At 71.9% G+C, this 54,460-nt stretch carries 60 protein-coding genes, 5 tRNA genes, 1 other RNA gene and 1 pseudogene (2 of these 67 cut by a window edge); 24 read left to right on the forward strand and 43 right to left on the reverse strand.

Annotation, left to right across the window (positions count from 1 at the left end):
- The 8 genes from OOK31_RS21190 to OOK31_RS21225 all read right to left on the reverse strand — a co-directional run.
- Positions 1-173, reverse strand: the start of a protein-coding gene (locus OOK31_RS21190; RefSeq protein WP_267088847.1) for an RNA polymerase sigma factor SigF. It extends 796 nt beyond the left edge of the window; only the first 173 of its 969 coding nucleotides appear in the window; its start codon is at positions 171-173; its stop codon lies off the left edge, out of view.
- 232 nt (positions 174-405) lie between these two features.
- Positions 406-567 (reverse strand): hypothetical protein, encoded by a 162-nt coding sequence (locus OOK31_RS21195; protein WP_164720920.1) that lies wholly within the window; start codon positions 565-567, stop codon positions 406-408.
- 396 nt (positions 568-963) lie between these two features.
- Complete coding sequence (locus OOK31_RS21200; protein ID WP_267088848.1) at positions 964-1,254, reverse strand: hypothetical protein; 291 nt, start codon at positions 1,252-1,254, stop codon at positions 964-966.
- An 80-nt stretch (positions 1,255-1,334) separates the two neighbouring features.
- Positions 1,335-1,422 (reverse strand) — tRNA-Ser (locus tag OOK31_RS21205).
- Between the two features lie 59 nt (positions 1,423-1,481).
- Positions 1,482-1,910, reverse strand: a complete 429-nt coding sequence (gene tadA / locus OOK31_RS21210) for a tRNA adenosine(34) deaminase TadA (RefSeq protein ID WP_267088957.1) — start codon at positions 1,908-1,910, stop codon at positions 1,482-1,484.
- A 62-nt stretch (positions 1,911-1,972) separates the two neighbouring features.
- A complete protein-coding gene (locus OOK31_RS21215; protein WP_267088958.1) occupies positions 1,973-2,527 on the reverse strand; it encodes a hypothetical protein in 555 nt (184 codons plus the stop codon).
- A 202-nt stretch (positions 2,528-2,729) separates the two neighbouring features.
- Positions 2,730-2,936, reverse strand: a complete 207-nt coding sequence (locus tag OOK31_RS21220) for a hypothetical protein (RefSeq protein WP_267088849.1) — start codon at positions 2,934-2,936, stop codon at positions 2,730-2,732.
- A gap of 145 nt (positions 2,937-3,081) precedes the next feature.
- Entirely contained in the window at positions 3,082-4,056 is a 975-nt protein-coding gene (locus tag OOK31_RS21225) for a universal stress protein (RefSeq protein WP_267088850.1), read from the reverse strand.
- Positions 4,057-4,258: 202 nt separating this feature from the next.
- Here OOK31_RS21225 and upp point away from each other — a divergent pair, with 202 nt between their 5' ends.
- Complete coding sequence (upp, locus tag OOK31_RS21230; RefSeq protein ID WP_267088851.1) at positions 4,259-4,894, forward strand: uracil phosphoribosyltransferase; 636 nt, start codon at positions 4,259-4,261, stop codon at positions 4,892-4,894.
- A 16-nt stretch (positions 4,895-4,910) separates the two neighbouring features.
- Here the strand turns inward: upp and OOK31_RS21235 are convergent, their stop codons facing one another.
- Together OOK31_RS21235 and OOK31_RS21240 are read right to left on the reverse strand one after the other, a co-directional pair.
- Positions 4,911-5,630 (reverse strand): LytR C-terminal domain-containing protein, encoded by a 720-nt coding sequence (locus OOK31_RS21235; RefSeq protein ID WP_267088852.1) that lies wholly within the window; start codon positions 5,628-5,630, stop codon positions 4,911-4,913.
- 79 nt (positions 5,631-5,709) lie between these two features.
- Complete coding sequence (locus OOK31_RS21240) at positions 5,710-6,006, reverse strand: type II toxin-antitoxin system VapB family antitoxin (RefSeq protein WP_008740979.1); 297 nt, start codon at positions 6,004-6,006, stop codon at positions 5,710-5,712.
- 105 nt (positions 6,007-6,111) lie between these two features.
- Here OOK31_RS21240 and OOK31_RS21245 point away from each other — a divergent pair, with 105 nt between their 5' ends.
- Positions 6,112-7,683, forward strand: a complete 1,572-nt coding sequence (locus OOK31_RS21245; RefSeq protein WP_267088853.1) for a helicase HerA-like domain-containing protein — start codon at positions 6,112-6,114, stop codon at positions 7,681-7,683.
- Between the two features lie 98 nt (positions 7,684-7,781).
- The gene (gene opcA / locus OOK31_RS21250) at positions 7,782-8,714 is read left to right on the forward strand and encodes a glucose-6-phosphate dehydrogenase assembly protein OpcA (protein ID WP_267088854.1); all 933 of its coding nucleotides are present in this window, start codon (positions 7,782-7,784) and stop codon (positions 8,712-8,714) included.
- On the opposite strand, the gene OOK31_RS21255 is transcribed toward opcA, so the two are convergent.
- Both OOK31_RS21255 and OOK31_RS21260 read right to left on the reverse strand, forming a co-directional pair.
- Positions 8,663-9,136, reverse strand: coding sequence for a cupin domain-containing protein (locus OOK31_RS21255; protein ID WP_267088855.1), 474 nt, complete (start codon positions 9,134-9,136; stop codon positions 8,663-8,665). The two genes, opcA and OOK31_RS21255, sit on opposite strands and share 52 nt — an antisense overlap.
- Positions 9,137-9,242: 106 nt before the next feature.
- The gene (locus tag OOK31_RS21260) at positions 9,243-9,437 is read right to left on the reverse strand and encodes an antitoxin (protein ID WP_267088856.1); all 195 of its coding nucleotides are present in this window, start codon (positions 9,435-9,437) and stop codon (positions 9,243-9,245) included.
- Between the two features lie 169 nt (positions 9,438-9,606).
- Here OOK31_RS21260 and OOK31_RS21265 point away from each other — a divergent pair, with 169 nt between their 5' ends.
- Positions 9,607-10,140: an NUDIX hydrolase gene (locus OOK31_RS21265; protein ID WP_267088857.1), complete on the forward strand. Its 534-nt coding sequence runs from the start codon at positions 9,607-9,609 to the stop codon at positions 10,138-10,140.
- Here OOK31_RS21265 and OOK31_RS21270 read toward each other — a convergent pair.
- The gene (locus OOK31_RS21270; protein WP_267088858.1) at positions 10,110-11,468 is read right to left on the reverse strand and encodes a hypothetical protein; all 1,359 of its coding nucleotides are present in this window, start codon (positions 11,466-11,468) and stop codon (positions 10,110-10,112) included. The genes OOK31_RS21265 and OOK31_RS21270 overlap by 31 nt on opposite strands.
- A gap of 578 nt (positions 11,469-12,046) precedes the next feature.
- On the opposite strand from OOK31_RS21270, the gene OOK31_RS21275 reads away from it, so the two are divergent.
- The 3 genes from OOK31_RS21275 to OOK31_RS21285 all read left to right on the forward strand — a co-directional run bounded on the left by OOK31_RS21275 (position 12,047) and on the right by OOK31_RS21285 (position 14,282).
- Positions 12,047-12,202, forward strand: coding sequence for a hypothetical protein (locus tag OOK31_RS21275; protein WP_267088859.1), 156 nt, complete (start codon positions 12,047-12,049; stop codon positions 12,200-12,202).
- A gap of 89 nt (positions 12,203-12,291) precedes the next feature.
- Positions 12,292-13,503 carry a cupin domain-containing protein gene (locus tag OOK31_RS21280; protein ID WP_267088860.1) on the forward strand — a complete coding sequence of 404 codons (1,212 nt, stop codon included), beginning with the start codon at positions 12,292-12,294 and terminating at the stop codon, positions 13,501-13,503.
- Entirely contained in the window at positions 13,437-14,282 is an 846-nt protein-coding gene (locus OOK31_RS21285; protein ID WP_267088861.1) for an aldo/keto reductase, read from the forward strand. The genes OOK31_RS21280 and OOK31_RS21285 overlap by 67 nt, the downstream gene beginning before the upstream one ends.
- Here the strand turns inward: OOK31_RS21285 and OOK31_RS21290 are convergent.
- Both OOK31_RS21290 and OOK31_RS21295 read right to left on the reverse strand, forming a co-directional pair.
- Positions 14,273-15,130 (reverse strand): hypothetical protein, encoded by an 858-nt coding sequence (locus tag OOK31_RS21290; RefSeq protein WP_267088862.1) that lies wholly within the window; start codon positions 15,128-15,130, stop codon positions 14,273-14,275. The genes OOK31_RS21285 and OOK31_RS21290 overlap by 10 nt on opposite strands.
- A gap of 123 nt (positions 15,131-15,253) precedes the next feature.
- Positions 15,254-15,841, reverse strand: a complete 588-nt coding sequence (locus tag OOK31_RS21295; protein WP_267088863.1) for an HhH-GPD-type base excision DNA repair protein — start codon at positions 15,839-15,841, stop codon at positions 15,254-15,256.
- A gap of 122 nt (positions 15,842-15,963) precedes the next feature.
- Here OOK31_RS21295 and OOK31_RS21300 point away from each other — a divergent pair, with 122 nt between their 5' ends.
- Entirely contained in the window at positions 15,964-16,776 is an 813-nt protein-coding gene (locus tag OOK31_RS21300) for a VOC family protein (protein WP_267088864.1), read from the forward strand.
- A 70-nt stretch (positions 16,777-16,846) separates the two neighbouring features.
- Here the strand turns inward: OOK31_RS21300 and OOK31_RS21305 are convergent, their stop codons facing one another.
- The 5 genes from OOK31_RS21305 to OOK31_RS21325 form a co-directional block, all read right to left on the reverse strand.
- Entirely contained in the window at positions 16,847-17,059 is a 213-nt protein-coding gene (locus tag OOK31_RS21305) for a hypothetical protein (protein ID WP_267088865.1), read from the reverse strand.
- 91 nt (positions 17,060-17,150) lie between these two features.
- A complete protein-coding gene (gene lepB / locus OOK31_RS21310) occupies positions 17,151-17,861 on the reverse strand; it encodes a signal peptidase I (RefSeq protein WP_267088866.1) in 711 nt (236 codons plus the stop codon).
- Positions 17,862-17,895: 34 nt separating this feature from the next.
- Positions 17,896-18,819: a helix-turn-helix domain-containing protein gene (locus tag OOK31_RS21315; protein ID WP_267088867.1), complete on the reverse strand. Its 924-nt coding sequence runs from the start codon at positions 18,817-18,819 to the stop codon at positions 17,896-17,898.
- Between the two features lie 284 nt (positions 18,820-19,103).
- Positions 19,104-19,817: a hypothetical protein gene (locus tag OOK31_RS21320; RefSeq protein WP_267088868.1), complete on the reverse strand. Its 714-nt coding sequence runs from the start codon at positions 19,815-19,817 to the stop codon at positions 19,104-19,106.
- A 100-nt stretch (positions 19,818-19,917) separates the two neighbouring features.
- On the reverse strand, positions 19,918-20,265 hold the full coding sequence (locus OOK31_RS21325; protein ID WP_267088869.1) for an ATP-binding protein: 348 nt from the start codon (positions 20,263-20,265) through the stop codon (positions 19,918-19,920).
- On the opposite strand from OOK31_RS21325, the gene OOK31_RS21330 reads away from it, so the two are divergent.
- The 4 genes from OOK31_RS21330 to OOK31_RS21345 all read left to right on the forward strand — a co-directional run bounded on the left by OOK31_RS21330 (position 20,243) and on the right by OOK31_RS21345 (position 22,044).
- A complete protein-coding gene (locus tag OOK31_RS21330) occupies positions 20,243-20,419 on the forward strand; it encodes a DUF397 domain-containing protein (protein ID WP_267088870.1) in 177 nt (58 codons plus the stop codon). The genes OOK31_RS21325 and OOK31_RS21330 overlap by 23 nt on opposite strands.
- 12 nt (positions 20,420-20,431) lie before the next feature.
- Entirely contained in the window at positions 20,432-20,644 is a 213-nt protein-coding gene (locus OOK31_RS21335; protein WP_267088871.1) for a hypothetical protein, read from the forward strand.
- A 146-nt stretch (positions 20,645-20,790) separates the two neighbouring features.
- Complete coding sequence (locus OOK31_RS21340; RefSeq protein ID WP_267088872.1) at positions 20,791-21,210, forward strand: molybdopterin-binding protein; 420 nt, start codon at positions 20,791-20,793, stop codon at positions 21,208-21,210.
- Positions 21,211-21,348: 138 nt separating this feature from the next.
- The gene (locus tag OOK31_RS21345) at positions 21,349-22,044 is read left to right on the forward strand and encodes a hypothetical protein (RefSeq protein WP_267088873.1); all 696 of its coding nucleotides are present in this window, start codon (positions 21,349-21,351) and stop codon (positions 22,042-22,044) included.
- Positions 22,045-22,048: 4 nt separating this feature from the next.
- Here the strand turns inward: OOK31_RS21345 and OOK31_RS21350 are convergent, their stop codons facing one another.
- The 4 genes from OOK31_RS21350 to OOK31_RS21365 all read right to left on the reverse strand — a co-directional run bounded on the left by OOK31_RS21350 (position 22,049) and on the right by OOK31_RS21365 (position 26,607).
- Positions 22,049-22,330 carry a hypothetical protein gene (locus OOK31_RS21350; RefSeq protein ID WP_267088874.1) on the reverse strand — a complete coding sequence of 94 codons (282 nt, stop codon included), beginning with the start codon at positions 22,328-22,330 and terminating at the stop codon, positions 22,049-22,051.
- 121 nt (positions 22,331-22,451) lie between these two features.
- Entirely contained in the window at positions 22,452-22,904 is a 453-nt protein-coding gene (locus OOK31_RS21355) for a molybdopterin-dependent oxidoreductase (RefSeq protein WP_267088875.1), read from the reverse strand.
- A gap of 80 nt (positions 22,905-22,984) precedes the next feature.
- Positions 22,985-25,768: a molybdopterin-dependent oxidoreductase gene (locus tag OOK31_RS21360; RefSeq protein ID WP_267088876.1), complete on the reverse strand. Its 2,784-nt coding sequence runs from the start codon at positions 25,766-25,768 to the stop codon at positions 22,985-22,987.
- Positions 25,765-26,607 carry a xanthine dehydrogenase family protein subunit M gene (locus tag OOK31_RS21365; protein WP_267088877.1) on the reverse strand — a complete coding sequence of 281 codons (843 nt, stop codon included), beginning with the start codon at positions 26,605-26,607 and terminating at the stop codon, positions 25,765-25,767. The genes OOK31_RS21360 and OOK31_RS21365 overlap by 4 nt, the downstream gene beginning before the upstream one ends.
- A gap of 223 nt (positions 26,608-26,830) precedes the next feature.
- Here OOK31_RS21365 and OOK31_RS21370 point away from each other — a divergent pair, with 223 nt between their 5' ends.
- Complete coding sequence (locus OOK31_RS21370; RefSeq protein ID WP_267088878.1) at positions 26,831-28,276, forward strand: helix-turn-helix domain-containing protein; 1,446 nt, start codon at positions 26,831-26,833, stop codon at positions 28,274-28,276.
- Positions 28,277-28,287: 11 nt separating this feature from the next.
- Here the strand turns inward: OOK31_RS21370 and OOK31_RS21375 are convergent, their stop codons facing one another.
- Positions 28,288-28,686, reverse strand: a complete 399-nt coding sequence (locus tag OOK31_RS21375; RefSeq protein WP_267088879.1) for a molybdopterin-binding protein — start codon at positions 28,684-28,686, stop codon at positions 28,288-28,290.
- A gap of 314 nt (positions 28,687-29,000) precedes the next feature.
- On the opposite strand from OOK31_RS21375, the gene OOK31_RS21380 reads away from it, so the two are divergent.
- On the forward strand, positions 29,001-30,185 hold the full coding sequence (locus tag OOK31_RS21380) for a S8 family peptidase (protein WP_267088880.1): 1,185 nt from the start codon (positions 29,001-29,003) through the stop codon (positions 30,183-30,185).
- Here the strand turns inward: OOK31_RS21380 and OOK31_RS21385 are convergent.
- The 10 genes and pseudogenes from OOK31_RS21385 to OOK31_RS21430 form a co-directional block, all read right to left on the reverse strand.
- Positions 30,169-30,534 carry a protease inhibitor I9 family protein gene (locus OOK31_RS21385; protein WP_267088881.1) on the reverse strand — a complete coding sequence of 122 codons (366 nt, stop codon included), beginning with the start codon at positions 30,532-30,534 and terminating at the stop codon, positions 30,169-30,171. The two genes, OOK31_RS21380 and OOK31_RS21385, sit on opposite strands and share 17 nt — an antisense overlap.
- Before the next feature lie 177 nt (positions 30,535-30,711).
- Complete coding sequence (locus OOK31_RS21390) at positions 30,712-31,203, reverse strand: hypothetical protein (RefSeq protein ID WP_267088882.1); 492 nt, start codon at positions 31,201-31,203, stop codon at positions 30,712-30,714.
- Positions 31,204-31,304: 101 nt separating this feature from the next.
- The gene (locus tag OOK31_RS21395) at positions 31,305-32,081 is read right to left on the reverse strand and encodes an SDR family oxidoreductase (RefSeq protein ID WP_267088883.1); all 777 of its coding nucleotides are present in this window, start codon (positions 32,079-32,081) and stop codon (positions 31,305-31,307) included.
- Between the two features lie 54 nt (positions 32,082-32,135).
- Positions 32,136-33,029 carry an RNA polymerase sigma-70 factor gene (locus tag OOK31_RS21400; RefSeq protein ID WP_267088884.1) on the reverse strand — a complete coding sequence of 298 codons (894 nt, stop codon included), beginning with the start codon at positions 33,027-33,029 and terminating at the stop codon, positions 32,136-32,138.
- 71 nt (positions 33,030-33,100) lie between these two features.
- Positions 33,101-35,212, reverse strand: a complete 2,112-nt coding sequence (locus OOK31_RS21405; protein ID WP_323188239.1) for an MMPL family transporter — start codon at positions 35,210-35,212, stop codon at positions 33,101-33,103.
- Positions 35,213-35,513: 301 nt separating this feature from the next.
- On the reverse strand, positions 35,514-35,936 hold the full coding sequence (locus OOK31_RS21410; protein ID WP_267088886.1) for a PIN domain nuclease: 423 nt from the start codon (positions 35,934-35,936) through the stop codon (positions 35,514-35,516).
- Positions 35,933-36,148, reverse strand: coding sequence for a type II toxin-antitoxin system VapB family antitoxin (locus tag OOK31_RS21415; protein ID WP_079428878.1), 216 nt, complete (start codon positions 36,146-36,148; stop codon positions 35,933-35,935). Before OOK31_RS21415 ends, OOK31_RS21410 begins: the two co-directional genes overlap by 4 nt.
- Positions 36,149-36,181: 33 nt before the next feature.
- On the reverse strand, positions 36,182-36,532 hold the full coding sequence (locus OOK31_RS21420; RefSeq protein ID WP_267088962.1) for a hypothetical protein: 351 nt from the start codon (positions 36,530-36,532) through the stop codon (positions 36,182-36,184).
- Positions 36,533-36,705: 173 nt separating this feature from the next.
- Positions 36,706-36,894, reverse strand: a pseudogene (locus OOK31_RS21425) (hypothetical protein); the annotation flags it as partial.
- 288 nt (positions 36,895-37,182) lie between these two features.
- A tRNA-Ser gene (locus tag OOK31_RS21430) sits at positions 37,183-37,270 on the reverse strand.
- 163 nt (positions 37,271-37,433) lie between these two features.
- Between OOK31_RS21430 and ffs the strand changes: the two genes are divergently transcribed.
- From ffs to OOK31_RS21460, 6 genes are all read left to right on the forward strand, one after another.
- Positions 37,434-37,532, forward strand: an RNA gene (gene ffs / locus OOK31_RS21435) — signal recognition particle sRNA small type.
- A 65-nt stretch (positions 37,533-37,597) separates the two neighbouring features.
- A complete protein-coding gene (locus OOK31_RS21440) occupies positions 37,598-39,823 on the forward strand; it encodes a DNA polymerase III subunit gamma and tau (protein WP_267088887.1) in 2,226 nt (741 codons plus the stop codon).
- Positions 39,824-39,883: 60 nt separating this feature from the next.
- Positions 39,884-41,137 (forward strand): phosphoribosylamine--glycine ligase, encoded by a 1,254-nt coding sequence (gene purD / locus OOK31_RS21445; RefSeq protein ID WP_267088888.1) that lies wholly within the window; start codon positions 39,884-39,886, stop codon positions 41,135-41,137.
- Between the two features lie 287 nt (positions 41,138-41,424).
- Complete coding sequence (locus OOK31_RS21450; RefSeq protein ID WP_267088889.1) at positions 41,425-43,218, forward strand: hypothetical protein; 1,794 nt, start codon at positions 41,425-41,427, stop codon at positions 43,216-43,218.
- A 189-nt stretch (positions 43,219-43,407) separates the two neighbouring features.
- A complete protein-coding gene (locus tag OOK31_RS21455; RefSeq protein ID WP_267088890.1) occupies positions 43,408-44,910 on the forward strand; it encodes a N,N-dimethylformamidase beta subunit family domain-containing protein in 1,503 nt (500 codons plus the stop codon).
- A gap of 106 nt (positions 44,911-45,016) precedes the next feature.
- Positions 45,017-45,919: a phosphoribosylaminoimidazolesuccinocarboxamide synthase gene (locus tag OOK31_RS21460; RefSeq protein ID WP_267088891.1), complete on the forward strand. Its 903-nt coding sequence runs from the start codon at positions 45,017-45,019 to the stop codon at positions 45,917-45,919.
- Between the two features lie 100 nt (positions 45,920-46,019).
- On the opposite strand, the gene OOK31_RS21465 is transcribed toward OOK31_RS21460, so the two are convergent.
- The 8 genes from OOK31_RS21465 to OOK31_RS21500 form a co-directional block, all read right to left on the reverse strand.
- Positions 46,020-46,092: transfer RNA gene (locus OOK31_RS21465), tRNA-Gly, on the reverse strand.
- A 24-nt stretch (positions 46,093-46,116) separates the two neighbouring features.
- Complete coding sequence (locus OOK31_RS21470) at positions 46,117-46,728, reverse strand: response regulator transcription factor (RefSeq protein WP_267088892.1); 612 nt, start codon at positions 46,726-46,728, stop codon at positions 46,117-46,119.
- The gene (locus tag OOK31_RS21475) at positions 46,725-47,957 is read right to left on the reverse strand and encodes a sensor histidine kinase (RefSeq protein ID WP_267088893.1); all 1,233 of its coding nucleotides are present in this window, start codon (positions 47,955-47,957) and stop codon (positions 46,725-46,727) included. The genes OOK31_RS21470 and OOK31_RS21475 overlap by 4 nt, the downstream gene beginning before the upstream one ends.
- Positions 47,958-47,993: 36 nt before the next feature.
- Positions 47,994-48,755 carry an ABC transporter permease gene (locus OOK31_RS21480; RefSeq protein ID WP_267088894.1) on the reverse strand — a complete coding sequence of 254 codons (762 nt, stop codon included), beginning with the start codon at positions 48,753-48,755 and terminating at the stop codon, positions 47,994-47,996.
- On the reverse strand, positions 48,752-49,717 hold the full coding sequence (locus OOK31_RS21485; protein WP_267088895.1) for an ABC transporter ATP-binding protein: 966 nt from the start codon (positions 49,715-49,717) through the stop codon (positions 48,752-48,754). The genes OOK31_RS21480 and OOK31_RS21485 overlap by 4 nt, the downstream gene beginning before the upstream one ends.
- Positions 49,718-49,880: 163 nt before the next feature.
- A tRNA-Gly gene (locus tag OOK31_RS21490) sits at positions 49,881-49,953 on the reverse strand.
- Between the two features lie 78 nt (positions 49,954-50,031).
- A tRNA-Gly gene (locus OOK31_RS21495) sits at positions 50,032-50,103 on the reverse strand.
- A gap of 88 nt (positions 50,104-50,191) precedes the next feature.
- Positions 50,192-50,509, reverse strand: coding sequence for an Lsr2 family protein (locus tag OOK31_RS21500; RefSeq protein WP_267088896.1), 318 nt, complete (start codon positions 50,507-50,509; stop codon positions 50,192-50,194).
- A gap of 319 nt (positions 50,510-50,828) precedes the next feature.
- Here OOK31_RS21500 and purS point away from each other — a divergent pair, with 319 nt between their 5' ends.
- From purS to OOK31_RS21520, 4 genes are all read left to right on the forward strand, one after another.
- Complete coding sequence (gene purS / locus OOK31_RS21505) at positions 50,829-51,080, forward strand: phosphoribosylformylglycinamidine synthase subunit PurS (RefSeq protein ID WP_008740952.1); 252 nt, start codon at positions 50,829-50,831, stop codon at positions 51,078-51,080.
- A 2-nt stretch (positions 51,081-51,082) separates the two neighbouring features.
- Positions 51,083-51,763, forward strand: coding sequence for a phosphoribosylformylglycinamidine synthase subunit PurQ (gene purQ / locus OOK31_RS21510; protein WP_267088897.1), 681 nt, complete (start codon positions 51,083-51,085; stop codon positions 51,761-51,763).
- On the forward strand, positions 51,760-54,009 hold the full coding sequence (purL, locus tag OOK31_RS21515; protein WP_267088898.1) for a phosphoribosylformylglycinamidine synthase subunit PurL: 2,250 nt from the start codon (positions 51,760-51,762) through the stop codon (positions 54,007-54,009). Before purQ ends, purL begins: the two co-directional genes overlap by 4 nt.
- A 146-nt stretch (positions 54,010-54,155) precedes the next feature.
- Positions 54,156-54,460 carry the start of a hypothetical protein gene (locus OOK31_RS21520; protein WP_267088899.1) on the forward strand. It continues 961 nt past the right edge of the window, so only the first 305 of its 1,266 coding nucleotides appear in the window; its start codon is at positions 54,156-54,158; its stop codon lies beyond the right edge, outside the window.

Below are 54,460 nucleotides of genomic sequence, written 5' to 3' on the forward strand. Positions count from 1 at the left end.
TGCGCGGGCGGGGCGGCCTGCGCGGCCGGCCCGGTCGGGGCCGCCCCGGCGGCCGGGGAGGCGCCGGGAGGGTTGCCGGGGGAGGTCCCCGGAGAGGCGCCCGGAGAGGCACCGGCAGGGGCGGCCGGGGGCTCTTCGTGCGGCTCCTGACGGAGGTCCTGCTGGGGAGGCACCTGAGGCGCAGTACTGGCCGGCACGGTCACGCCACCCCTTCAGTCAACTCATCCGTCAAAAGCGGTCATAGCATCACAAGAGATGTGGACTGTGTGCAAGCACCGTATATCGCCGTGTTGAGGGCAAGTTGGGCATAGTGGGGCAATTTCTTCAACAGGTGGGAACGCAAAAGACCCCCCACCCGTCGGAGTGGGGGGCCGGGAAATCCGGAAGCCGCTTCAGCGTACGGGTTCAGTTCACCAGTTCGGTGATGAACTCGCCGATGCCGGAGGCGGCATCCGATATGCCTTGGAAGCCTATTCCCACCATCTCGGCCGCCCGCTTGGGCTGGGTGATGATCACGAAGAGGACGAACACGGTGAGGACGCCCGTGATGAGCTTCTTGGTGTCCATGAACGGTGTCGGCCTCCCCAACCGGTACTGCGAAGTCGGGTGAGTCTAACCGGTCAAGTTCGGACACTCACCTGACCTTTAAGGACCAATGACCCGGCGGTCCGGGCCCTTTGCCGGTGTGCCTCCGGTTGCGGGAGGCGCAGGATTGAACACGAGCCCACCGGTTCTGGCAGGAAATCGGTGGGTGAGGGACAGGGCCTCACTGCGGGGTCCGAGCCGCAAGCTTCCCCCCTGACTGCGGCTCGGACTGGCAGGTTCCGTCCTCAACGGGGGAAGTGGCTTGTCCCCCCGATGCCACTTCCCCCGTCCCACACGTCGAAGGTCCCGACTCCGGTCGGGGCCTTCTTCGCGTTGTCCGCCGAAATCCGTCCCCGGATCGCCGAAATCCGTCCGGATCTACTCCAGGCCGCCGGCCAGGTCGGTGATCGGCTGGACGGGTGCGATGACGGGGCCGAGCTGCTCCGGCAGGGTCATCAGCTGGTTGAGCTGGTTGGCCCCCTCGCTGACCTTCGCGCCGATCTCCTGCACGGAACGCGGCTGCGCGCCCGCCGGCATGCCCGGGGTGGCCGTCGGCAGGTCCGGGAGGGTGAGCGGGGCGATGGGCGCGGCGGTGGCGGCGGGTGCGGCGAGGCCCGCGGCGGCCCCCGCGAGGGCGAAGGCGGCGAGCATGCGCTGGGTCTTGGTCATGCCGTGACAACGGCCGAGCGGGCGGCCGGTCACGGCGGGCACGCACGAGAGCCCCGGTTCGTACGAACCGGGGCTCTCATTGGCGGTGGTGGAGGGATTTGAACCCCCGATGGGTTGCCCCATACTCGCTTTCGAGGCGAGCTCCTTCGGCCACTCGGACACACCACCGAGAGAGATCCTAGCCCAAGGTGGGGAGTACTTTGCAAATCCGCAGTACGTGGCCCTGCTCACCGTTCCCGGAAGAAGTCGGTCAGCTGCCGCGCGCACTCCCGCTCCAGCACCCCGCGGATCACCTCCGGCCGGTGGTTGAGCCTGCGGTCCCGTACGAGGTCCCAGAGCGACCCCGCCGCGCCCGCCTTCTCGTCCCCCGCGCCGTAGACGACCCGGGCCACCCGGGACTGCACGAGCGCGCCCGCGCACATCACGCACGGCTCCAGCGTCACCACCAGGGTGCACCCGGTGAGCCGCCACTCCCCGAGCCGGGCGGCCGCCCGGCGCAGCGCCAGTACCTCGGCGTGCGCCGTGGGGTCGCCGGTGGCCTCCCGCTCGTTGTGCCCGGTGGCGAGGAGGTCCCCGGCCGGGCCGAGCAGGACGGCACCGACCGGCACGTCGCCGGCCGGTACCGCCATGGCGGCCTCCTGGAGCGCCAGGCGCATGGAGTCCCGCCAGGGATCCCGTACGGGATCGGGGTCGTACGTGATGTCGTGCGCGGTGGTCACTAGCGGACGGCCTCCAGTACCTCGGTGGCGCCGAGCGCGTCGGCGATCTCCGAGAGGGCGTCTCCGTCGAGGGTCATCAGTTCCTTGTGGCCGACGCCGAGGTCGTCGAGCAGGCGGGGGTCGCCGAGGGGGCCGGCGGTCACCGGTTCGGCGCCGGACGCCGGCTCGTGGTGGTCGGATTCGTCGTCGTCCTCGTCCGTGAACGCGGTGAGGGGTTCGTCCTCACCGTCCTCGGTGCCGTCGAGGTCCAGTTCGTCGAGTTCGTCGTCCTCCTCGTCGCTGCCCAGCAGCTCTTTGGTCAGCATCGATCCGTAGGAGCTGCGGTCGGCGGCGGAGGCGTTCGACACGAAGTACCGAGGGTCCTCCTCTCCGTCCACGCGGACGACGCCGAACCAGGCGTCCTCCTGCTCGATGAGGGCGACCACCGTGTCGTCGTCGACAGCGGCGGCACGGGCGAGATCGATCAGATCACTGAGGGACTCGACGTCGTCGAGTTCCAGGTCGCTCGCTTCCCACCCGTCTTCGGTGCGCGCGAGCAGTGCGGCGAAATACACCGTGACTCTCCCACTGGTCATAGGCGTGCCGGTTGGAGGTCCCCCCGGCCGGAGGTTGGGGCGGAACGGCCTGACGCTCGCTGTTCCGTACCCCGCCCAATCGGCATCGTGGCAGAAACAGCGGCTTTGCGAGAGGTCTTCCGCGCGGCGGCCGTGTCGCGGCGCCGGTCAGGGCGCCGATCACGCCGTCGACACGTACCCCTCACCAGCGGAACGTACGCATCCGCATCTGCTGGCGCATCCGTGCCGCCCGGGCACGCCGGGGCTGGACCCGGTCACGCAGCTCGCGGGCCTCGTGCAGGTCGCGCAGGAACTGGGCGCGGCGCGCCCTGCGCTGCGCCGCCGTCTCCGGCGCCGCGTCCGGTTCGCTCCCGTCTGTCGTCGTGTCGCTCGGCTGCGTCTTGGGCATCGGCCACCACCCAGGCTGGTCGTCCTCCTCCGCCGGCGCGAAGCAGACCCCCCTCGCCTCCACCTTCCCCCGGTCGGCGGGATTGATGCCACCCCCGTGCAGATCGACCCAGGTCAGAGGCGGGGTGGCGGCGCGGGCGAGGGATTCAGGCCACGTCGTCCCCGTCGGGCAGGGTCGGTACGACGGCCACCGGGCCGTGCGCGTGCTGGAGCAGGGCGTGGGCCACCGAGCCGATGAGCAGGGCGCGGCGGCGCGGGTGGTGGCGTCCTACGACGACCAGCGCGGCGGTGCGGGACGCGGTCACGAGCCGCCCCGCGGCGTCCCCGGGCACCGCGGCCTGTTCGACGGGCACGTCCGGGTAGCGCTCGCGCAGCGGGGCCAGCCGTTCGCTCTGGGACCGCAGCATCTCCCGTTCGGCCGGGACCGCGTCCCCGTCGCCGGCGAGGGCCTCGGGCGGGATCACCGCGAAGGGGCTGTCGATCACCATGGTCGGCCCGGGCGGGATCGCGTACGCGGAGACCACCTGGACGGCGGTGCCCCGTGCGGCGGCTTCCTCGAAGGCGAAGGCGAGCACGTTCTCGGGGGTCTCGGCGGCGTGCAGCCCGAGCACCACCCGCCCGGCGGAGGCCGCGGAGCCGTCCCCGGAGTCCCCGGAGGCGCCGGAGCCCCCCGCGTCCCGCTCGGCGTGCGGGACCACCACCACCGGGCAGGTCGCGGTGGTGGCGACGGCGCGGCTGCTCGACCCGAGCAGCAGGGCGGCGAAACCGCCGCGCCCCCGGGAGCCCATGACCAGCATCAGCGGGCCGATCTCGGCGCCGACCGCCCGCAGGGCCTCGGGCACGGACCCCTCCAGGGCCTCGTAGCGCACCTCGCGGGGCAGCGCGGGGGCGGCGTCCAGGACGGCGCGCACGCGGTCGCTCACCGGGTCGGCGTACTGCTGCGGCTCGTTCGGGTCGTGCAGGGCCGAGCGGCGGCCCGCGTACAGCTGGGAGGCTTCGGGCAGGACGTGGGCGACCATCAGGGCTGCGCCGCGGCGCAGGGCGGCCGTCCGGGCCCATTCCAGGGCGCGCAGGCTGTGCTCGGATCCGTCGACGGCCGCGATCACCACTGCGTTGCTCATCAGTCAAGGGTGCTGGGCACGGCCGCGGCCCGCATCCCGGGGCTCCGGGGCGCACGCCGGGGTCTCGGCGACGCGGGGACGCGCGGGGGTCCTCCCAGCGCGTAGCCTTTTGGTGCAGGTCGCGACGTGCGGCCGTTTGCGCAGGTAGCAGGGTCACAGGTCACAGGTCGAAACCCGGCTGAGTCTTGTCTTGGAGGATGTTGTGCGTTTGCAGGTCGTCGATCACCCCTTGGTGGCGCACAAACTGACCGCCCTGCGCGACAAGCGCACCGACTCCCCCACCTTCCGCCGGCTCGCCGACGAGCTGGTGACCCTCCTCGCCTACGAGGCCACCCGCGACGTGCGCACCGAGCAGCACGACATCGAGACCCCGGTCGGCCCGACCACCGGCGTCAAGCTGTCGTACCCGCGCCCGCTGGTCGTCCCGATCCTGCGCGCCGGTCTCGGCATGCTGGACGGCATGGTGCGGCTGCTGCCGACCGCCGAGGTGGGCTTCCTGGGCATGGTCCGCAACGAGGAGACCCTCGAGGCCTCCACGTACGCGACGCGCATGCCCGAGGACCTCTCGGGCCGCCAGGTGTACGTGGTGGACCCGATGCTGGCCACCGGCGGCACGCTGGTCGCCGCGATCCGCGAGCTCATCAAGCGCGGCGCCGACGACGTGACCGCCGTGGTGCTGCTGGCCGCGCCCGAGGGCGTCGAGATCATGGAGCGCGAGCTGGCGGGCACGCCGGTGACCGTGGTGACGGCCGCCGTGGACGAGCGGCTCAACGAGCACGGCTACATCGTCCCGGGCCTGGGCGACGCGGGCGACCGCATGTACGGCTCGGCCGAGTAGCCCAGACCCTCGGGTTTCAGCAGGTCGCGGCGGGCGCGGGCACGGGGTTGGCCAGGACGGCCAGCGCCGCGTCCGCGTCCGCCTTCGGCTTCAGCTCCTTGAAGGAGTCGCCCAGGATCAGGTCGATCTCCGCGCCTTCGCGGGTGTCGGTCTGCTGGGTGGTCCCGTCGAGCTGGGTGGCGAGTACGGAGTAGGCCGCCTTGTCGGTCTTCGGGGAGCCGAGCAGTATCCCGGGCCCGGGGACCTTCTTGTCGAAGTCGGCGGGGGCGTTGCCGACGTGGCCGATGACGAAGCCGCGGGCGTGCAGTTCGTCGCCGACGGCCTTGGCGAGGCCGGCGCGGGGGGTCGCGTTGTAGACGTTGACGGTGATCTGGCCGGGCTGGGGGAGTGCGGGGGCGCCCGAGGCGGCCGGGCCGGGGTTCGGACCGGCGTTCGGATCAGATTCCGCTTCGGCGGCGGGTGCCGATGCCACATTGGCCACCTTGGCGGGCACGGCGGGTTTCGCCGATGCCGTCGGGCAGTGCTTGCCCGCCACCGCATTCCGCTTGTCGCCGTTGTCGCCTCGGAACACGTCGATGAGCTGCAGCGCCCCGTAGCCGAGCAGGGCCAGCGCGAGGACCGACCCGAGCACGGCGAAGACGATCTTCCTACGCCGCCGGGGCCGGCTCATGCGGGGGTAGGCAGCTCCTGTGACGCGGTACTTTCCGCCCATGCCGGGGGGAGTGAGCATGCTCATGGGCGCAGCGTAGTGCCGTACCGGAACGATGCCTACTAAATGATCTGTTGATCGGGTAAGGCAGACCCGAAAGGCGCAATCAGTCCATTTCCAGGACGCGCGCGTGCAGCACCTGCCGCTGCTGGAGGGCGGCGCGGACCGCGCGGTGCAGTCCGTCCTCCAGGTAGAGGTCGCCCTGCCACTTCACGACGTGCGCGAAGAGGTCGCCGTAGAAGGTGGAGTCCTCGGCGAGGAGGGTTTCCAGGTCCAGCTGCCCCTTGGTCGTGACGAGCTGGTCGAGCCGGACCGGGCGCGGGGCGACGTCCGCCCACTGCCGGGTGGTTTCCCTGCCGTGGTCGGGGTACGGCCGCCCGCTTCCGATGCGCTTGAAGATCACACGGAAAGCCTACCGGGCCCGCGCCTCCGGGCGCAGCCTCGCGCCGTTGGTGCAAAAGTGGCAGACGGCATGAATTCGGTGAGTTCGGCAGCGCGGGAGTGATGCATGAGTCAGAGCGCCGACCCTTCCGTCCCGGCCGACAAGATCGCCGCCGGGTACGCCTTCACCGGCCCCGCCCTCGACCTGGGCGCCCTCCTCTGGGACGGACAGGTCCTGCCCCGACGGCAGATCCGCATCCCGCTGTCGATGCTCAACCGGCACGGCCTCGTCGCCGGGGCCACCGGCACCGGCAAGACCAAGACCCTCCAGCTGATCGCCGAGCAGCTCTCGGCGAACGGCGTGCCCGTCTTCCTCGCCGACATCAAGGGCGACGTCTCGGGGATCTCCGCGCCGGGCGTGGCGAACGAGAAGGTCCAGGAGCGGGCGAAGGACGTCGCCCAGGACTGGCAGGCCACCGGCTGCCCCGCCGAGTTCTACGCCCTCGGCGGCATCGGCACCGGGATCCCCGTCCGCGCGACCGTGACCGCCTTCGGCCCGGTGCTGCTGTCGAAGGTGCTCCAGCTGAACCAGACGCAGGAGCAGTCCCTCGGCCTGATCTTCCACTACGCCGACACCAAGGGCTTGGAGCTCATCGACCTCAAGGACCTGCGGGCGGTCGTCGCCTTCCTCGTCTCCGACAAGGGAAAACCCGAGCTCAAGGGCATCGGCGGACTGTCCACGGTGACCGCCGGGGTGATCCTGCGGGCGCTGACCGCCTTCGAGCAGCAGGGCGCCTCCGAGTTCTTCGGCGAGCCCGAGTTCGACACCAGCGAGTTCCTGCGTACGGCCGCCGACGGGCGCGGGACCGTCTCCGTACTGGAGCTCCCGGCGGTGCAGGACAAGCCGCAGCTGTTCTCCACCTTCCTGATGTGGCTGCTGGCCGACCTGTACACCGACCTGCCGGAGGTCGGGGACCTGGAGCGGCCGAAGCTGGTCTTCTTCTTCGACGAGGCGCACCTCCTCTTCAACGGCGCCTCCAAGGCCTTCCTGGAGTCGATCACCCAGACCGTGCGGCTGATCCGCTCCAAGGGCATCGGCGTGTTCTTCGTGACGCAGACCCCCAAGGACGTACCGGCGGACGTCCTGGCCCAGCTCGGCAACCGGGTCCAGCACGCCCTGCGCGCCTTCACCCCCGACGACGCGAAGGCACTGAAGGCGACGGTGAAGACCTTCCCCCACTCCCCCTACGACCTGGAGGAGCTGCTCACCCAGCTCGGCACCGGCGAGGCGGTCGTCACCGTCCTCAGCGAGAACGGCGCCCCGACCCCCGTCGCCGCCACCCGGCTGCGGGCCCCGCAGTCGCTGATGGGACCGGTCGAGGCGGCCGCCCTGGAGCAGGCGGTCAAGGCCTCCCTGCTCTACTCCCGTTACGCGGAGCCCGTCGACCGCGAGTCGGCGTACGAGAAGATCAGCGCCGAACAGGCGGCCGCCGAAGCCGAGGCGGAGGCGGCGGCCGCGGCGGCGGAGGCCGAGAAGGAAGCGGCGCGGGCGGCGCGCAGCGCCCCGAAACCGGACCCCTCGCTGGCCCAACAGGTGGTGGGAAGCGGGCTGTTCCGCTCACTGGCCCGCTCGATCGGCACCCAACTGGGCCGGGAGATCTCCCGCTCCGTCTTCGGCACGGCCCGCCGCCGCCGCTGATCGCTCCCCTCCCCGCGCATACCGGCCGATGACTTCTTCGAGGCGGAATCGAGCGAACCGGTTGCCGCCGGTGCGGTGCGCGCTGACAGACTCGGGGCATGCGGACCGAACTCACCGACACCACTTCCAGCAAGGTCGACCGGGCCCTCCTCGAAGCCCGACGGGCCGTCGGCAGCCCCACCATGGGGCTGGTGCTGACCCTCGTCGTGGTCACCGACGAGGAGAACGCCTACGACGCCGTACGCGCGGCCTCCGAGGCCTCGCGCGAGCACCCGTGCCGGATCATCGCGGTGATCAAGCGGACCTCGCGCGGCCCGCACCGGCTGCGCCAGACCCGCCTCGACGCCGAGCTGCGGGTCGGCTCGGACGCCGGCTCCGGGGAGATCGTGCTGCTGCGCCTGCACGGCGAACTCACCTCGCAGGCCGGGTCGGTGGTGCTGCCGCTGCTGGTGCCGGACGCCCCCGTGGTGGCGTGGTGGCCGGCCGACGCCCCCGCCGACCCGGCCCGCGACGAGCTGGGGGTCCTCGCGCAGCGCCGGATCACCGACGCCCAGGCGGCCGCCGACCCGGTCGGTGTGCTGGCCGAGCGCGCGGCCTCGTACGCCCCCGGCGACACCGACCTGGCCTGGACCCGGCTGACGCCGTGGCGTTCGCTGCTGGCCGCCGCCTTCGACCAGAAGCCGCTGCCGGTGACCGGCGCGGCCGTGGAGAGCGAGGCCGACAACGCCAGTGCCGAGCTGCTGGCGCGCTGGCTGGAGGACCGGCTGAAGGTGCCGGTGCAGCGGGTGGTCACCGACGGGCCGGTCATCACCCGGGTCCGGCTGGAGACGACCGCCGGGGAAATCAGGGTGGACCGGCCCGCCGGTGTGCTGGCCTCGCTGGTACTGCCCGGCTGGCCCGACCGGAAGGTCGCCCTGAAGATCCGCAGCAACGCCGAGCTGATCGCGGAGGAACTGCGCCGGCTCGACGCCGACGAGGTCTACGCGTCGGCGCTGCGCGGGCGGCCCGCCCAGGCCTCGCTCTCGGCGTAGTGGTTGTCGTAGGTGGGCTGGCTGTCGATGATGTCCTGCACGGTGGCCTCACCGGCGCGGACCCGGCCGAGGAGCCGGTAGTAGTCGAAGCGGCCCATCCCCGGGGTGAAGCCGACGAACACCTCGGCCGTGCGGCCCGCGGCCGGGGCGAAGGCGTGCTTCACGCCGGGGGCGATGCTGATGAAGTCGCCCTTGGTGAGGGTGAGGACCTCGTCGCCGACGAGGACGTCGAGGGCGCCGTCGGTGACGTGGAAGAACTCGGTCGCCTTGGTGTGGAAGTGCACGGGCGCACCGGCGGCACCGACCTCGAAGCTCGCGGTGTTGCAGGTGAGTTCGTCGGTGTCGGTGAGCAGCGTGATCAGGCTCCCCGGCCCGTCGGAGATGATCTCGGCATAGGAGGCGCGGGTCAGATTCTCGGTCATGCCGCCGACTCTACGATCGCCCCCCTGACCAGCACGGACCGGGTACCCCGAAGTCCGTCAACTCCCTCCGGCCCGACGCCGATCCGCCCGAACCGCCGGCCCGGCGCTACGGCTGGGGCGGGCCGTCCTGCTCGCGGTCGCGTGCCAGCTGTTCCTTGAGCTTTTCCTGGGCGGTGTCGACCTGGCCGCTGTACTTGCCCTGGGTCTTCTCGTCGACGAAGTCGCCGGCTTTGTCGACGCCCTGTCCGGCCTGTTCCTCGTGGCCCTTCAGTATCGCCTTGAGCTTGTCCATCATCGACATGGTGGCTCCTTCCGCTGTGTTCGGCCCTTCCAGCATTGCGGCACACCGCGCGGACTGCACTTTCTGGCCGGACGCGCGGGTCTGAGCGGCGCCGACACAGATGCGTGAACCTGGCCGTGGTTCAGTCCGGTTCTGCGATGCTGGAGGCCGATCGAGAGGGGCCGCAGCGATGCAGTGGAAGATCCACGGGGAACGTCCGATCTACGAGAACCCATGGGTGAACCTGTGGCTCACCGACGTCGAGACGCCGGACGGGCACCGCTGGGAACACCACGTCGTCAAGCTCCGCCACCTGGCCGTGGCCGCTGTCGTCAACGACCGCCAAGAGGTCCTGATGATGTGGCGCCACCGCTTCATCACGGACGCGTGGGCCTGGGAGCTGCCCATGGGCCTGGTCGAAGCGGACGAGACCCCTGGCGAGGCTGCCGCCCGTGAAGTCCTCGAAGAGACCGGCTGGCGTCCGGGACCGATGAAGCCGCTGATCTACGCCGAACCGGCGAACGGCATCACCGACTCCCAACACCACCTGTTCCGCGCCGACGGTGCCACGTACGACGGGCCGCCGACCGAGAAGAACGAGTCGGACCGCATCGAGTGGATCCCCTTGGCCAACATCCGCGGCATGATCGACCGCCGCGAGATCGTCAGCAGCGGCTCCCTCGTCGGCCTCCTCTACGTCCTGATGGACGAAGGGGTTCGCTGACCCGGCGGGGGAATCATCGCTCGTAGGCGTGCCTCGAAGGCGACTGCGGCCGGCACCTCGCGATACGGCGCAAGCTGCTCGTAGAACTCGCGAAGGTGCCCGGTCACTCGCTCGGACGACACGGCTGCGGCAGGAACCAGCGCCTCTATCGCCGTGTGGCACGCCTGGTCGAGCTTGCCTCGCTGGAGCTGTGTGCGGGCCAGCCAGAAGGCATGGAGCGCCCGGCCCCGCTGGTTCGCGTGGTCCTCCCGGTTCAGCGCATCCGCGATCAGCGGTTCGGCGATCGCAGCTTCTCCGAGACGGCCGTGCGCGATGCCGGTGTCCACGATGAGCTTCGGCTCATCGAAGTACGTCACCCATGCCGGGTCCGGGGCGCCCTCGTGGATGCGCTCGAACTGACTGTGGGCCTCTGAGATCGCGGTGTGCGTCGCCTTCCGGTCCCCCAAGGTTGCGTGGGCGAAAGCTTCGCGCATAGCCAGCATCGCCCGTACTCTCGGCGTCGCCCCGCTGGCGGCACGGGCCTGGTCCTGGGCAGCAGACACCAGTGCGAGCGCGTCCGCCGGCTTGTCCTGGTAGGTCGCTTGCAGGCTCATGCAGGCCAGCACGTTGGCCATGAACGGATGGTCGTCGATCTCTCTGGCCAGTTGCAGAGCCTCCGAGAAGTACGCGCGGGCCTGCTGGTACTGCCGGGCGTCGAAGTACGTCCACCCCGTCAGCCGCGCCAGCTCCGCCGCGATGCCGTAAAGGCCGTTCTGTATCGGCGTCGGCCGCTGGCCCTTCAGCAGCCCTTCGACGTATCGCAGCTGGCCGACGACGGCCGGTCGAAGGGTCTCCCCTCCGTGCTCGTCGTCGCGTCGCCAGTAGTCCGCGATCGAGGACCGGAGCGCCTGGAGAGTGGAAGGGCTCGGCTTGGTCGCGGCAGCCAAGGCAAGGATGCTGTCCACCTCCACCCCGGGTAAGGCTGCGAGCGGCCTGAGCCCGGCGGGCGGGTGTGACGACTCCGGTGGCTCTCGCTCTGCCACGGCAAGCGCGACCGGCGTTTCCCACTCCCGTCGGGCAAGCCCGAGCATGTGCCCCGGGATGCGCAACCCGTCGGCAATCCGCTCGATCACGTCCATGTGGAGAAGCTGCCGTTGGCCCGCGATTACCTCCCCCACCCGGCTCGGCGTCAGCTCACACTGGCGAGCAATCATCGACGGGTAGACGCCTGCGCGCGCCTTGACCAGGCGAAAGATCCTCGCGAAGTCGCGCATCCGGCACGCGTCGATCATCTCGGAATCGGTGAGCAGACTTGCCGGAAGTTCCTTCATGCGACGTGACTCGGGCATCTGGCACGCTCCGGAGGAAGACTACGGATCGCTTCAAGTTCTCAACGGACCGTGATGTTACCCAAGTTGGGTAATCCGCTGGGCCTTTCTGGCCCGTCGTCCTGATCGCGATGCTTCTGGACATGGCGAAGCGACTGAGGACGACCGCCTTGAACGATTCGGCGGGCACTCCTGACACAGAGCGATCGGCCCTTGGGAGATCCCCTGACCTGGGCATAGAACCCCGCGTCCTGATGAGCATCCGGGTGTCGCGGGACTCGGGCCGGACGTGGTCGCCGAGCACGCAGGTCCTGGAAGGCGACCCGTTCGACATCCTTTCCAACCCCGGCCGCTACCCCCCGTGCGAGTGCCCCCGCTGTGGCGGTACGCCGTCGTCGGCCGGTGCCCTTCGGCCGACATCCATCACGCCGGGGGCGTCGTAGTGGCCGCCTTCCGACGTTGAAGGCCCCCTTCCGATCCGTGGCCTCGCGCCACCCCCGTCTCCTCACCGGCCCGGGAACAAAGGGCTGGTGAGGCACGCCCCATCGGGGCTGGGCCGGCATCGGTCGGCCCTGGACTTCCAGGAAATGGAGACACACATGGCAGCACAGAAGGAAGACCTGCTGATCGGCGTCGAGAGCCTGATCACGGTCCAGGACCGCTTCACCGCTGCGGCGGCGGAGTCCGACTCCACCGGCACCTCCGCGGGCGACGACGGCGAGAACCGCGACGGCCTGAACCTCCCGCAGGAGTAGCACCACCAGCACGCCACAGCACCAACCGGGGGCTCGTCAACCACGGCGGGCCCCCGGCCTCACGCCCATGACGCAGACCGGAGGAACACATGGACCACCACTTCGTCACCTCGATGGAGAAAGCCCTCGGCTGGGACGGCCCCAGGGAACTCGGAGCCGCTTTCGCCCGGGGAACGATCGAAGACCTCGATCTGCTCGATCGCCTGCTCAACCCCAAGAAGCTGCTGGACCTGGTGATGCGCCGCAGCGTCACCACCCCCCAGTTCCGCATCTTCCAGGACGGCGCCGAACTACACCCCGGCCGCTACATCCACTCCTCCGTCACCCGGCGGGGACAAGCCATCCCCATGGCCGACATGCACCGCGTCGGCGCGCTGATGCGCGAGGGCTGCACCATGGTCCTGGACGAGGTCGACTTCTTCGACCCGGCCATGGAAGCCACCTGCCGCGCGCTCCAGTGGTGGGCCCGTGAGCTGGTGCAGGTGAACGCCTACCTGACCACCCAGGACGCCAGCGGCTTCAAGCTCCACTGGGACGACCACGATGTCGTGATCGTCCAGCTCGCCGGCCGCAAGAGCTGGGAAGTCCGCGATACCTCGCGCAAGGCTCCGATGTACCGCGACTCCGCCCCCAACTCCGAGCCCAGCGACGAGATCGTGTGGCAGGGCGTCATGGAGCCCGGCGACGTGATGCACATCCCGCGCGGCTTCTGGCACCAGGCCACCCGCGACGACCAGGGCGACGGCTACAGCCTGCACGCCACCTTCGGCATCGTGAAGCGCGTCGGCGTGAACTGGCTGGCCTGGCTCGCCGACCAGGCCCGCACGCAGGAGCTCTTCCGATACGACCTGGACCGCTGGAACTCCCCGGGCCAGTGGGACGGGCAACAGCGGCTCCTGGCCGACGCCGTCGCCGAGATGGCTACGAAGCTGACCCCGCAGGACTTCTTCGATGCCCGCGAGCGGGAACGCCTTGCCGCCCGGCACGTCCCGGCCACCGGCCTGTTCGGCAAACCCGCGGCCGTCGTGTGCGTCACCGACTTCGAGCCCGTGATCGAGCAGCACACCGACACCGTGGACGTCCTCGCCGCAGGCAAGAAGCTCTGCTTCTCCGGCAAGGCGTACTCCGCCCTCGCCCTGCTGCTGAGCGGCCACCCCGTCGACATCGCCGACGCCGCCGAGAAGACCGGCCTGGACGTGGAACAGCTCGCCGAGATCCTGCTGAAGGAGGAACTGTGCACGGAGCTGACCCCCGCCTTGTCCTCGGCCTACACCGGTCTCGTCACCACCGCGACATCCTGACGGCCGCACTCGACCTCGGCGTCACTGCCCTGGACACCGCAGCTCCCTACCTCGGCTTCCGCTCGCACACAGTACTGGCCGAGACGGCCGCTGATCTGCTGCCGAAGTTCGCCGTCTCCACGAAGGTGGGCTTCTTCCCGGGCGCCGGAGGTGCTGAGCACTCCCTCGATCCGAGCCGGCTGCGCCTGGCCATCGAGAAGGCGGCCCGGGAACTCGGCAGAGAACCCGACACCGTGCTCCTCCACAACCCCGAGCGGAGCCTCACGAGCCTGTCCCCGGCCGATGGCCACGCCCTCCTCGGCAGCGCCTGCACCACCCTGGTCGACGCGGCGCGCGACGGCCTGTGCCGCACATGGGGTGTGTCTTCCTGGGACACCCGGCCGCTCGGCATGGTCGGGGTGGACGACCTGCCGTCTCCGGACATCCTCATGGTCCGGGCCGGGTTCCTTGTGGGCATCGACCTCCTCGATGCCACGGCCGTCCTGCGAAGCGTCTGGCAGGCGGGCGAGACCTGGGGCATGAGCCCCTTCGGGGGTGGCAACGGGAAGGTCTGGGAGGACTTCGACCCTCGCCCGTTCCTTCGACCGCCCCACGATGGCTTGTCCCGCGTGCAGGCAGCATTCCGTACGGCGTTCCACCTGCCGAGTGCTGCCGCGGTGGCCACCGGCACCGACAACCCCGGTCACCTGGCCGAGCTGGTCCAGGCCCTGGGCGCGGATGTGGACACCACCGCCGTCAGTCAGTACCTGCGCGCCCTGCATGGGCACCGTCAGAGCTGAAGCTCAGCCACCAGGCGCTCGGCCTCCTTGCGGGCCGGCACCAGCAGCGGATCCTCCTCGTACGCGTGAGGTCCGACGATCTTCGACAGGAAGAACAGCGACATTAGCTTGCCGTCCCGGCCCTCCAAGTCCGCACGCCGCTCCTGGCGGACGCGGTCCGCGAGCGCCCGGACGGCCAGCGCATTGCCCCACAGCGTCGCAGCGTCCAGGCCCCGCGGCGCCATGCCCCAGTCCTCCCAGTCGATGAGGGAGAACTCCGGTCCCATTACGTTGGCCCAGGTCAGATCCGCATGAGCCGGCGCCCACCGCTCGATGCTCGTATCGGCAAGGCCGGGGAAGACCCCACGGAGTGTCTGCGTCACTTGCTGCTGGGTGATCGTCACCGTGTCCGGCGTCGCGATCCGCGGCGTCTGCTGGTCCCCTAGGGCGTCCAGCGAGGCGTTCAGCTCCGCCCACCACGCATCCGGCAGGCCCGGGTCTTCGAGCACCAGGGCGCCCTTGGCGACAGACGGTGACGCAAGCAGCTCCAGCTCATCCGCGCGCCACATCACCGGCTCGCCAGGCTCGCGCCACGCCACGCCCTGGTACCACTCGGGCATCGCGACCCCTTGCAGCACGGCGGCGGCCTCGGTCCCGTTCCAGCCCTGCGGGCCGATCCGCTCGAATCCCCGCCGCTCGATACGCACCCACGTGCCCCGGTCCGTACGGCCACCCAAGGAGCGCCGCTTGCGCACCAGCGCCTGCCGATCCAATCGCACGTGCAGGGCCTGCTCCACGCGCTCCAGCACGTCTTCGACCGGTTGACGGCGCAGGTCCACTCGGGCGGCGACAGGCAGGGAAACAGTCATCAGGACCTCCTCGGCGAACGGATGACCGTAGCAGGAGCGGCCCGTACGAAACGACTCGCTCGTCAATGTCTGGTGCAGCAACTCCCGCCCTGTCTTTGAGTGTTGCTGAGACGGGGCCCCGTCCTACGGGGTCCCCTTCGCGGCGGCCTTCTGCGCCTGCTTGTACTCCCGGACCTTCGCCAGGGACTCCGGCCCGGTGATGTCGGCGGCGGACCGGTACACGTTCGCCCGCCCGTAGTCCCCGGCGGCCTCCCGCCACCCCTTCGGGCGGACGCCCAGCCGTTTGCCCAGGAGCGCGAGGAAGATCTTCGCCTTCTGCTCCCCGAACCCCGGCAGCGCCTTCAGCCGCGCCAACAGCTCCGCCCCGGTGTCCGCGTCGGCCCAGACGGCCTCCGCGTCCCCGTCGTAGTGCTCCACGAGGTACGCGCACAGCTGCTGGATCCGCTTCGCCATCGACCCCGGGTACCGGTGCACGGCGGGTTTCTGCGAGAGCAGCGCGGCGAAGGCCTCCGGGGCGTAGGCGGCGATGGCGTGCGCGTCGAGGTCGTCGGCGCCGAGCCGCTGGGCGATCGTCCAGGGCCCGGAGAACGCCCACTCCATCGGTACCTGCTGGTCGAGCAGCATGCCGGTGAGCGCGGCGAGCGGGCTCCGGGAGAGGAGGGCGTCGGCCTCGGGCTGCTGTGCCAGCCGGATGGTGATGTCGTCGTCCATGCCCCCAGCCTCCCCCGTCCCCACCGCCCGCGCGCGGTCGGCGCGCGATTGTCGGACCCCCCGCCTAGCGTGGGAGCGAAAGGCACGCATGGACACAGAGACGACACAGGAGTCGATCGACCATGGCTGAGTTCCAGGAAGGCGCCCCGTGCTGGGTGGACGCGATGTTCTCCGACGTGGAGGGCGCCAAGGAGTTCTACGCCGACGTACTGGGCTGGACCTTCGGTGAGGCCAGTACCGAGTACGGCAACTACACGCAGGCCTATTCCGACGGCAAGGCGGTCGCGGCCGTCGTACCGCCGATGCCCGGGGGCGACGCCCCCTCGCAGTGGTGTCTGTACTTCGCCTCGCCCGACGCCGCCGCGACCGCCGAGAAGATCAAGGCGGCCGGCGGCGAGCTGGTGATGGATCCGATGCAGGTCGGCACGTTCGGCACGATGCTGATCGCGAAGGAGCCGAGCGGCGCCGTCTTCGGCGTCTGGCAGCCGGGCGAGCACAAGGGCTTCGAGAAGCAGAACGAGCCGGGTGCGTTCGCCTGGGCGGAGGTCTTCAGCCGGGACGTGGCGAAGCCGGACGCCTTCCTCCCGAAGGTCTTCCCGTACGAGACGCAGCAGATGGACCTGGGCGACGCCCCGGAGGCGGCCGGGATGGACTTCAAGATCTTCAGCCTGGGCGGCAAGGACCAGCCGGTGCTGGGCCGGATGAACATGGGCGAGGAGTTCCCGCCGGAGATCCCGTCCTACATCCAGATCTACTTCGCCGTGCCGGACTGCGACGCGGCGGTGGAGAAGACCAAGGCGCGCGGCGGGAAGCTGCACTTCGGGCCGATGGACAGCCCCTTCGGCCGGTTCGCGGCGGTCGCCGACCCGCAGGGCGCGGCGTTCGCGGTGATCGACCTGTCGACGACGTCGGGGGAGATGCCGAAGTTCACCTAGGCCGCCGGTCCGGACGTGCCCGTGCCCCCGCCGGTGTTCGCTCGCGGCGGGGGCACGGGGGTGCGGGGGTTCAGCGCAGGCCGTGGACGATGTACGTGCCGAAGTACGCCGGGTGGTACGCGGGGTGGAGCAGCGGGGCGTGCGACACCAGGGGGGTGTTGGAGTACACGGCGTAGCCGAAGAGGGGCAGCGGGTACGAGGTCTGGGCGGCCTGGGTGGGGGCGCAGGTCAGGAGGGTGGAGCTGAGAGCGAGCGCCGCGGCGGCGGCGATGTTCTTGATCATGGGTGAAGGGATAGCGCCCGCGCGCTTCCGCTTTCCAGCCGGGGACACGCTCCGTCACCCGTATGCCGGAGCCGGTTCACCGAAGAATCGATCATTCGACCGTCGTCATGCCGACCACCTGGGGCAACGCGGCGGCTACGGCGGCTTTCCTGGCCCGCCTGCGGACCACGGCGTACGCGATCCAGAAGCCGATCCCGGTGGGCAGGGTGACCAGCAGGCCGACGATGCCGATGCCGCCGGTCACCAAGTAGCCGACGGGGGTGTCGACGGCCTTGAACCACACCGCTGACAGGGCCACCGTGCCGTGTCCCTCGGAGTCCTGGTTGAAGGAGGAGTCGAAGGAGTTGTTCCGGTTGTCTCCCATCAGGAAGACCCGGCCCTCCGGCACGGTCACGTCGAACGGGACGGTGGCGGGTACGGCGCGGTTCAGCAGGTACGGCTCTTCGAGCGGCCGGCCGTTGAGGACGAGCCGGGAGGCGCCCCGGGTGAAGGTGATCCGGTCGCCGCCGACGGCCACGACCCGGAACAGCGAGTACTCGTCCTGGTCGGGGTGCCAGTGTGGGGACGCCAGTACGACGTCTCCGCGCGCGGCCTCGGTCACCGGCGTTCCGTCGAAGAAGATCCCGTCGCCCTGCGTGTATGTCGGCAGCATGACATCGCCGCCCATCCGCTTCACGTGGTACGCGTTCGGCGCGATGTGGTGGCACCAGGCGAAGGCCGCCGCCAGGAGGGCGGGGCCGACGAGCGTCAGCACGAGGGCCGTGATCCGGAGTCCGCGGCCCGGCCGTCTGTTTTTCGCCATGTGAGCCCCCCTGGACCGAATGTTTGGCCGAATTCTATGGGGGGTCTCCGCAGTCCCCGCACCAGCCCGGGGAGGGGCTCCGGAAGGCCCGGTCGCAGGTCGGACAGGTCTGGAAGGGGTCCGGGGGTACGTACGCGGCGCGTTTGAACTCGGCTTCCAGGATCGGCGGGAGCTGGGCCTTGAGCCGGTGGGCGATCAGCCCGGCCGGGTTGGTGAGCGGGTGGGGGAGCCTGGCCGTCAGCGCGGCGGTGATCCCGTCCATGCTGCCGCCCCGGTCGAGCCAGACCTCGACGCCGTCCGCGAGGCGGTCGATGTCCCGCTGGCCGAGGAGCAGCCGGTGGTCGACGCGGCGGAGCCGGGCGAGGATCGTCATGGCCGCCTGGCGGCGGGGGGAGGGCGGTGCGGGTGCGGGTGCGGGTGCCGGTGCGGCATCCGGCTCAGGCTCCGGCTCGGGCGCCGGGGCTTCGACCTCGGGCTCCGGCTCGGGCTCGGGTGCGTGTACGGGTTCCGGCTCGGGTTCAGGGGCTTCGGCCTGGGGCTCCGGCTCCGGCTCCGGCTCGGGCTCCGGGACGGGCTCCGGCTCCGGGGCCACGGCCGCCGCCGGCATCGGGCGCGTCATCGCCTGGGGGTGGTTGTAGGAAATCGTCCGGGTGACGAACCGCCCGTCGGGCAGCTGTTCCCGGATCCGCCGCAGATAGCCGTGCGCCTCCAGCTCGCGCAGCGCGGCCGCGATCCGGATCTCGCCCTCCGGCAGCCGCCTGGCCAGGTCTTTGATGCTGATGGGGGTCCCGGGCGGCAGCGACTGGATGTACGCGGCGAGGCCCCGGGCGGTGAGCGAGAGCTCGTCGTGCTGGAGCAGGTGGTTGCCGAGGACGGTGAACTTGGACGCGTGCCGGATGTTCGAGTGACGAACTCCGTACGCCGAGCGCGGGCGCGCGATAACCTGCTGAGAAGCCATGGGAAGCCTGCTTACTTCCTGCTTGGTCAGGCCCTCGCCCGGGATTGCCGTCCCGGCGGGGGCCGTCTTCGTTTGTGGGGTGTGTCGGGGCGAGCATATGCCCGGCAACCCGTCGGAAATCCAGCTGAGTTGGACTTGTTCACCCGTGTGAGTGAGGGCGGCTCCGGGGGGAGGCTGGTGGGGTTGGGAAAGGTGCTTTCTCTCAGTACTGCGGAGCAAAAGAAACGTACGGTCCCACCGGCACGCGGTTCACCGGGTCCCGGTGGGAGCCCTCCCATCACGGGTCAACGCGGGGGCAGTTGGTCGTACGTCTTGAAGGTGTAGAGCGCGGACAGGGTGAGGGTGTTGCCGGTCTGCGCGGGCAGGCCGAGGCGGTGGTTGACGAGCCGGGTCAGCGGGCCGCAGTCGGTGGCGGCGGGGGCGGTGAAGGCGGTGTCGGTCGCCGCGAACTTGATGACCGGAGGGTTCTTCGAGATCCACTCCGAGCTGCCGACGCGCCGCAGCCGGATCTCGATCGGCGCCTCTTCGGTGCCGATGACGCAGCCCTCGGGCAGCAGCGGGCTCACGACGCGGTAGCGCAGGGTGAACAGGCCCATCCGGTCGCCGACCGAGTAGAAGTCGGACCGGCCGCCGTACTCCGGCTGGAGGGCGAGCGGGAGGGGCCCGTGGCCCGTCAGCCCGCCGGGGACGGGGGTCGGGCCGCCGCGCAGGGCGCCCCACACCTGGCCCTTGCTCCCGTCGGGGAGGGGGCCCTCGGCGTGGGTGATGGTCATCGGGGCCAGCTCCGGGATGTCCCGGCTGCCGAGGTGCAGCGACCCGGTGGCGGTCAGCACCTCGCACTTCCACTGCGCGGCGTCCACCCCGGCGGGGATGGCCGGGCAGTCGGAGAAGTCGTACGAGGGGGCCTCGGCGGCGAGGGCGGGGGCGACGGCCAGGCCGGTCAGGGTGGCGGCGAGCGCGAGGGCGGCGGCCGTGCGGCGGAGCGTGGTGGTCTGCATGGCTCCCACACTCCCGCCGGGCGCCGTCCGGCAGCCACGGGGACATCCCCCGCCCGACCCTGATCCGCCCCGGATCCCACGTCAGGGACAACGACCGGCCCTACCTGCCCAGTTCGGCCCGGACGGTCTTGCGCGGGACCGGCCCCGGGCTGGTCCCCCAGTCGCGCGCGAGCCCCGCCACGATGGCCAGCCCGTACCGGGGCGCGCCCGGCAGCGCTTCGCCCCGGGCGTCGGACACCTCGACCCGCACCCGGCCGGCGTCGGTGACGCGGAGCGCGAGGTGAAAGTCCCGCCCGGGCACCCGCCCATGGGTGACGGCGTTGGCGGCCAACTCGGCGACGACCTGCGCGGCGTCATGGAACGGCAGCCCCCAGGACCGCAGTTGCTCGACGGTGAGCAGCCGGGCGAGGCGCGCCGCGCGGGGAGTGGCGGACAGCCACTGGTTCAAGAGCAGCTACAGCACCAACAACGAGATCACCAACTGCGTCGAGGTCGCGGCGAACCCCGGGACGGTTCACGTCCGGGACTCCAAGACCACCGGCCCGCAGCTCGTGGTCAGTGACACCGCCTGGGCGGGGTTCGTTTCGTACGCCGCTCAGTGATCGGCGGCCAGGGTGCGCCTCGTCCAGGTCGGGCCCGAGGGCGCCGGATCGCGCGGCGGCCTGATCACCGCCGAGCGGTACGGCGAGCGGTACGGCGAGCGGATCGCCCGGCTGGCGCAGCGCTGGGTGAACGCCGTGCCGTACGAGACGCCCCGGATGACGGAACACGAGGCCCGCGCCCTGTCGGCCTCTCTGGGGGAGGCGGACCTGCTGGCCGGTGCCTGACCGCATCGGCGAGCCGTGCGGGTGGTTCCGGTTGGCGGATGCGAGGGGCTGAACACAAGTCAAAGCACAGCCGCCTAGCGTCGATCTCGTGCGGTTCTTCTCTTCCCGGGCCGCACGAACTGTCTACGTAAGAGGTCGAACCACCCATGAGCCTGAGCATCCGCAACCAGATCGCCGGAACCGTCACCGCCGTCACCGCCGGTGAGGCGATGGCGACGGTCAAGGTCCGCCTCGAGGGCGGCCAGGACATCACCGCGGCGATCACCGTCGACGCCGTCAAGGAGCTCGGTCTTGCCGCCGGGTCCTCCGTGAAGGCCCTGGTCAAGGCCACCGAGGTGGCGCTCGCGACCGGTCCCGTCGAGGGGCTGTCCATCCGCAACCAGATCGCCGGCACCGTCGTCGACGTCGCCACCGGCCCGGCCATGGCCTCCGTCAAGGTCGACGTGAACGGTGGCGGCTTGACCGCCGCGATCACCGCCGACGCCGTCGAGGCCCTCGGCCTGGCCGCCGGGTCCTCCGTCGTCGCGCTGATCAAGTCGACCGAGGTCTCCCTCCAGGCGGCCTGACGCCTCCCGCAGGCTCTGGCGGTCCGTCATCTCCCGTACGGACGGGGGAGAGACGGGCCGCCGTGCCGTTTTCCGGGGCGGGCCGCCGATCCGGTCCTTAGGATGAGCGCGACTGGTTCGTGTGTCCGGGGAGGGGCGATGGAGGACAACCCGTACGCGGTGGAACCGGCCTCCGGGCCCATGCCGCCCGCAGCGCCCGCCCACGCGCCGTGGACCGCGTTCGACGACCACCTGGTGCACACCTGCCGGGTCGTGCACGACCTGATGCACGGCCGGCTCTCCGCGCGCGTGCCGCTGCCCTCCACGGCGCGGCTGGCACCCGGGGAACTCTCGCTCGCGGTGGGCCCGGCCGCCCGCCTGACCTGGCGGGGTCTGGGCGACGGCAGCTACAGCCACAGCAACGTGATGGCCTTCGGGCGCCCGGCCTTCGTCCTCGGCTCGCTCGCCGGGAACGCGCTGGGCAACGCCGCCCGCAAGAGCCGGGCCGCCGCCGACGCCCAGCCGCGCTGGGTGTACGACGGCAACGGCGAACTGACCGTCACCAACCGCCGCGCGTACCTCGGTCAGCCGAACGGGTTTCTGGACCTGAACTGGACGGGGCTCGACACGATCGACCTGGCCGGCCCGGACGTCTTCCAGTGCTCGTTCCAGAACACCCACACCGGCGGGTACTCCACGGTGCGGGTCCAGTCCATGTGGGCGTCCCTGATGTTCGCCCTCGCCGCGCACGTCGCCTTCCCCGCGCATCCGAGGCTGCTCTCCGGAGGCTGGCTGCCGCCGGGCTTCGAGGCGCGGTGCGCGGTGTTCGGAGTCCCCTGCCCGCCGGTGCGGTAGCGACTCACTCGATGAAGACGCTCCGGCCGTGCGCGACGGTCGCCTGGCCGGGGAAGACCGGGTGCTCCACGCGGCCGTCGCAGTTCGGGCCCGACCACACCCAGGCCACCCCGTCCGTCAGGTTCAGCACCTGTGACGGGGCGAAGTCGCCCAGCGGGTAGCAGCCGGACGGATCCTCGTTCGCCGCGCCGTCGATGACCAGCACCCCCTGTGCCGCCTGTGCCGTACCCGGGGCCGCCAGCGCCAGCACCGCCGCCGCCGCACACGCCCCGAGAACCTTCGTCACTCGTCGTCGCATCATTCGCCTGCCTCTTTCCGCTCGCCGACCAGGTGTCATGACTGAAGGTAGATCGACAGTTACGGTCGGTGATACGGCGTGCGGTGGTGAAAGAGGGGCGCGTGGATCTTCAGGAGACCGACACCAGGGCCGGGGCCGACAGGGTGCCGAACCAGACGTGGGTGACGGCGCTGACGTAGCGCGCGCCGCAGCGGTCGGAGGGGACGACCAGCTGGCTGCCCGGCCCGTCGAGGTCCTCGCCGTCGAGGCGGGTGGCCAGCAGGACCGGGCTGCCGCAGAAGTCGGCGTCGAGTTCAGCCCAGGACAGGACGGTGTGGTGGCCGTCGCCGCCGCTGACCGCGAGGAGGTAGCGGCTGCGGTCTTTGCGGCGGCGGGCGTCGAAGACGGGGCCCGCGCCGGCGACGAGGTCCCGCAGCAGCACGCCTTCGAAGACGTGGTGCTGCGGGCCGTTCGTCGCGCAGTCGAAGGTGACCTCCGCCCGGTGCTGGGGCCAGGCGCGCAGGTCGGCGACGCTCAGGGTCGCGGGGTGGTCGAGGTCGCCGTGCAGCAGGAGTGTGGCCATGGGTCCCTCATGCCCGACTCAGGTCGCGCTGGAACCTCATGTGCGAGGTTCAGGGGTATGTATGAGCCGCAGATGGGTCATCAGTTGTGGGTTTCGCCTTGCAGTTTCTGGTCGATTCTCTGCCAGACCACGTCACGGGTGACGGGCAGCTCCGTGAAGCGGATCCCCGTCGCGTCCCGCAGGGCGTTGGCGAAGGCGGGGGCCACCGGGTTGAAGGGGCTCTCGGACATGGACTTCGCGCCGAGCGGCCCGATCGCGTCCGAGGTCTCCATGAAGTGGACCTCCGTGCGCGGGACGTCCGCGTACTGCGGGAGGCGGTAGCGGCGGAAGGCGGCCGTGGTGACCTCCCCGCGCTCGTCCACCCGTACCGTCTCGAAGAGGGTGGCGCCCAGGGCCTGGGCCACGCCGCCCTCGACCTGGCCGCGGCACTGCATCGGGTTCATGACCTTGCCGGCGTCCGCCGCGTGGACGGACCGCAGGATCCTCATCTCGCCCGTGCCCGGATCCACGGCCAGGCGGAACCACTGGGCGTTGAAGGCCACCGAGCGGGGGGAGCCGCCCCAGTGGCCGTCCGCCGCGATCTCGTCCAGCTCGCCCTTGTCGTACGCGGCCTCGTACAGCTCCTTGAGGGTGACGACGCGGCCCGCGCAGTCGAAGGCCTCGGCCGTCAGCGTGCACAGGTGCCGGGCCACTCCCGTGTGGCGGGCCGCGAAGGTCTGCAGGCGTTCCGCGAGGGAGCCCGCCGCCAGCATCACGGCCTTGCCCGCCACCACCGTGCCGGCCGAGGCGAACGCGCCGGTGTCGTGGCGGACCACGTCCGTGTCGGACTGGCGGACGGTGATCCGGTCGACCGTGGTGTTCAGCGCGCCGGCGGTGATCTGCTTGTGGACGGTGGTGGTGCCGTTGCCGAACTCCGCCGTGCCCACCGCGATGTCGTACGTCCCGTCGCGCAGCAGGCTGACGCGGGCGTCGGCGAAGTGGCCGCCCGGCGGGCCGGTCGCGATCATGGCGACGGCCGAGCCCGTGCCGGTGAGCCAGCCCTCCGGGACGTCCTCGTGGCTGCGGTCCTCGGCGATGGCCTTGCGGACGACGTCCATGCACTGCTTCATCCCGTACGAGGCGATGAAGAGGTCCTCCTCGTGGCCGATCGGGGTCACCAGGTGGTCCCCGGCGCCGATGACGTTCTTCTCGCGCAGGACGAGCGGGTCCATGCCGAGCCGGACGGCGAGCTCGTCCATCGCCGATTCGAGGGCGAAGAGGACCTGGCCCAGGCCGTAGCCGCGGAAGGCGCCGGCCGGGACGCCGTTGGTGTAGACGGAGTACGCCTCGACCTCCTTGTTCGGTGCCTTGTAGACGGCGAAGGACTCGCCGACGCTGTGGAACATGACGGCCGGGCCGTGGTTGCCGTAGGCGCCGGTGTTGGCGAGCACGCGGATGCGCAGCGCGGTGAGGGTGCCGTCGGCCTTGGCACCGATCTTGACGGTGGTCTTGAAGGGGTGGCGGGTGGTGGCACCGTAGAACTGCTCGGCCCGGGTGAACTCGAGTTTCACCGGGCGCCGCAGCTTCAGGGCGGCGAGGACCACGATGTCCTCGGTGAGCATCTCCTGCTTGCCGCCGAATCCGCCGCCCACGCGGCCCGCGACGACGCGGACCTCGTCCTCGCCCAGGTCGTAGAGGGCGCACAGCGCCCGCCGGGTCAGGAACGGCGCCTGGGTGGAGGAGCGGACGGTGATGCGCTCGCCGTCGCCGTCCTCCTTGGGCTCGAAGTACGCGACGCTGCCGTGCGTCTCCAGACTGGCGTGCTGCACGCGCTGGGTACGGAAGGTCTCCTCGTAGACGACGTCCGCCTCCGCGTACCCCTGCTCCATGTCGCCGAGGGTGTTGTGGACCTCGCCGCACACGTTGTTCTCGGCGCGGAAGATCCCCGATTCGGGCCCCTTGGGGTGCAGGACCGGCGCGCCCGGCAGCATCGCCTCCTCCGGGTCGATGACGTACGGGAGTTCCTCGTACGTGACGACCACGCGCCGGCAGCCCTCCTCGGCGGCCTGCTCGCTGTCGGCGACGACGGCCGCCACGCGCTGGCCGACGAAGCGGACCACGTCGTCCAGGACGCGGGTGTCCATCGGGTCCTCGGTGGGGTGCTCGTGGCGGGCCGAGGAGTACAGCCGGTCGGGGGCGTCGTGGTGGGTGAGGACGGCGTGGACGCCCGGCACCTGGAGGGCGTCGCGGGTGTCGATGCCGACGATCCGGGCGTGCGGGTGCGGGGAGCGCAGCAGCTTCATGTGGAGCAGGCCGGGCACCTCCACGTCGAAGGTGTAGCGGGCCGATCCGGTCACGACCAGCGGCCCGGCGGGGGCGCCGAGGGACTTCCCGACGGCCCGCCCGGCCTCCGGGGACTCGGTGTGCTTGACCCCGCGCACCGCGTCCTCGATGGCCCGGTAGCCCGTACAGCGGCAGATGTTGCCCTTGAAGGCGCGCGGGAGGTCCTCCAGCTTGCCGTCGTCGTGGGCGGTGCCCTCCTCGGCCTGGAGGGCGGCGGTGGTCATCAGGAACCCGGCGGTGCAGAAGCCGCACTGGAAGCCCTGCGCGTCGAGGAACCGCTGCTGCGCCGGGTGCAGTTCGCCGCCGGGCCTGGCGAGGCCCTCGACGGTGGTGACGGAGCGGCCCTCGGCGCGGACGGCCGGGTAGAGGCAGCTGTGCACGGGCTGCCCGTCGACGTGGACGGTGCAGGCCCCGCAGTCGCCCTGGTCGCAGCCCTTCTTCACGCCGAACCAGCCGCGCTCGCGGAGGTAGGTGCGCAGGCACTGGCCGGGGCGCGGCTCGTCCTCGAAGCGCTGCTCGTTGATCTCGATCCCGTAGCTCATCGGGAACCCTCCTGGGGGGTGGTGAGTCCGAGGGTGAGTTCGCGGCGGATCTCCTCGGCCAGGCGCAGGGCCATGTGACGCCGCCACTCGGGCAGGCCGTGGATGTCGTCGTACCACTCGTCGGGGCGGACGCCGCCGTCGATCGCCCCGCGCAGCTCGGCGGAGGTGGGCGGCAGCGCGAACCAGAAGCGCAGCGGCCGGGTCGTGGCGGCGGAGACGGTCACCGCGAGGGAGCCGTCCCGCGGGTCGGACGTCCCGATCACGAGGGCGCCGGAGCGGCCGAGCCCGTACAGCGAGGCCTGCCGGAACGCCGTACGGGTCTCCAGGGCGCGGGCGGGGACGCGTACGGAGCGCAGCAGCTCCCCGTCGCGGAGGTCCTTGACGCCCGCGCCGCGGATGAAGTCGGTGACCGGCATGCGGCGGGTGGCGCCGTCCTGGCCCAGCAGCTCGACGGTGGAGTCGAGGGCGGCGGTCAGGGAGACCATCGGGCCGGCCGGGAGGCCGTTGCAGAGGTTCCCGCCGACCGTGGCCATGTTCCAGATCTTGAAGCTCGCCAGAAAGGCGCGGCAGCACTGCTCGATCAGCGGTGCGGCCGTGGTGGGGAGGGAGCGGCCGAAGCGGGACAGCTCTGTGATGGTGCAGGTGGCGGCGATGTCGAGGGAGCCGTCCGGCTGCCAGGACAGGGGCGGCCAGCCCATGCGGGAGAGGTCGAAGAGACGGCGGATGTGCGGCTGCGGCTCGGAGAAGAGGTACGTGCCGCCGCCCAGCCAGGCGTCGCCGGGACGCCAGGGTTCGCGGCGGCGCGCGTCACGCACGTCGAGCACCGTGTTGAGGTCCAATTCGCGCCACCGGCCTTCCTGCGAATGCGGCGATCCGCCTCAGTGAAGCAACTGGGAAGGGGGCGAAACGACTGGTCCCGGACACGGAAACCGGCAGGCTCCGGATGGTGTGCGCTGGTGGATTCACCAAAGCCATAGGCGGGGGTTGTCCTTGCATTTACGATGAGGTTTCTCGTATTCACCTGGCGAATGTGGGCCACCCCCACCGCAAGGAGTCCCTGCCATGCACGTCCTCGACCTGCTCCAGTCCGACGATCTCGGCCTCACCCTGCTCTGGGGCGACGAAGCCCTTCTCGGCCAGGAGGTCAGCGGTGTCACCGCCACCGACCTCGAGGACCCGGGCCGTTTCCTCGGACCCGGCGAACTCGTGCTGAGCGGGCTCGTGTGGTGGTCGGACGGCGACCTGGCGAAGGCGGACCGCTTCGTCTCCGCGCTCGCCGGGGCCGGGGCCACCGCCCTCCTCGCCGGTGAGGAGACCCACGGCAAGGTCCCCGGTGAACTCGTCGACGCCTGCCGCGCCCACCGGGTGCCGCTCGTGGCCGTCCCCGCGCGGACCAGCTTCCGGGCGGTCACCGAGGCCGTGTACCTGCGCCAGTGGGGCGACCTCAGCCGCCGCCCCACCCGCCTCTTCGCCCTCCCCGAGAACGTCCGCGGCGAGCTCAGCCGGCTCCTCGCGGGCGGCGCGGGCCCCGCCGAACTCCTCGACCGGGCCTGCGCCCACCTGGGCAAGGTCCCCTGCTACGTACTGACCGCCAGCGGGCGCACCGTCGCCCGTACGCCCTCCGCTCCCGCCCTCCCCGCCCAGCGGGCCGCCCCCGTGCGCGGCGGGCTCTCGCTGCGCGTCGAGGCCGACAGCTCCCCCTACGACGCCTGGCAGCTGCACCTCCCCGACGCCGACGCGGCCCCGCCGCGCGTCCTCCACGAGATCGCCGAGGTGCTCGCCCAGTACCGCGACGCACAGGCCCGCCGCACCGCCGCCGAACGGGCCGCCGGCCAGGAGCTGATCGGGCTCCTCGGCGGCGAGAGCGACCCCGCCGCCCTGGAGGAGGCCCTGACCGCCGCCGGACTCCCCGCCGCCGGCCCGTACCGGGTCCTGGCCGCCACCTCCGGGGAGGCCCTCGTCGAGGCCCTGAGCCACCTGGAAGGCGTCCCGTCGGCGGTGGGCGACACCGCCGCCGTCCTGTACGAGGACCCCGACTCCGGACTCGACATCACCGCCGAACTGCGCGCCCTGTGGCCGCTGCTCCAGGCTTGCGCCGGCCCCGAGACGGAGCTGCGCCTCGGCGCGGGCGCCCGGGCGGCCGGTCCCGAGGGGCTGCGGGCCTCCCTGAACCAGGCCCGCTTCGCCCTGACGGCGGCGGGCGAGGAGGCCCCGGTGCGCGCCGTCGAGCAGCTGGACACCCTGGACCGGCTGCTCGCCGGGGTGCCGCCGGAGGTGCGTTCGGTGTTCGGGACGCAGACGCTGGGCGCGCTCGGGGACGGGATGCTGCGGGAGACCCTGGAGGTCTTCCTCGCCAACAACTGCTCGTGGGCCCGTACGGCGGAGGCCCTGCACCTGCACGTCAACACGGTGCACTACCGGATCGAGCGCGTGGAGGTCCTGACGGGCCGCGACCTGTCCCGCCTGGACCACAAGCTGGACCTGTACGCGGCGCTGCGCTGCGGATAGGCCTTCGGCGGCTACGGGATGTCGACGTGGACGTCCGTCGACTTCACGCGGGCGGTGACGGTGACGCCGACCGCGATGCCCAGCTCCTCCACCGACTCCCGGGTCACCACGGAGACGATCCGGTGCGGGCCCGACTGGATCTCGACCTGGGCCGCCACCTCGTCCAGCCGTACCGCCGTGACGATCCCCGCGAAGGCGTTGCGCACCGAGGTGGCGGGGCCCGTCTCGGGCAGCGGGTGCAGACCGGCGGCCCGTTCCTTGGCGAAGGCGGCCAGCACGGCCCCGTCGACGGACCGGGTCCCGTCCGGGGCGCGCAGCGCGGGCAGCCGCCCCGCGTCGGCCCAGCGGCGGACGGTCTCGGGGCTCACGCACAGCAGGTTGGCGGCCTGCCCGATCGAGTACGACGGCACGCGCGCAGCTTAGCCGCGCGCGCGGCCGGCGACGGGTGTTCCCCGTCCGGGTGATGGGTCACCCGTTCGGGCGTGATCTCGTTCGTGTCGGGCCCGCCGCGCGCGGCGCGGGGCCGGGGGAACGTTTACCTCCGCCGCCCGCCCGGGACATGGGGCGTGCCGGGCCGTCCGGGGCGGGTCCCCCACTCGGGGGAGCGCACGCGGGCACCGTGACCGGGAGCTCCGGCACGCCGCCCGATGCGCTTCCCGTGATCGTCAGGACCTGCTTCGGTACGGGGCGATACCCACCCCCCTGACAACGGAGTGACTCCCCCATGCGCATGCTCACGCGTGTCACCGTCGCCGCGCTGCTCGCGATGACCCCCGTCACCGCCGCCTCCGCCTCGGACTCGGCGCCCGAGCCGACTCCGGCCCCGCTGATCACCGCCGCGTCCAACGGCGTTCCCGGAAACTACATCGTGACCCTGGAGAAGGGCGTGGACGCGGCGAAGCTCGCGGAGCGGCTGAAGCTGAAGCCGACCTTCGTCTACGGCAAGGCCATGAACGGCTTCGCCGTCCCCCTCACCGCGCTCCAGCTGGACATCGTCCGCGTCAGCCTGGGCGTGAAGTCGGTCGAGCAGGACGCCTCGGTCCAGTCCGTGCCCCAGCCGAGCCGGGCCGGGGCGATGCGGGCCCCGTCGAACTCGTGGGGCCAGGACCGGATCGACCAGAAGAACCTGCCGCTCGACAACAGCTTCACGACCGAGGGCAACGGCTCCGGGGTGACCGCCTACATCCTCGACACCGGCATCGACTACGACCACGACGAGTTCGGCGGCCGCGCCACCTTCGGCTTCGACGCCATCGGCGACGGACGCGAGGGCAAGGACTGCCAGGGCCACGGCACGCACGTCGCGGGCACGGTCGCCGGCGCGACCTACGGCGTGGCGCGCAAGGCCAGCCTGGTCAGCGTCCGCGTCCTCGGCTGCGACGGCAAGGGCACCTGGTCGGGGATCATCGCGGGCATGGACTGGGTGGCGAAGAACGCCAAGCAGCCGGCCGTGATGAACGCCTCCCTGGGCGGGGACAAGTCGACCGCCGTCAACGACGCCGCGACCGCCGTGTCCGACGCGGGAGTGCTGCCGGTCATCGCGGCGGGCAACTCCGCGGTCGACGCCTGCAACATCTCGCCGGCGTCCGCCGCCCGCGTGCTCACGGTCGCGGCCTCAAACCAGTGGGACGAGGAGACCAGCTTCTCCAACTACGGCCCCTGCGTCTCCCTCTACGCCCCCGGCGCGGCCATCGTCTCCGCGAAGCTCGGCGGCGGCAGCGTGGCCCTCGACGGAACGTCGATGGCCGCACCGCACGTCGCGGGTGTCGCCGTCCTCTACAAGCAGGCCCACCCGACGGCCCTCCCGGCGGAGATCAACGAGTTCATCGACGACGAGTCCACCAAGGACGTCCTGACCAGCGTCAGCAAGGGCTCCCCCAACCAGCTCCTCTTCAGCGCGGGCCAGTAGCCCCGCCCTCCACCGGCGCCCCGACGCCCTCGCCGTCCCGCTCGACGCCGGTGACGTCGGGGTGTGCCCGCAGCGCGGCCACCTGCCCCCCGTCCAGGTCGGCGGCGAAACCGGACACCGCGCTGGCGTAGACGTACCGGGCCTCGACGACGCCGGTCTCGCGCATCACCTGCTCGGGGTCGGCGCCGGGCGCGAGGGTGACGATGTACGGCCCGCCCTCGCCCTCCTCGGGGCTCGGGTACGCCGCCTGCTGGGCGGCGTACGCGGCGGGCGCGAGGGCGACGGGCGCGGCGAGCAGCAGGGCTGCGGCGAGGACGGGACGCAGGAGCGGAAGCGGAAGCGTACGCACGGGGGACTCCCTTTCGGTGTCGTTCACTCAGTGACTCAGTCCTTCCTTCGGCGGGCCGGCCCCCCGCCTTGATCCCCCTTGCAGGGCCTCTTGCCGGGTCTATCGGGCGAGTCCCTTGCGGAACGCGGCCCGCGCCCACAGCCACCCGCGAAGCCCGCCCCACCCCGGCCTGACCGCCTAGTACGAGGGGCAGAGGTGCGTGTGGACCGCGTCGCGGATCTTGGCGGCCTTCGCCGGGCCGAAGCCGTCCGGGTGGTTGGGCGAGGTGAACCTCTGGTTGGTGAGGTCGATCTGCTTCTGGTCGTCCTTGGGGAAGTTCGCGATCGAATCGCACTGGTTGCGGCCCCGGTCGACCGCCTTGTCGGGCTTGGTGTTGACGATGTCCGGGTCGATGGCGGTCAGGGCGGCGATGTACTTCGCCTGCGTCGCCGCGTCCGGCTTGGGCGGGATCCCCTTGCCCTTGGGCGCTTCGGACTTGGGTGCCTCGGAGGCGGCCGGCGGGCTGCTCGCCACCTTGGGGGCGGCGGGAGTACTCGGCGCGGCGGCGGGCGGGGTCTTCGCCGTCGGCTTCCCGTCGCCCGTGTCGCTGCCCGTGTCGCTGCCGCATGCGGTCAGTGCGGCGGTCGCGACGGCGACCGAGAGTACGGCGATGGCGGTGCGGTGGTTCACGGCTCTCCCCTGTGCGGTGGCTGTGTGCACAGGGGTGGATCGTTCGCGGCGGCCAATGGTTGTACGCCGGCCCGACCGGTGCCCCGTACGAGTGGCCGGGGTCAGGGGGTGACCCGCTCGGTGAGGTACTGCTCCCAGGTGCGGGTGCCGGACGCGTGGGCGGGGGCCGTCAGGTGTCCGGCGCGCCAGGCGGCGCCGATCCTGCCGGGGACGTGGACGGGGAGGACGGCGCGGCGCTTGTCGGCCGCGCGCAGCCAGTCCTTGGCGAGGCCGGCGGCCGGGTGCACGGCCGGGCCGGCGAAGTCGGGCACCCGGCCGGCCGGGGCGCCGAGGGCCAGCTCGACGAGGCGGTCCGCCACCTCGCCCGGATCCACCGGCTGGCAGTCGGTGCCGGACGGTACGAGGACCACCGGGAGCTTGGACAGGACCCCGAAGGCGAGGTCGAGCAGCGCGGGGAACTGCGTGGCCCGCAGGTTGGTCCAGCCGATCCCCGAGGCGGCGAGCAGCCGCTCGCCCTCCAGCTTGACCCGGTAGTACGGGTAGGGGATCTCGTCGACGCCGACGATCGAGATGTTGACGACGTGCTCGACGCCGGCCCGCTTCCCGGCTTCCAGCAGGTGCTGGAAGCCGGGGACGTCGTTCTTGAAGTGCCGGATGTCGCTCGCGCAGTGGATGACCGTACGGACCCCCGCGAGCGCCTCGTCCAGTCCGGCGCCGGTGGTCAGGTCGCCGGTGTACCAGGCCACCCCGGCCTCGCCCGGCACCTCGGCCCTGCGGGTGAGCGCGCGGACCGGGCGGCCGGTGCGGCGGGCCCGCTCCAGCACCTCGCGGCCGAGCACGCCCGTCGCGCCGGTCACCATGATCGTGTCGTTGCCCATCGGTCTCAGCCCCTCGCCTGTCGCCTTCGCTGTCACTGATGAAGAACCGACGGGTCACGCGTTTTGTGACAGCTCCCGGAGCTGAGTGGCGAGGAAGGCCAGTTTGTCCGGGTTCCGGACGAGCCGGATGCCGGTGACCCCGTCCTCGCCGAGCTCCAGCGCCCCGAACGCCGTCAGCTCGCCGTCCTCCCAGCTCACCACCGCCGGAACGCCGTTCGCCTCGGCGAAGCCGATCTGCGCGCCGTTCACCCACCGGGAGAAGAGGCCCACCAGGAAGCGGGCCGCGTTGTCCCGTCCGACCACCGGCCGAAGCGCCGCGCTGACCTTGCCGCCGCCGTCCGACCAGACGACCACCTGGTCGGAGAGCAGCTGCTCCAGCTGGGTCATCGCACCCTCGGCCGCGGCGGCCAGGAACCGGGCGAGCAGCTCTCCGTCCTGCTCCCGCGAGCTGGTGAACCGCGGCCGGCCGTCGGCGAGGTGCTGCTTGGCCCGGCGGTAGAGCTGGCGCGCGTTCGCCTCCGAGCAGTCGAGGACGCCCGCGATGTCCCGGTGGCTGTACTCGAAGGCGTCGCGCAGCACCACGCAGGCCCGCTCGGGGGGCGACAGCCGCTCCATCATCGTCAGCACCGCGAACGACACCGCGTCCCGCTGCTCCGCCGTCTCCATCGGCCCCAGCGCCCCGGCACCGGTCCCCACCGGCTCGGGGAGCCAGGGGCCGGCGTACTCCTCGCGCTGCGCCCGGGCGGAGGTGAGCCGGTTCAGGCACAGGTTGGTGACCACCTTGGCCAGCCACGGACCCGGCGCGGCCACCTGGCCGGGCTCGATCCCGTGCCAGCGCAGGTACGCGTCCTGCACGGCGTCCTCGGCCTCGGCCGCCGAGCCGAGCATCCGGTACGCCAGCGAGAACAGCCGTGGTCGGTGGGTCTCGAATTCCTGTGCCGTGTCCATGACCACACGCTAGTGCGGGGGTTGGCCGGGGAACGCGAAGAGCCCCACCGCGAGCGGTGGGGCTCTTCGGCTCACTGCCCGCTGAGAGCGGGTTCGAGGTCGGGCTTGCCCGCCGGCGGCCGGGGGGCGTCGTCACGCGTGAACAGCTTGCTGGGCCACCACATCCACCGACCCACGTCCAGGGTCAGCGCGGTGACCAGCACCGAGCGGACGATCATGGTGTCCAGCAGCACGCCGAACGCCACCGCGAACCCGAGCTCGGCCGCGAACACCAGCGGCAGCGAGGCCATCGCCGCGAAGGTGCCGGCCAGCACCAGACCCGCCGAGGTGATCACACCTCCGGTCGTGGACAGACCCGTCAGCGCACCGCGCCGGGTGCCGTGCAGCAGCGCCTCCTCGCGCACCCGGGTGACCAGGAAGATGTTGTAGTCGATGCCCAGGGCGACCAGGAACACGAACGTCAGCAGCGGGAAGGAGGCTTCCGCGCCCGCGAAGCCGAACACGTGGTTGAACACCAGGCTGCTCACGCCGAGGGCCGCTCCGAACGACAGCACCACCGTCGCCATGAGCAGCAGCGGCGCGACGATCGCCCGCATCAGCAGCGCGAGGATGAGGAGCACCACCACCAGCACGATGGGGATGATCACCTTGGAGTCGCGGGCGGCCGCTTCCTGCGTGTCGAGCATGATCGCCGTGCTGCCGCCGACCTGGGCGTCCGCACCCTCGACCCCGTGGACCGCGGTTCTGGCCTGCTCCACGGTGCGTATCGCGGCCTTGCTGCTGGGGTCGTCCTCGAGCTCCCCGAGCATGATGGCCTCGCCGTCCTTGACCATCGGCGGCGAGACGCCGACGACTCCCGGTACGCCGGCCAGCGCGGCCCTCACCTGCTCCGCCGAGCCGGCCTCGGCGACGACGAAGACGGGGTCGCCCGCCCCGGCCGGGAAGTGCTCGGACTGGATCTTCTCGCCGACGGCCATCTGCGGGGTGCCGGTGAACTGGTCCTTGTTGGAGAGTCCGTCGGCCTTGAGCCCGAACACCCCGATCGCCATGACGGCGAGGACGAGCGTGGTGCCGATCCACACGATGCGCGGCCGACGGGCGACGGCGGTGCCGACCCGGTCCCAGATGCCTTCCTCGGCCGCCTCGACCGTTCCGTACGACGGCTTCACCGGCCAGAAGATCCAGCGGCCGCAGATGACCAGCAGGGCCGGCATCAGGGTGACCATGGCGAGCAGCCCGACGAGGATGCCGACGGCACAGGCCGGCCCGAGCCCCTGGGTGGAGCTGAGGGTGGCCAGCATCAGCAGCGTCAGACTGACCGCGACGGTCGCGGCGCTGGCGACGATCGCCGGGCTGGAGCGGTACAGGGCCTCCGCCATCGCCTCGTGCCGGTCCTCGTGCCGCAGCAGCTCTTCCCGGTACCGCGAGATGAGCAGGAGTGCGTAGTCGGTGGCGGCGCCGAACACCAGCACGGTCAGGATGAAACTGGTCTGCTTGTTGACGACGAGCCCGGCGTTCTTCGCCAGCAGGTAGATCACCGCCTCCGACGTGACCAGGGCGACGCCCACGGTCAGCAGCGGCAGCAGGGGCAGCAGCGGGCTGCGGTAGGTGAGCAGCAGCATCACGACGACCACCAGTGCGGTGATCGTGGTCAGGGCGCCCCCTCCGCTGAACGCCTTGATCGAGTCGGACGCGTGACCGGCCGGTCCGGTGACGTGGAAGCCGAGGCCGTCGGCGTTCTCCTCGCCGATCTTGGTCAGCTCGTCGACGGTCTTGCCGATCCCCTCCCAGCCCGTCTTGTCCTTGCGGACCTGGACCACGGTCTGGATGGCCTTGCCGTCCTGGGCCTTCTCCGGCCCCTGCGGCTGCCCCACGACGTTTTCCATGCCCTTGAAGGCTTCGGTGTCGGCCTGGGCCTCGGCCATGTCGGCAGGGGTGACGCCCCCGGGCCGGTCGTAGATCACGATCGCGGGCACGGTATCGGCACGCTGGAAGTGCTCGGCCCGGGCGACGACCTTGGTCGACTCCGCGTTACCGGGCAGCCAGGCCGAGTTGTCGTTCTCCTCGACGTCCCCGAGCTGGCCGGCCAGCATCAGGACCGGTACCAGCAGGACCGCCCAGAGCGCGAGGACGACCCATTTCCCCACTCTTCCACCGGGCAACGAAGCAAGTCTTCGCATCATCTTGGTTCCTCAGTCGTCGCGGGTGCCTTCCGCACTACGAGCGATGCAGGACCCCGGATTGTGAGGCCCGCCCCCCGGAATGTGACCCACGCCTCATCGCCTGCCACCGGCTGACCGGGAGGAACCGGGGAACGCAGAAGGCCCCGGCCGGCCTCCCTGAATTCAAGGGGCCGGTCGGGGCCTTCAAGTGCCCGGTGAGGCACTGGCGGAGGATACGAGATTCGAACTCGTGACTGGGGCGCCATCCGGCGGACGGCCCCGGACGGACGCGAACGCAACCAGAACTGCAACCGCCGCTCGACTACTTGCGCTCTTCGGGGCCGTACCACTGGAGGGGCTGGCCGGTTACTGCGGCGATGCACTCGAAGTCGCGGTCACAGTGCAGGAGGGTGAGCCCCTGCAACTCGGCAGTCGCGGCGACGACGAGATCCACTGCACCGGCGCTGCGGTGCTTGCCCTGTTTGGTGAGGGCCTCTTGGACCTGCCAGGCCCGGTCGTAGGCACGGTCGTCGACCGGGACCCAGCCGAAGATCAGGCGGACGTCCTCGATGCCACGTGCCCGGTCGGCGGCCGATCGGGCGCTGTAGAAGAACTCCAGCTCCGTGATGGGGCACGTGGCGATCAGGCCGGCCGCCGCCGCCTGGTCCCAGCCGTACTGCTCCGCGTCGCCCCGCATGAAGCGGGCGAGGGCGCTGGTGTCGATCAGGTAGAGCGCGGCGTTCACCGTCGGTAGTTCCGCTTGTCCTCGAAGAGGGTCAGATCGAACGCGCCTTCGTCGGCCGCTGCGCGCAGGCGGGTCAAAGCCAGCGCGCGCCGCCTGTTCTCCAGTACCTCGCGCAGGGCCGTGTTGACCGTCTCCTTCTTGGTGCTGGTCCCCAGGGCCTTGGCTACGTCTGCGACCAGCTCGTCATCGAGGTCGATCACCGTCCGACTCATTGTGCACCCCCTATATATCAACTGTGGAGACAACTATACCTCGCATGGTTCACCGGAGTCATGGGATGGACGGGCTCGGGCGACGTACTCGACCGTGATGGCGGTGCCGGCGTCGATGGCATGGCCGAGCTGGCGGACATCGCTGTACGACAGGTGCTTCGCGTATCCCGCGACGATCTCTTCGGTGCCCGTTCCGAAGGGGACTCCGCTGCCGAAGGGGTCGGGTTCCGGCGCGGTCGGTGGTGCGGCCAGCAGCCGGACGGCCAGGGCGTCCAGGTCGGCGGCGGGGGCCTTCGTCGTGTGGGGAGCCGTCGTGCTTCGGAGGCCGGCCTGCGGACGGGACTTCCGTGGGGCCGGTACGGGTGCGGCGGCCCGCCGGGGCACGGTCTTCTCGACGCGTAGGTTCCGTCGGCCGTCTCGGACACGGGAGCGCAGCCCTCGGCTCGAAGCGCGGCGAGGGTCTGGTCGAGTGGGCTGCGGCTGACCAGGACCGTCGGTGCGAGCCGTCGCAGGCCGAGCTTGGCGAGCTTGCTGTGGACGGCGATTTCGGCCAGGAGCGCGGGCTCCTCGCCGTGGATGACGCAGGCGGCGGGGGCGATGCGTACGCGGCCGTGGCTGCGAGCGGTGTCGGCGATCAGATACGCCAGGGGCTGGGGCTGGGGCTGGGGCCCGCCTGGCCGGCGGCGCAGCCGAGCATGCCGACAGGATCGAGGCGGCATGCGCTGCGAACGCCGCTTGCCCGCCATGTTCCACCGCTGGGCGACCCTGGGCGGCGACGGGTTCCTTGAGCGGCTTACGGCGGCCCCGTTCGAGGGTCTGGAGTTCGGGCAGCGGTCCCATGGCGATGCGGCGGACGGCGAGTGATCTATCTGCTCGTACGGCTTTCGAGAGGGCGCTCACGGACCTCCGTGATCAGTACCGCGACCGGATCGCCGCCGTCGGCGAGCGGGAGGCACTCGCCTACCTGAGGCCACGGAACGCAGAAGGCCCCGGCCGGTTTCCCGGTCGGGGCCTTCAAGTGCCCGGTGAGGCACTGGCGGAGGATACGAGATTCGAACTCGTGAGGGGTTGCCCCCAACACGCTTTCCAAGCGTGCGCCCTAGGCCACTAGGCGAATCCTCCGCCGCAAACAATACAAGACGTTGAGGGGTGCTCGCGAACACGATCCCGATCTTGGGTCGGGGAGGGGGTTCGGGACGGGTGCCGGAGAGGTTCGGGGGAGGTCCGGTGGGAGCTCGGATCCGGGGCGGCTCGATTCCCGGGGCAGACATCCGCTAGGGTGGGGCCCAGCCCCTCACGTGGCGCTATCTCACCCAACTCCCCCAGGGCCGGAAGGCAGCAAGGGTAAGTGGGCTCTGGCGGGTGCGTGGGGGGCGCTTTGCGTTCCGGGGCGGGTCCGGGGGCGTCGGCGGGCCACTGATGTCGGTGGGCCCGGATAACCTCGTAGACGTGTCGTCCCTTGCGCTGTACCGCCGCTACCGCCCCGAGTCGTTCGCCGAGGTCATCGGGCAGGAGCATGTCACTGCCCCGCTGATGCAGGCCCTGCGCAACAACCGGGTCAATCACGCGTACCTGTTCAGCGGGCCGCGCGGCTGTGGAAAGACGACCAGCGCGCGGATCCTCGCCCGCTGCCTGAACTGTGAGCAGGGTCCCACCCCCGATCCCTGCGGCGAGTGCCAGTCCTGCCGCGACCTCGCCAGGAACGGGCCGGGCTCGATCGATGTCATCGAGATCGACGCCGCCTCCCACGGTGGTGTCGACGACGCCCGTGACCTGCGGGAAAAGGCCTTCTTCGGGCCCGCGTCGAGCCGGTACAAGATCTACATCATCGACGAGGCCCACATGGTCACCTCGGCGGGCTTCAACGCCCTGCTGAAGGTGGTCGAGGAGCCGCCGGAGCACCTCAAGTTCATCTTCGCCACCACCGAGCCCGAGAAGGTCATCGGGACCATCCGGTCCCGTACGCACCACTACCCCTTCCGGCTCGTGCCGCCCGGCACCCTGCGCGAATACCTGGGCGAGGTCTGCGGCCGCGAGGGCGCCACCGTCGAGGACGGCGTGCTGCCGCTCGTCGTGCGGGCCGGCGCCGGGTCGGTGCGTGACTCGATGTCCGTCATGGACCAGCTGCTGGCCGGCGCCGCCGACGACGGTGTGACGTACGCGATGGCGACCTCCCTCCTCGGGTACACCGAGGGCTCCCTGCTCGACTCCGTCATCGACGCCTTCGCCGCCGGGGACGGCGCCGCCGCCTTCGAGGTCGTCGACCGGGTGGTGGAGGGCGGCAACGACCCGCGCCGGTTCGTCGCCGACCTGCTGGAGCGGCTGCGCGACCTGGTGATCCTGGCCGCCGTGCCCGACGCCGGGGAGAAGGGCCTCATCGACGCCCCCGCCGACGTCGTGGAGCGGATGCAGGCCCAGGCCTCCGTCTTCGGCGCCGCCGAGCTGTCGCGCGCCGCCGACCTGGTCAACTCGGGGCTCACCGAGATGCGGGGGGCGACCTCGCCCCGGCTCCAGCTGGAGTTGATCTGCGCCCGGGTGCTGCTCCCGGCCGCCTTCGACGACGAACGCTCCTTCCAGGCCCGGCTGGACCGGCTCGAGCGGAGCGGGCCGCCCGCCGGGGCTTTCACCGCCCCGCCCGCGGCCGCCCCCGCCATGGGTTACGTGCCCGCGCCGGAGGCACACGGCATGGCCCCGGCCGGGCCCGGCGGCGGGGTCGCCGCCGCGCGGGCAGCCGTCGCCCCGGTGGCTCCCGTGGCCCCGGCGCCGGTGGCGGCTCCCGTGGCCCCGGCCATCGCGCCTCCGGCCCCGGCTCCCGTGCAGGCCCCCGCTCCCGTGCAGCCCGCCGCCCCCGCGCCCGGTGCGTGGCCCGGGGCGGCGCAGCCCGGCAGCGGCGCTCCCGGCGCCTGGCCGGGCGCCTCCACCCCGGCCGCCACCCCGGCCCCGGCCCCGGCCCAGGCCCCGGCCCCCGTCGCCGGTGCCTGGCCCAGCGCCGCCGCGCCCGGCAGCGGAGCACCGGCCCCGGCGCAGCCGTCGGCCCCCGCGCCCGCGCAGCAGCCCGTCCAGCAGGCGCAGCCCGCCGCGCCCGCGCCCTCGCCCTCGCCCGGCATGGCCGCCGGCGCGGGCCAGGTCCAGGCGATGTGGCCCGGCGTCCTGGAGGCCGTCAAGAACCGCCGCCGCTTCACCTGGATCCTGCTCAGCCAGAACGCCCAGGTCACCGGCTTCGACGGCAGCACCCTCCAGCTCGGCTTCCCCAACGCCGGAGCCCGCGACAACTTCGCGAGCAGCGGCAGCGAGGAAGTCCTCAAGGCGGTGCTGGCCGAACAGTTCCAGGTGAACTGGAAGATCGACGCCGTGGTGGGCGGCGGAGGCGGCGGCGCTCCCGTGGCCCCCGCGCCGCAGTCCTCGTACGGCGCCCCCTCCGCGCCCGCCTACACCCCGCCGCCCCCGCCGCAGCCCCAGGCGCAGGCCCCGCAGCAGTACCAGCAGCAGCCCCCGCCCCAGCAGTCCGTGCCCGCGCACCAGCCGCCCGTACAGCAGGCACCCCCGCCGGTGGCCCCCGAGGACGATTTCGCCGAGGAGGACGATCCCGACCTCGTCGACAGCGCCCTGACCGGACACGACCTGATCGTGCGCGAGCTCGGAGCCACCGTTGTGGAGGAATACACGAATGAATAGCCCCTCCTAGTTGGGTGGCCGCACGAAACCCGCCACGCCGTCCGGGCTACCCTGGGCGGCGTGAAGGTCCTCGTCATCGGCGGCGGCGCCCGCGAACATGCCCTGTGCCGCTCTCTGTCCCTCGACCCCGACGTCTCCGCGCTCTACTGCGCTCCCGGCAACGCCGGCATCTCCGAGGTGGCCGAGCTGCGCCCGGTCGACGCCCTCGACGGCGACGCGGTCGCCGCTCTCGCCACCGAACTCGGCGCCGACCTGGTCGTCGTCGGCCCGGAGGCGCCCCTGGTCGCCGGGGTCGGCGACGCCGTCCGCGCGGCCGGCATCCCCGTCTTCGGCCCCTCCGCGGAAGCGGCGCAGCTGGAGGGCTCCAAGGCCTTCGCCAAGGACGTGATGGCCGGGGCCGGGGTCCCGACCGCGCGCAGCTACGTCTGCACCACCCCCGAGGAGGTGGACGAGGCCCTCGACGCCTTCGGCGCCCCCTACGTGGTCAAGGACGACGGTCTCGCCGCCGGCAAGGGCGTCGTGGTCACCGAGGACCGGGCCGTGGCCCGCGCCCACGCGCTGGCCTGCGACCGCGTCGTCATCGAGGAGTACCTCGACGGCCCCGAGGTGTCCCTCTTCGCCATCACCGACGGCGTCACCGTCGTCCCGCTCCAGCCCGCGCAGGACTTCAAGCGCGCGCTCGACGGCGACGCGGGCCCCAACACCGGCGGCATGGGCGCGTACTCCCCGCTCCCGTGGGCCGACCCGAAGCTGGTCGACGAGGTCATGGAGCTGGTGCTCCAGCCCACCGTCGACGAGCTGCGCCGCCGCGGCACCCCCTTCTCCGGGCTGCTCTACGCCGGTCTCGCCCTGACCGGCCGCGGCACCCGCGTCATCGAGTTCAACGCCCGCTTCGGCGACCCCGAGACCCAGGTGGTCCTGGCCCGGCTGCGCACCCCGCTCGCGAGCGTGCTGCTGAACGCCGCCAACGGCACCCTGGCCGACGAGCCGCCGCTGAACTGGCACGACGACGCGGCCGTCACGGTCGTCATCGCCTCCCACAACTACCCCGACACCCCGCGCACCGGGGACCCGATCGAGGGCCTCGACGAGGTGGCCGCCGAGGACGGTCCCGACGCGTACGTGCTGCACGCCGGGACCCGCCGCGAGGGCGACGCGGTGGTCAGCGCGGGCGGACGGGTGCTGTCGGTGACGGCGACCGGTTCCGACCTGGCGCAGGCCCGGGCGAAGGCGTATAAGGCCGTCGCGCGGATCAAGCTCGACGGTTCGCAGCACCGCACCGACATCGCCGCCAAGGCGGCCGAAGGCCGCTGACCAGCGGGACGGTGACGGGGCGGGCCCGGGGCGCGGAGACGCGCACCGGGCCCGCGCGCATGTCCGCGTACGAGTGCATCCAGCCGCGTTCGAACGCACCCACCTTTGCCCAAAGCCATTCCATCGGGTGATCGTGGCCCGGTCCGCCTGACGTCCGCCCGCTCCCCAACTAGGGTGCGGCGCAAGCATTCCGGCACATGGCCCACCGGCATTGCGATGTCAGTGGCGGGTGTCACAGTGGGGGAGTGAGCTACGCCGCCGCAGGGCAGAGGGGGTGAGGTCCGGCCGTGTCCGGAACCGGTTCGATCGCAGAAGTGGGCGTGCCGTCCGCACGCTCCCGCGCCCTCGCCGTGCTGCGGGTGCGCAGCAGGGCGCTGGCCGCCGTGCTGCTGCCCGCCGCCCTCGCGGTGGTCCTCGTCGCGGCCCGGACGACGGGCCGGCTGGCCGGTGACCCCTGGCCCGCGGTGACCCTGGCCGTCTGCGCGGTCGCCGCGCTGACGCTGCTCGTCGGCGGGATCTTCGGCGCCGTCGTCCTGCGGGCAGGTCCCGCCGTGACGCCGACGGTGCCGCTGCCCGAGGCCGCCGCGCCCGACCTCTACCGCCTCGTACGGGACCTGGCCGACCGGATGGACGTGCCCGCGCCCTCTGCGATAGCCCTGACCCCGGACTGCGACAGCTGGCTGGAGGACCGGGCCCACGCCGCGCACCGCCGGGGCGGCATATCCACGGGCCCCGAGTCCGAGCCCGGCGCGGCTCCCGTGCTGGTGATCGGTTCGCCGTTCCTGTGGTGGATGCGCGTCGCGGAGCTACGGGCGGTCCTCGCCCCCGTCGTCGCCGGTACGGGCCCCTCCGCGCACCCGGACATAGCCGACGCGCGCGGCTTCGTCCGCGGGCTCGACGCGGCGGTGGACATCGGCGGCCGGCCCGGTCTGGGCTGGATCGCCGGCCCCGCCCGGCTGCTGCTGCGGCTGTGCCAGACGGACGCCGCCGAGATGGAGCGCGGGGTGGCCGCGGCCGCCTCCGACCGTGCACAGGGTGTGGACTACGGGCTGCGCATCGTCGCCCAGGAGCAGGTCGGCCTCGCCTACGCAGGCTGGGACCGGCTGCTGACCCGGGTCGCGCTGCCCGCCTGGCGGATGGGCCGCTGGCCGGCCCGGCTCGACGCCGGGGTGGTCTCCGCGCTGACCGAGCTGTCCCGCCGGGACCGGCTGGCCGAGGGCTTCACCTCGCGCCTCGGCGAGCGCCCGGCCTGTGACCTGCTGGAGCAGCCCGGACTGGTCGACGAGGCCGCCTCCCTGCTGGCGGCCCGGCTGTTCCACGGCGGTCCGGCCGAAGCGGGGCCCGACTGGTCCCCGGTGGACTGGGCGGCGTACCCGGAGGAGGTCGTCGACCGCAAGTGGCGTACGGAGGCCGCCCGGCTGCACGCGGCCCTGGACGCCCTCGCCGTCCCGGCCGGCTCCCCGGCGCCCCCCACCGACCCCACCGCCCCGGCGGCCCCCGCCGACCGGAAGGCCCCGAAGGCCCCGGCGGCCCCCAAGGCCCCGGCCGCCCCGACGGCCCGGCACGGCTCGGCGGGACGGTCCGCGTCCGCGCCCGTCGCCCTCACCGAACCGGACGCCACCCCCGCGGACGGCGCCGACGGCTTCGGCGGGCCGACGCTGGAGCGGGTCCTCGGGTACCTCACGGACCCGGCCGGGGACTGCGCCGCCGGAGAGGCCCTCGCGGGGCGGCTCAGCGGCGATCTGGCCCGGGAGGAACGCGGCGCCGAGTCCCGTACGGCCGCCGGGAAGGCCGGCGGCGCCGACACGATGCCGCTGTTCCCGCTCCAGCCCCCGCGCAGCGGCCGCGACCTGCTCGCCGACCACGTCACCGCCCTCGTCTGCTGCGCGGCCGTGGACTCGGCGGGCGCCGGCCCCGGCCTGGACTGGCTCGACGGCCCCGTCCTGCTGGTCGGCGGCGAGCGCCGCGCCGACCTGGCCCCGCGCGTGCTCTCGCTCGTCGAGGACGGGGACCCGGCGCCCCTGCGCGACTGGCTCGCGGAGCTCGGCGTACGCCCGGACAAGCCCGTCCGCCTCGTCTGACCCCAGGGGCCCCGGGCCAAACGGCGGCCCAAGCGGCAGCCAGGCTTCCGCTCACGTCAATTCGCGACGAACGGTGACGGAGTGCGTGCGTTATGTGATGTGCTGGGACCGGTCGCGCGAGGGTGTCCGAAAGCTCTCGCGCACCACGACGACGAAGACACGTTCGGGGGAGCGAGGGAGGGGAGCGGTATGGGTGCGGACCAGATCCGGCGATGGGAGTCAGGTGCGCTCGCGCACGCGGTGACCGACCCCTTCGGCCAGGGCCCCCTGCCCTGGTTCCGGGGCAGCGAGCTCTACTTCGGCGACACCGGCCAGGTCGTCCCCTGGTACGTGGACCCGGCCGTCACCCCCGGCGGCGTCCCCGGCGTCCCGGGCATCCCCGCCGCCCGCGGCTCCGGCGGCGGGGGCCCCCGTACCGCCGACGACGTGCACCGCCAGATCAAGGGCTTCGCCTCCACCGGAGCCGTCACCCCCGGCGAGGCCATCGACTTCCACATCACCGTCGACCCGCCCCAGCAGTTCTCCGTCGACGTCTACCGCATCGGCCACTACGGCGGCGACGGCGCCTCCAAGATCACCACCAGCCCGCGGCTGTCCGGGATCGTCCAGCCGCCCCCGCTCACCGCCGACCGCACCGTCTCCTGCCACCACTGGTGGCAGTCCTGGCGGCTCCAGGTCCCCTCGTACTGGACGGTGGGCGCGTACGTCGCCGTCCTCACCACCGCCGACGGCTACCGCTCCCACATCCCCTTCACGGTCCGCGACGACCACCCCGCAGACCTCCTGCTCCTGCTCCCCGACATCACCTGGCAGGCCTACAACCTCTACCCCGAGGACGGCCGCACCGGCGCCAGCCTCTACCACGCGTGGGACGAGGAGGGCCGCCTCCTCGGGGAGCGCGACGCCGCCGTCACGGTCTCCTTCGACCGCCCCTACGCGGGCGCCGGCCTGCCCCTGCACGTGGGCCACGCCTACGACTTCATCCGCTGGGCCGAGCGCTACGGCTACGACCTCGCCTACGCCGACACCCGCGACCTGCACGCCGGCCGCGTCGACCCGACCCGCTACCGGGGCCTGGTCTTCCCCGGCCACGACGAGTACTGGTCGACCCCGATGCGCCGCACCGCCGAGCGCGCCCGCGACCACGGCACCTCGCTGGTCTTCCTCTCCGCCAACACCATGTACTGGCAGGTCGAGCTGGCCCCCTCCCCCTCCGGGGTGCCCGACCGGCTCCTCACCTGCCGAAAACGCCGCGGCCCCGGCCGCCCCAGCCTGTGGCGCGAGGTCGACCGCCCGGAGCAGCAGCTGCTCGGCATCCAGTACGCGGGGCGGGTCCCCGAGCCCGCGCCGCTGATCGTGCGCAACGCCACGCACTGGCTGTGGGACTCCACCGGAGCCGTCGAGAACGACGAGCTCGACGGGCTCGTCGCGGGCGAGGCCGACCGCTACTTCCCGCGCACCCAGCTCCCCCCGCACCAGGACCGGATCCTGCTCGCGCACTCCCCGTACCGCGACGGCGAGGGCGCCAAGCGGCACCAGGAGACCTCCCTCTACCGGGCACCCAGCGGCGCCCTGGTCTTCGCCTCCGGCACCTTCGCCTGGTCCCCGGCCCTCGACCGCCCCGGCCACGTGGACGAACGCATCCAGCGGGCGACGGCCAACCTCCTCGACCGGATCTGCAAGCGCGACTGACCCCAACGCCCCTGCGGCGCGACCCGGCCGCGCACCCCCTGAGCCGGGCAGGGGCCCCCGTACGGGACAATGGGCGTGCGCTCGTACAGAACCACAGGGAGACTCCGTGCCCGGATTCGTCGAAAAGCCCGAGCCGGTGCAGGTGCCCGGCCTCGTCCACCTCCACACCGGCAAGGTCCGTGACCTCTACCGCGACGAGGACGGCCGGCTCGTCATGGTCGCCAGCGACCGCATCTCCGCCGCCGACTGGGTGCTGCCCACCGAGATCCCGGACAAGGGCCGCATCCTGACGCAGCTCTCCCTGTGGTGGTTCGACCAGCTCGCGGACCTGGTCCCGAACCACGTCCTCAGCACCGAGCTGCCCGCCGGCGCCCCCGCCGACTGGGCCGGCCGCGCCCTGGTCTGCCAGAACCTGGACATGGTCCCCGTCGAGTGCGTGGCCCGCGGCTACCTCACCGGCTCGGGCCTCGCCGAGTACAAGCAGTCCCGTACGGTCTGCGGACTCGCGCTCCCCGAGGGCCTCGTGGACGGCTCCGAGCTGCCCGCCCCGATCTTCACGCCGGCCGCCAAGGCCGCGGTCGGCGACCACGACGAGAACGTCTCCTACGAGGAGGTCGCCCGCACCACCGGCGCCGAGACGGCCGCGCTGCTGCGCCAGGCCACCCTCGCCGTGTACGGGCGCGCCCGGGACATCGCCCGCGACCGCGGGATCATCCTCGCGGACACCAAGTTCGAGTTCGGCTTCGACAAGGACGGCACGCTGGTCGCCGCCGACGAGGTCCTCACCCCGGACTCCTCCCGCTTCTGGCCGGCCGACCTGTGGGAGCCGGGCCACGCCCAGCCCTCCTTCGACAAGCAGTACGTCCGCGACTGGCTGGCCTCCCCGGCCTCCGGCTGGGACCCGAAGGGCGAACTGCCGCCGCCCCCGCTGCCGCGGGACGTCGTCGAGGCGACCCGCGCCAAGTACGTCGAGGCGTACGAGCGCCTCACCGGCCAGACCTGGTCCTGAGCCGCCCGGCCGGGGTCGCCCGCGACGACCCCGGCCCCGGCCCGGCCCCGCCGGACACGAAGAAGCCCCCCGGCCTGTGGCCGGGGGGCTTCTCCATCTGAGCGGACAACGCGACTCGAACGCGCGACATCCACCTTGGCAAGGTGGTGCTCTACCAACTGAGCTATGTCCGCCTGTGCGCCGTAGCGCGAGGACAACTATACCCAACCTCGCTCGCGTGCGAGACGCACTGCCGTGTGTCGGTTCTCGGCTCCCAGCTTCGTCGCCGCCGAGGACAGGTAGTTGCGTACGGTCCCCTGGGACAGCGAGGCCCGCTCCGCGATCTCCGCGATCGGCGCCCCGTCCGCCGCGAACTCCAGCACCTCCGCCTCCCGGGCCGTCAGCGGGGAGTCGCCCGCGCTGATCGCGTCGGCCGCCAACTCCGGGTCCACGTAACGCCCTCCGGCGTGCACCGTGCGGATCAGCTCGGCCAGTCGCTGCGCCGACACCGTCTTCGGCGCGAAGGCCCGTACGCCCGCCGCCAGGGCCCGCTTCAGATGGCCGGGACGCCCGTGGCTGGTCACGATCATGGTCTTGCAGTCGGGGAGTTCGGACCTCAGTGATGTGGCCACGCTCACACCGTCCGCCCCCGGCATCTGGAGGTCCAGCACCGCCACGTCCGGCCGGTGCGCCCGCGCCATGGCGAGGGCCTCCGGCCCCGACGCGGCCTCCGCGACGACGACCAGGTCGTCCTCCAGCCCGAGCAGCGCGGCCAGCGCCCCCCGGATCAGGTGCTCGTCGTCCGCCAGCAGTACCCGTACGGGGTTCACGCCCCCACCTCCGCCTCTCGCAGTCGTTGCCCCGGCACTTCGGCGCGCAGCCGGAACCGCCCGCCGCCCGCCGGTCCCGCCGTCAGGGTGCCGTCCACCGCCGCGAGCCGCTCCCGCAGCCCCGCCAGCCCGGAGCCGGGCGGTCCGGCCGGGGTCTCGGGCGCCCCGTCGTTCTCCACGAGCAGTGTCACCGCGCCCGAGTCCTTGCCCGCCGTCAGCCGGATCAGGCAGCTGCGTGCGTCCCCGTGCCGCAGGACGTTCGTCGTGGCCTCCCGCACCACCCAGCCCAGCGCCGACTGCACCTCGGCCGGCAGCGCCCGCCCGGCGGTGCGGAACTCCACCGTGCAGTCCATCCCGGCCGCGTTCAGCACCCCGCGCGCCCCCTCCAGCTCCACCGCGAGGTCGGCCTCCCGGTAGCCGCGGACCACGTCGCGGACTTCCTTCTGCGATTCGCGGGCGATGCGCTGCACCTCGATCATCTGGTCGACGGCCTCGGGGCGTTCGCGCCGGGCCAGCTGCACGGCCAGCTCGCTCTTGAGGGCGATCACCGCCAGGTTGCGGCCCATCACGTCGTGCAGGTCCCGCCCGAAGCGGAGCCGTTCCTCGGCGACGGCCAGCTGCGCCTGCAGCTCCCGGGCGTGGTCGAGTTCGTGGACCGCCTTCACCAGCCACCCGGAGAACCCGTAGGCCACCGCGAGGAACAGGTTCATCAGCAGCGTGCCGATCGCGTACGCGGCGACCTCGCCCGCGGGCAGCCCCAGCGCGAACGCCGCGGTCCCGATGGCGGCGGCCGAGACGAAGGGGACGAGGCACATGTGCCGCACCCTCGTCAGCGTGATCACCAGCGCGCCGCTGCCGAAGCCGCTCATCCCGAACACCAGCATCGGCGTCAGCGAGTCGGCCAGCTGCCCGGTCCTGCGCAGGACGAGCACGGCCAGGCAGGCCGCGGCCGTCATGACCGTCACCGCCACCACGAGCCGCGAGGGCCGCTCCCGGCGGCCCAGCAGCCAGTCCAGCGACTTGGAGGTCAGGACGCCGACCAGGACGGACTGCACGCACAACGCGAGGAAGACCGCGCTCGACACCAGGAACGGGGCGTGGTTGTCCGGGGAGGCCAGCCCGGGCAGCCCGAAGGAGAAGATCTCCAGGAAGACGAAGGAGTGGAAGGACCAGCGCGTGTACAGCTCGACCTTCCCCGCACTGCTGCGGTTCTTCCACCACCCGGTCATTTTCGACACGGTCCCGTCCCCCGGTTCTTCCTCGCCCTAGCGCCGCGGTTCCCAGCGGAACCACCGCTGGACAGCAAACACCGTGACCATGATCCAGGCCAGCGTGGTGAGCGCGGCCGTCAACAGTTCCCCGCCCGTCGCGCCGCCGGTCCAGGCGGCCCGTACGAGGGCCATCACCCCGCTCAGCGGCAGCAGTTCGCAGGCGTCGGCCACCGCGTCGGGCAGCACGTCCAGCGGCAGGAACAGCCCTGAGCCGAGCGCCGTCAGCAGGAACAGCGGCAGGGTGGTGATGCCGGCGCTCTCCACGTTGCGGGTGAAGGCGCTGGTCACGGCCGCGAGTCCGGCGAGCACCGGCAGCGCGGCGAGGACGGCCCCGGCCAGCAGGAGGGGGTTGTCCGGCATCGGCGCGTCCAGGGCGGCCGCCCCGGCGAGGGCGAGGACGGCGATCTGCCCGAGGGCGATCACCGCGGCCGGCAGGGCGGTGCCGGCCAGGATCTCCAGGTCGCCCGCCTCGCCGGTGCGCAGCCGCTTGAGGACGAGCTCCTCGCGGCGGGCCACGTAGGCGGAGACCAGGTTCATGTAGACGACCAGGATCAGCACCATGCCGATCCCGCCGGTGAGGGTGGCCTCGGCGACGGAGGCGGCGGTGTCCCCGCTCAGGGTGGACCGCAGGACGAACACCATCAGCGCCGGCATCATCAGCGCCACGGACAGCGCGGCCCGGTTGCGCACCAGCAGGGTCAGTTCGGAGCGGCCGAGGGCGGTGAGCCGGCCGGGGTTGAGGGTCAGCGCGTTCATCGGGTCCCCGCCATCGTGTCGTCGTGAGTGCCGTCGTGGGCGTCGTCGTGGCCCGAGCGGCGGTTCTGGGCGATCTCCAGGAAGGCCTCTTCGAGGGAGGCGGAGCGGGCGTCGAGCCCCTCCAGCCGCACCCCTTCGTCGTGGGCCCAGCGCAGCAGCAGACCCAGGTCCTCCTGGAGCCGTTCGGTACGGATCTCCACGCGCGGCCCGTCGGCCGCCGCCCGCAGCTCCAGCGGCAGCCGCCCCGCGGGCACCGCGCCGGGCAGGGTGAAACGGATCCGGGACGGCCGGGTCGCGGTGACCTCGGCGGGGGTTCCGGTGAGGACGAGCTGCCCCTCGTGCAGGATCGCGAGCCGGTCCGCGAGGGCCTCGGCCTCCTCCAGGTAGTGCGTGGTCAGCAGCACGGTGGTGCCCTGCGCCCGCAGTTCCCGTACGAGGTCCCAGGTGTCCCGGCGGCCCTCGGGGTCCATGCCGGTGGTGGGTTCGTCGAGGAACAGCACCTCCGGCCGCCCGAGCAGGGCCAGCGCCAGGTCGAGCCGCCGCCGCTCGCCCCCGGACAGCTGCTTGACCCGTACGGAGGACCGCGCGGCCAGCCCGACGAGCTCCAGCACCTCCGCCGCCGGGCGGGCCCCGGAGGTGACCCCGCTCCACATCCGGACGGTCTCGGTGACCGACAGGTCCGAGGGGAACCCGCCCTCCTGGAGCATGACCCCGGTGCGCGGCCGCACCTCGGAACGCCGCGTGTGGGGGTCGAGGCCGAACACGCGGACCTGCCCGCCGGTCGGGGCGGTCAGCCCCTCGAGCAGCTCCATCGTGGAGGTCTTGCCCGCGCCGTTGGTGCCGAGCAGGGCGAAGATCTCGCCCCGGGCCACGGAGAAGGAGACTCCCCGGACGGCTTCGAAGCCGCCGGCGTAGCCGCGGCGCAGTCCTTCGGCCTGGATCACTGTGTCGGTGTCGGTCATGGATCAAGCCTCGCGGCGGCCCGGCGGCCGGGGCAGTGCGCGCTGTCATGGCCGGCGATGACATTTGTCATCGGAAGTGACCCGCACCACAAAGCGGGCGGGGGTTCCGGGGATACGGCATACGACAAAGGCCCCGGTCGATGACCGGGGCCTTTGTTCGCTGAGCGGACGACGCGACTCGAACGCGCGACATCCACCTTGGCAAGGTGGTGCTCTACCAACTGAGCTACGTCCGCATGCTTCTCACGACGAAGTCGCCGTGCGATGCGTGCATCACTCTACCCGATCCACAACCGTGATCGGAAAGCGTGCAGAGCGGGTGACAGGGATTGCACACTGCGCCTCCCCCCTGGAAGGGGGGTGTTCTGCTACTGAACTACACCCGCACGACCTTCGGGATCCGGCCTTTCGGCCTCGCCCCTCGGCGTGATCCACACACTAGCCGATCGGAGGGGGTGGATGGCAAATCCGCTCTCAGTGGGCTTCGTTGTAGGCCTCGTAGACCCGCTTCGGGATGCGGCCGCGCGGGGGCACGTCGTGCTGGTTCGACCGGGCCCAGGCGCGGACGACCGCCGGGTCCGGGGCGACCGCGGTGTGCTTGAACGCCTTCCCGGAACGGGACTGGCGGCGGCCGGCCGCCACGAAGGGGGCCAGGCTCTTCCGCAGTTTCTTTGCGTTGGCCACATTGAGGTCGATCTCGTACGTCTTACCGTCCAGGGAGAACACGACCGTTTCCGCCGCTTCTCCGCCGTCGATGTCGTCGGAGATCGTGACTACTACGCGCTGCGCCACGGATATCGGTCCCTTCGTGCGCCGTCGCCGCTTGCTGACGTGCGGTGATGTCGCCTGTGTGGATGTTTCGGTGGAATGCATCAAACCGTCGGAATCCCGGCTGATTCCTTTGTACCGCGATTCTCATTGAATTGCGAAGCCCAGTTAATTCTCCCCGCGTGTCCCGCCGCAATCCCGGGCACGTGGTTTTCCGGTGGATTTTGCGAATCGTTGGTGAAGCCGAAACCGCGGGCCCGTCACCCCCACCCGATATCTACCCGCGTAGAAATTTCGGCCGGGTACGCTGAGGGAACCGCCTTGCACCAACACCTCATCGGGAGTGCCAGTGGCACGCGTCGTAGTCGACGTCATGCTCAAGCCGGAGATCCTCGACCCCCAGGGCCAGGCGGTGCAGCGTGCACTGCCGCGCCTGGGCTTCGAGGGGATCGCCGACGTCCGCCAGGGGAAGCGCTTCGAACTGGAGGTGGAGGGACCGGTCGACCAGGCCGCCCTCGACCGCATCCACAAGATGGCCGAAACGTTCCTCGCCAACACCGTCATCGAAGACTTCACCGTGAAGGTCGAGGCCTGACGGTGACCACTCGCATCGGAGTCGTCACGTTCCCCGGAACGCTCGACGACCGTGACTCGCTGCGCGCCGTCCGCCTCGCGGGGGCCGAGCCGGTCTCGCTCTGGCACCGCGACAAGGACCTGCACCAGGTCGACGCGGTCGTCCTCGCGGGCGGCTTCTCCTACGGGGACTACCTGCGCGCCGGGGCCATCTCCCGCTTCTCGCCGGTGATGGAGACCATCATCGAGCAGGCCAAGGCGGGCATGCCCGTCCTCGGCATCTGCAACGGCTTCCAGGTCCTCACCGAGGCCCACCTGCTGCCGGGGGCGATGCTCCGCAACAACCACCTCCACTTCATCTGCCGCGACCAGAAGCTGCGGGTGGAGAACGCGGACACCGCGTGGACCGGCGACTACACCGCCGGCCAGGAGATCTCCGTACCGCTCAAGAACATGGACGGCCGGTACGTCGCCGACGAGCGCGTGCTCGACGAACTGGAGGCCGAAGGCCGAGTGGCCTTCCGCTACGTGGACGTCAACCCGAACGGTTCGCTGCGCGACATCGCCGGCATCACCAACGCCGCGGGCAACGTCGTCGGCCTCATGCCCCACCCCGAGCACGCGGTCGAGCCGCTGATCGGGACGGGCCGCACCGACGGCCTCCCGTTCTTCACGTCGGTCCTGAAGAAGCTGGTCAGCGCATGAGCCTCGACACCGTCAAGAACGCCACCGGGACCCCGGACGCCTCCCAGCCCTGGAAGGAACTCGGCCTCAAGGAGGACGAGTACGCCCGGATCCGGGAGATCCTCGGCCGCCGTCCCACCGGCGCCGAGCTCGCCATGTACTCCGTCATGTGGTCCGAGCACTGCTCGTACAAGAGCAGCAAGGTCCACCTGAAGCAGTTCGGCGAGAAGGTCCCGCAGAACGACGCCATGCTCGTCGGCATCGGCGAGAACGCCGGCGTCGTCGACGTCGGCCAGGGCTACGCGGTCACCTTCAAGGTCGAGTCGCACAACCACCCCTCGTACATCGAGCCCTACCAGGGCGCGGCCACCGGCATCGGCGGCATCGTCCGCGACATCCTCGCCATGGGCGCCCGCCCGGTCGCCGTCGTCGACCCGCTGCGCTTCGGCGCGGCCGACCACCCCGACACCAAGCGCGTCCTGCCGGGCGTCGTCGCGGGCATCGGCGGCTACGGCAACTGCCTGGGCCTGCCGAACATCGGCGGCGAGGTCGTCTTCGACGAGTGCTACCAGGGCAACCCGCTCGTCAACGCCGGCTGCATCGGCGTGATGAAGCACGAGGACATCCACCTCGCCAAGGCCTCCGGCCCCGGCAACAAGGTCATCCTCTACGGCGCCCGCACCGGCGGCGACGGCATCGGCGGCGTCTCGGTCCTCGCGTCCGAGACCTTCGACGACTCCAAGCCCACCAAGCGCCCCGCGGTGCAGGTCGGCGACCCCTTCCAGGAGAAGCTCCTCATCGAGTGCACCCTGGAGATCTTCAAGGAGAAGCTGGTCGCCGGCATCCAGGACCTCGGCGGCGCCGGGCTCTCCTGCGCCACGAGCGAGCTGGCCTCCGCCGGTTCCGGCGGCATGCGGGTCGAGCTGGACACCGTCCCGCTGCGCGACGCGACGCTCTCGCCCGAGGAAATCCTCATGAGCGAGTCGCAGGAGCGCATGTGCGCGATCGTCGAGCCGCAGCACGTCGACCGCTTCATGGAGATCTGTGAGAAGTGGGACGTCATCGCCACCGTCATCGGTGAGGTGACCGACGGCGAGCGCCTGGAGATCTTCTGGCACGGCGAGCAGATCGTGGACGTGCCCCCGGGCACCGTCGCCCACGAGGGCCCGGTCTACCACCGCCCGTACGCGCGCCCCTCCTGGCAGGACGCGCTCCAGGCGGACGACGCGGGCAAGCTGCCGCGCCCGCAGACCTCCGAGGAGCTGCGCGCGCAGGTCCTGGCCCTGGTCTCCTCGCCGAACCAGGCGTCGAAGTCCTGGGTCACCGACCAGTACGACCGCTTCGTGCAGGGCAACACCGTGCTCTCGCAGCCCGAGGACGCGGGCATGATCCGCATCGACGAGGAGTCCAACCTCGGCGTCGCCATGGCCACCGACGGCAACGGCCGCTTCGCCAAGCTCGACCCGTACACGGGCGCGCAGCTGGCGCTGGCGGAGTCGTACCGCAACGTCGCCGCGACCGGCGCCAAGCCCCTCGCCATCTCCGACTGCCTGAACTTCGGCTCCCCCGAGGACCCGGACGTCATGTGGCAGTTCGCCGAGGCCTGCCGCGGCCTCGCCGACGGCTGCCTGGAGCTGGGCACCCCGGTGACCGGCGGCAACGTCTCGCTCTACAACCAGACCGGTGACATCGCGATCCACCCGACCCCGGTCGTGGCGGTCCTCGGTGTGATCGACGACGTCAACCGCCGTACGCCGATGGCGTTCGCGGAGGCCGGCCAGCTGCTGTACCTGCTCGGCGACACCGCCGAGGAGTTCGGCGGCTCGGCCTGGTCGCAGGTCGTCCACGACCACCTCGGCGGCATGCCGCCCAAGGTGGACCTGGGCCGCGAGAAGCTGCTGGGCGAGATCCTGATCTCCGCCTCGCGCGACGGCATGATCGACGCCGCGCACGACCTGTCCGACGGCGGCGTCATCCAGGCGCTCGCCGAGTCCTGCCTCAAGGGCGGCAACGGCGCGCGGATCGTGGTCCCCGAGGGCCTGGACGCCTTCACCTTCCTGTTCTCCGAGTCCGCGGGCCGCGCCATCGTGGCCGTCCCGCGCAGCGAGGAGCTCCGCTTCACCGACATGTGCGGCGCCCGCGGTCTGCCCGTGGCCCGCATCGGTGTGGTGGACGGCGAGGAGATCGAGATCCAGGGCGAGTTCACCCTCCCCCTGGCCGAACTCCGCGAGGCCCACGAGGCGACGATCCCGGCCCTGCTGGCCTGATCCGCTGCCTGCCCGAGCCCCCGTCCGGATTCGTTCCGGGCGGGGGCTCGGTGTCGTCGTCGGCACCGGTGACCGGGATGCGGTCGTAGCGATTCCGTGTCCCCGCGGGCCTACTGGCCGACCGGGCGCGTACGCATACTGGCGCCGTGAGCGACATCGTCAAGCACCTGCCACCAGCGGCGATACCCGAGGGCGGCGTCCCCGGGTGGAAGGTCGCCGACGCCGAGCGCTGGCGTGCGGCCCGTGTGTCCGCCGTCCTCGGGCCCGTCGCCGGGGGGTGGATTCTGGTCCCGCTGGTCCTCCTCGCCGTGGTCCTGCGGGCGGTCGGCGATCCGACGGCCACGAGCGTCGGCACCGAGTGGGACGGCTACCAGGGAGCGGTCCTGCTGGTCGCGCTCCCCGCCTGGTACCGCTTCCTGCCGCCCGCCGCGACCGTCGGCTCCGTACCCCT

The organism is Streptomyces sp. NBC_00249, from assembly GCF_026342355.1.
Lineage (GTDB): Bacteria > Actinomycetota > Actinomycetes > Streptomycetales > Streptomycetaceae > Streptomyces.

Bases quoted from the DNA above. Each gene is read 5' to 3' on its own strand.
- OOK31_RS21195 (WP_164720920.1), bottom strand. From the start codon at position 567: ATGGACACCAAGAAGCTCATCACGGGCGTCCTCACCGTGTTCGTCCTC.
- OOK31_RS21200 (WP_267088848.1), bottom strand. From the start codon at position 1,254: ATGACCAAGACCCAGCGCATGCTCGCCGCCTTCGCCCTCGCGGGGGCC.
- tadA (WP_267088957.1), bottom strand. From the start codon at position 1,910: ATGCGCCTGGCGCTCCAGGAGGCCGCCATGGCGGTACCGGCCGGCGAC.
- OOK31_RS21220 (WP_267088849.1), bottom strand. From the start codon at position 2,936: ATGCCCAAGACGCAGCCGAGCGACACGACGACAGACGGGAGCGAACCG.
- OOK31_RS21225 (WP_267088850.1), bottom strand. From the start codon at position 4,056: ATGAGCAACGCAGTGGTGATCGCGGCCGTCGACGGATCCGAGCACAGC.
- OOK31_RS21235 (WP_267088852.1), bottom strand. From the start codon at position 5,630: ATGAGCATGCTCACTCCCCCCGGCATGGGCGGAAAGTACCGCGTCACA.
- OOK31_RS21245 (WP_267088853.1), top strand. From the start codon at position 6,112: ATGAGTCAGAGCGCCGACCCTTCCGTCCCGGCCGACAAGATCGCCGCC.
- opcA (WP_267088854.1), top strand. From the start codon at position 7,782: ATGCGGACCGAACTCACCGACACCACTTCCAGCAAGGTCGACCGGGCC.
- OOK31_RS21255 (WP_267088855.1), bottom strand. From the start codon at position 9,136: ATGACCGAGAATCTGACCCGCGCCTCCTATGCCGAGATCATCTCCGAC.
- OOK31_RS21260 (WP_267088856.1), bottom strand. From the start codon at position 9,437: ATGTCGATGATGGACAAGCTCAAGGCGATACTGAAGGGCCACGAGGAA.
- OOK31_RS21265 (WP_267088857.1), top strand. From the start codon at position 9,607: ATGCAGTGGAAGATCCACGGGGAACGTCCGATCTACGAGAACCCATGG.
- OOK31_RS21270 (WP_267088858.1), bottom strand. From the start codon at position 11,468: ATGCCCGAGTCACGTCGCATGAAGGAACTTCCGGCAAGTCTGCTCACC.
- OOK31_RS21275 (WP_267088859.1), top strand. From the start codon at position 12,047: ATGGCAGCACAGAAGGAAGACCTGCTGATCGGCGTCGAGAGCCTGATC.
- OOK31_RS21280 (WP_267088860.1), top strand. From the start codon at position 12,292: ATGGACCACCACTTCGTCACCTCGATGGAGAAAGCCCTCGGCTGGGAC.
- OOK31_RS21290 (WP_267088862.1), bottom strand. From the start codon at position 15,130: ATGACTGTTTCCCTGCCTGTCGCCGCCCGAGTGGACCTGCGCCGTCAA.
- OOK31_RS21295 (WP_267088863.1), bottom strand. From the start codon at position 15,841: ATGGACGACGACATCACCATCCGGCTGGCACAGCAGCCCGAGGCCGAC.
- OOK31_RS21300 (WP_267088864.1), top strand. From the start codon at position 15,964: ATGGCTGAGTTCCAGGAAGGCGCCCCGTGCTGGGTGGACGCGATGTTC.
- OOK31_RS21305 (WP_267088865.1), bottom strand. From the start codon at position 17,059: ATGATCAAGAACATCGCCGCCGCCGCGGCGCTCGCTCTCAGCTCCACC.
- lepB (WP_267088866.1), bottom strand. From the start codon at position 17,861: ATGGCGAAAAACAGACGGCCGGGCCGCGGACTCCGGATCACGGCCCTC.
- OOK31_RS21315 (WP_267088867.1), bottom strand. From the start codon at position 18,819: ATGGCTTCTCAGCAGGTTATCGCGCGCCCGCGCTCGGCGTACGGAGTT.
- OOK31_RS21320 (WP_267088868.1), bottom strand. From the start codon at position 19,817: ATGCAGACCACCACGCTCCGCCGCACGGCCGCCGCCCTCGCGCTCGCC.
- OOK31_RS21340 (WP_267088872.1), top strand. From the start codon at position 20,791: ATGAGCCTGAGCATCCGCAACCAGATCGCCGGAACCGTCACCGCCGTC.
- OOK31_RS21345 (WP_267088873.1), top strand. From the start codon at position 21,349: ATGGAGGACAACCCGTACGCGGTGGAACCGGCCTCCGGGCCCATGCCG.
- OOK31_RS21355 (WP_267088875.1), bottom strand. From the start codon at position 22,904: ATGGCCACACTCCTGCTGCACGGCGACCTCGACCACCCCGCGACCCTG.
- OOK31_RS21360 (WP_267088876.1), bottom strand. From the start codon at position 25,768: ATGAGCTACGGGATCGAGATCAACGAGCAGCGCTTCGAGGACGAGCCG.
- OOK31_RS21370 (WP_267088878.1), top strand. From the start codon at position 26,831: ATGCACGTCCTCGACCTGCTCCAGTCCGACGATCTCGGCCTCACCCTG.
- OOK31_RS21380 (WP_267088880.1), top strand. From the start codon at position 29,001: ATGCGCATGCTCACGCGTGTCACCGTCGCCGCGCTGCTCGCGATGACC.
- OOK31_RS21395 (WP_267088883.1), bottom strand. From the start codon at position 32,081: ATGGGCAACGACACGATCATGGTGACCGGCGCGACGGGCGTGCTCGGC.
- OOK31_RS21400 (WP_267088884.1), bottom strand. From the start codon at position 33,029: ATGGACACGGCACAGGAATTCGAGACCCACCGACCACGGCTGTTCTCG.
- OOK31_RS21405 (WP_323188239.1), bottom strand. From the start codon at position 35,212: ATGATGCGAAGACTTGCTTCGTTGCCCGGTGGAAGAGTGGGGAAATGG.
- OOK31_RS21415 (WP_079428878.1), bottom strand. From the start codon at position 36,148: ATGAGTCGGACGGTGATCGACCTCGATGACGAGCTGGTCGCAGACGTA.
- OOK31_RS21455 (WP_267088890.1), top strand. From the start codon at position 43,408: ATGGGTGCGGACCAGATCCGGCGATGGGAGTCAGGTGCGCTCGCGCAC.
- OOK31_RS21475 (WP_267088893.1), bottom strand. From the start codon at position 47,957: ATGACCGGGTGGTGGAAGAACCGCAGCAGTGCGGGGAAGGTCGAGCTG.
- OOK31_RS21480 (WP_267088894.1), bottom strand. From the start codon at position 48,755: ATGAACGCGCTGACCCTCAACCCCGGCCGGCTCACCGCCCTCGGCCGC.
- OOK31_RS21485 (WP_267088895.1), bottom strand. From the start codon at position 49,717: ATGACCGACACCGACACAGTGATCCAGGCCGAAGGACTGCGCCGCGGC.
- purL (WP_267088898.1), top strand. From the start codon at position 51,760: ATGAGCCTCGACACCGTCAAGAACGCCACCGGGACCCCGGACGCCTCC.